The organism is Rhodococcus sp. KRD197, assembly GCF_017168235.1.
Lineage (GTDB): Bacteria > Actinomycetota > Actinomycetes > Mycobacteriales > Mycobacteriaceae > Rhodococcoides.
In genome coordinates, this window is sequence record NZ_JABFAO010000002.1 from 341329 (window position 1) to 398999 (window position 57671).

Sequence of the window (57671 nt, forward strand, 5' to 3'; positions counted from 1 at the left end):
GCGTGCGTTGAGATCTCCGGTGCCGGCGCGATACACCTGAACGTCGATGTCCGGGTTGGCTGCAGTGAACTCGGCATTGAGTGCGTCGATCTTGGCCTGCGGCTCGGAGGTATAGACCGTCAAGGTCCCCGCGCCGGACTGATCGTCGGGTGCAGCGGTGGGTTCGGCCGGTTCGGAGCACGCGCTGAGCGCCGCGATCACGGCAACAGCACCGATGAGTGGGCGACTTCGGCGGAAGATAGTCAACATTTTCTCCTGATAGAGCGACGGAGTCGTGATCCTCGCCGCCCGAAAAGACAGTCTTCGGACTCGTCGGGATACGTCGAGCATCCGGAGTGTGAACGTCCGCCTTCAGGCTGTGGTGGCCAGTGCCGCAGCGAGTCCGAAGGCGGCGGCGAGAAGGCATACGTGCAGTGCCGCGTGCACGGTCGATGCCTCTGCGCGGGTGCGGTGGGCGGTGGCAGCGACCAACCATCCCGCCCGCAACTTTCGTGCCAGCAGGACCAGGAGGATCAGTGCCACGGTTTTCGCCAGCACGATGCGCCCGTAGCCGGAGTCGATCAACGCACCGAACCCACCGACCTTGACGGCGGCGTTCACGGTGCCGCTTACCGCAAGAATCCACACCGACCACCAGGCCAGCCGCGAGTACACGGGCAGCGCCGACGCCCACGCCCCTCGGGCGCGCAGCGTCAGCGCCATCGCGGCCAGCACGCCCAGCCACACCGCGGCGGCGATCGTGTGGACGGCGATGAACAGCGACCCGAACAGTTGCTGCGACATGTGTCCGGTGATGGGCCGTGCCACGAGCGCAACGACGGCAGCGACCACGACGGGAACTGCCGCGAGGTCCGAGTCGGTGCGATACGCGTACAGGCAGTACAGGCACGCTGCCGTCGTGCACAGCACCGTCACCACACCTAGCTGGCCGACGGTGATGCCGGTGAGGTACGAACCGAAGGCGGACGCCGGCAGCGCGCCGATATCGCTCCCGAAGGTCTCGGTGGCCGCGGCCACGACGAGCGCCACCTCGGCAACCGTCCACGCGCCCGCGACGATCGCCGCCGTCCGGAAGATCGGGGGCCGGTTGCGGGCCGTGAACAGCTCGGTTCGAAGCAGCGCGAGACCGAGCGTCGTCGCGCCCAGGCAGTCGGCGAGGACACGCAGCACCGACGACGGATCAGGACCGTCGGGGTGGGCCAGCAGCCAGGCCGCTCCCACCCCGGCGACGCCCGAGGCGCCGGCGACCAGTATCCACCACCGGCGAAACACAGTCGGCTACGCGTCTTTCGGCTTGCGCAGGGTGAAAGCGAGGCCGCCGGCGAACACCACACCGCCTGCGACGAGGAACGGCCACAGCGGAATCCCGCCGTCACCGTCACCCGAATCCGCGTCCGAGGCTGCCACCGTATCGCCACTGGCCGTTGCGGCGGCCGCCTCACCGGGCATGCCCGCGCCCGCCTGGGTCAGCGTGAATCCGACAGTTCCGCTGATGGGATGCCCGTCCGCGGACGTCACCCGGTAAGCGATGGTGTAATCCCCGGCGGGGCCGAGTTCCCGAACGTCGACGACGACGGACTGCCCCTCGACCCGCGGATCGCCCTCGGACCACATGTTGCCGTCGGGACCGACGACGTTCAGAGTGGCGAACTGCGATTGCGGGACTTCGTTGAACGAGATGGACACCTGTTCCGGTCCCTGCGCGAGCTGGGACCCATCGGCCGGATCGGAGCCGGTGACGAACGAGTGCGCCGAGGCCGTCGGCGTCCCCAGTGCAAACGCCAACACGGCAAGCGAGGCGAGAATCAGCTTCTTCATGAGCGGCGTCCACGGACTGTCGCGCCGATACCCAGCGCGGCGCCGAGCGCGCCGAGGACGAGCGCAACGCCGGCGACCCAGATTGCGGCGTTGTCGGATCCTTCGTCGGTGGCCACGGCTATGACCTCGAGGTCTTCGGTGGAACGACCGTGAGGTGGGTCTGCGGCCGCGGCGAGCGTCAGAGTTGGTGCGGGCCGCTCGGGCTCGCTGCCGTCGGTGGCTTCCTGGTCCCACGCGACGACTTCACCGTCGGTGTAGGTCTGGATGGCGGGCAAGCTCACCGAGTCATCTTCCGGAAGCGGTCCGGCCGAGAGCAGAAACTGCTGGAACTGGCCGGGGAGCACCTCGGCACCGGGCTCGGCGGTCCAGGTCACCGCAGTGGCCAGCCCCTCACTGTCCCGGTCGACGGCGGAGGTCCATCCTGGGATGGGTTGTGTACGTGCCGCTTTGAGACCCGGGAGTTCTACCGTCACAGACGAGGTCGCGGCGGTCTCGGATTCGGTGGGCACGCGGAAGGTCATGACGGTGTAACCGCCTTGGGCGGCGTCAGGGGCAACGACGGTCACGTGCGCTGCGGCCGCGCCGGTGCCGACGGCGAGGGCCAGTGATGTGGTGCCTGCGAGGATCGAGGCACGACGGATCAAGTTGTTCATGGATGTTGGTTCTTTCTCGAAAGTGGTGTGTGCAAACGGCTCAGGCCGATGCAGGTGGGCCACGTCTCGAGATGGATGTCGTGAACGAAAGCGGCGCGAGGTAGGTGGGCCGGTCGATGGTGACGAGGCGGATCGGGGAGACCGGTAGCGTCAGCGGTGGATGCAGGACGGCGCGGATGATCGAGGTGATCGGGCCGTAGAGCTGTTCGGCGACGCAGATCAGTGCGGCCGCAGCGACCGACGCCGCGAGGTGCAGCACCAACATCGGCGTACTCGGCACCACCGAATGCGCGTGCACCGCCTCGTGTGGGACGGCCGATGTGCCGGAAACAGCGACGGCGAGCGCGAGGTGCCCGGCGAACTGTCCGAACACGAGCCCGCCGAGAACCGTCGTCAGCGCGGCACGTCCCGAACTCGGACTGGGCAGCATCGACACCGCGCCGACGCCGACTCCGACGATCATCAGAAATGTCAGTGCCGATCCCGACGGATACGCCCCACCCGCGGTGCCGTGGGCGGCCACGGCGAGCGCGACGGTCAGTGCGCCGACAGCTCCGCCGCGGAGCGAGGCGGCGGGCGAGGTCATGACGGCAGCGAGGAGCTAGCGGATGCCGAGCCGTGCGAGCAGGTCCGCTTCGATTCCGTCGAGTTCGGCCGAGATGGCATGGTGCGCAGCCTTGCGGCGGGCTGCCGGCATCAGCTCCGCGGTCTGCACAGCAGTGCTGAGATCGGACAGGCGCTGGGAGATGGCGTCGGCGAACTTGCCGGTCTCGGCATCGGAATTGGACGCGGTGACTCGGGCGAGGGACTTCTCGGCGGCGGCGATGCGCGCGCTGAGCTTCGCGCCGTGCCCGGTGAACTCACCGAGCTCGGCGGGGCTGACGCCGAGCTTGGCTGCCTTGCGTTCGTCGAGGTGTCCACGCAGAACCGTCGCGCCGCGATAGAAGATGGGCGTCAGAACTGGGATCAGGACGCGCGCAATACCGATGTACTTGCGAACCTGCGCCGCCGAGAAACCGCCCTGCGAGGCGGCCTTCTGCTGTGCCCGGAGCGTCGCTACCTGGGCCTTCTCGACATTTTTCTGCGATTTGGCTTCGACTGCATTGAGCTTGCGCTGGGACTTCGCGATGGCCGCGAGCTGCTTGCGCTCGTTCTTCGCACCGAGCCTGGCCTCGAGGCCGGCTTTGTGCTTGAGAGCTTTGGCCTCTGCCTTTCGAGTGGCACGACCTTTGCGCTTGCGGAACAACCCCATCGACAAGGCCCCTTACATCAGCTTCGGCGGTTCGGCGCGGCGTTCGCGCTGGCTCGGTCACAGCCTATCCGTTCGCGCGGGTGGGTCGCATCGGGCATGTCGGTGGGGGGACATAGGCTCGAGCTGTGAAGAGTCAGCCCATGCCGGCGAACGGGTCGGTGAGATCGGCACCGCCGGTGTTCATCGATTCCGGACCTCTGACGCGCTGCCGACACCGGCTGTACCTCGATACCGCGTACTCCTCGCTGCAGCGACTCGAACCGGAGAACCCGGGGGTACGGCAGCGTCGAGAAGCCGCGCAGGCGCACCGCGAGGCCATCCGCGCCGTGCTGGCCGCAGGTCTCGAGGGCTGGACCCAGATCGAGGCCTCCGATGCGCGCACGGCCGCCGAACGGACGATGGCGGCCTGCCGCCGCGGCGCGCAGTGGATCTGGAACGCGGTCCTCCCCGCCGAGCGAGATACCGGACGCCGCGGTCGCAGTGAGCTGCTGATGCGCGACCCCGCCGGAGTCGGCTACATCCCCATCATCGTGGTCAACCACAAGGTCACCGATCCAGGCCGCGGGGCCGTCACCACCTCGTTCGACCACTGGGCGCCCACCGTCGACGAGTCGCGCAAGGTTCGTAGCCAGCTTCGCGATCAACTGCGGCTCGCGCATCTGCACCGGATGCTCGAGTTCGAGGGCTTGGCGTCGCCGAGCGCGCTGGGCGGAGTCATCGGATTCCGCGCCGAGTGCATCCTCGTACACGACCTGAGCACCGTGTTCGCCGAGTACGACACTCGCTTCGAAGACCGCCTCGCTGTGGCCCGCGGCGAGAAATTCACCGTGCCATCACAGGTCAGCGAATGCCGATCGTGTTCGTGGTGGACCGACTGCCGCCCGCAACTGGCCGCCAACCGCGACGTCTCGCTGGTGGCGTCGGGAATGCGGGCGGAGGTACTGCGCGAGAACGGCGTCTACACCATCGACGAACTCGCCGAGTTCACTGGACCCGTGCCGGAGGACTGGCCGTTCGGCAGCTTCGACGACGCCGTGGCCGCTGCAATGGCGTGGCAGTCCGGTGTCCCCCTGCTGCGCCGCACCGAGAAGGTCACCGTCCGCCGCGCCGACATCGAGGTCGACGTGGACATGGAGTCGTACCAGGATCACGGCGCGTATCTGTGGGGCACGCTGCTGACCGAGGCTGGGGGACCGCCTCCGGTGTACCGCGGGTTCGTCACCTGGGACCCGCTGCCGACGGTGGACGAGGGTCGATCGTTCGCCGAGTTCTGGCGTTGGCTGATGGGAAAGCGAGCCGAGGCCGCCGCAACGGGCAGAACCTTTGCCGCGTACTGCTATTCACGCCAGGCAGAGGACAAATGGCTGCTCGACTCGGCGCGACGCTTCGCCGATATACCCGGAGTGCCGTCGGAGGCGGAGATCCGCGAGTTCATCGACAGCGAGCAGTGGGTGGACATCTACCAGGCCGTCAGCGATCAGTTCATCTGTCCCAACGGCAAAGGGCTCAAGAAGATCGCCCCCGTCGCCGGCTTCGAGTGGCGTGATGACGAAGCCGGCGGTGAGGCATCGATGGGCTGGTACCGCGACGCAGTCGGATACGACGCCGAGCCCGACCACTCCCAGCGTCAGCGACTGCTGATCTACAACGAGGACGACGTGCAGGCCACCAAGGTCCTGCGCGAATGGATGAGCGACCGCGCAGAATCCGAGATCCCCACCCTCGAGTCCTTGCGTGTGGGCCCGAGCGCCTGAGCGCCGGCCCCCGCCCTACCGCCGGCCCCCTACCGCATGAATGGTCCATTCATGCTGTCTAGGCGTATGAATGGTCCATTCAAGCGATTGGGGGAGGGGCGAAAAGCTACCGCGGTGCCATCCGGATCGCGCCGTCCATACGGATGGTTTCGCCGTTGAGGTAGTCGTGCTCGGCGATCATCTGCACCAGCTGGGCGTACTCGGTCGGCTGCGCGAGGCGCGAGGGGAACGGAACGCTCGCCTCGAGCCCCTTGCGGTACTCCTCGGTTACTCCGGCGAGCATGGGGGTGTCGACGATGCCGGGGGCGATGGTGTTGACGCGGATGCCCGCCTGCGCCAGGTCGCGTGCTGCGGTGATGGTCATCGCGTGCACGCCGCCCTTCGACGCGGTGTACGCGATCTGGCCGATCTGTCCCTCGAATGCCGCAACCGATGCGGTGTTGATGACGACGCCGCGCTGACCGGCGTCATCGACGGTTTCCAGCGACTGCATGCGGTTGGCCGCCAGGCGCATGACGTTGAACGTGCCGAGCAGGTTGATGGTGATGACCGTGCGGAAGAGTTCGAGGTCGTGCGGACCCCTTTTGGACAGGATTCGACCTGCCCAACCGACGCCTGCGCAGTTGACGACGATACGCAGCGGCACCCCGGCCTCGGCGATCTTGTCGAGCGCGGCCTCGACTTCTTCCTCGCTGGTGACGTCTGCGGCGATCAGCGTCACGCCCTCGGGGACGCTGTCACCCGCGCGTTCGATGGACTGTGCGAGGTCGAGTCCGAAGACGGTGGCTCCCGCGTCGGCGAGGCGCTTGGCCGTCGCTGCACCGAGGCCCGACGCCCCTCCTGTGACCAATGCTGCTGTTCCCGAAATCTCCACGGTTGTGCACTCCTTCATGGTCGGCGGCCGGTGTGGCCGAACTCGCCTTGCACCATAACTGTGCGGTGATTCGGGGGCGTACGGGGATGTGTCGGAGGCGACACCCACCTCACACAGGCCGACCGTCGTGGCCGTACTCGACCCGGTAGGTGTTCGCGGCGTCGACCAGCATGGTGGCCAGGAGGGGACGGCCCGGCGGGAGCAGACGCACCGTCGCCGACCCGGTGGAGATGGTGTCGAGTCGATCCGCAGCCGAGTCCGCCAGTGTCGTTCGTACGTGCGCGTCCAGTTCGACGTCACCGCGGTCATCCAGCATGACCACCTGCACCCCGCGGCTTCGAGCCGAGCGCGCGGCACGCGCGAGGCGGGCGGTCAACAGGCCTCGGGCGCGCAGGGAGTCGCGGAGGTCGGCTTCGAGGAGTTCGCAGACGAGCAGCTCACTCTGGTCGAGTTCGGGACCGTCGGCGATTCGCCCCAGCAGAGGCCGAGCTTGTTCGTCGAGGCGGCGCAGTTGAGCGTCGCGCTCGTCGAGAGCGGCCGACGCAGCTGCCGCGGCTGCGACGCGAAGAGTCGACTGCTCTCGGAGTTGAAAGATGGATCTGCCGAGCGGGCGGATGGTGAAGGCGAAGAATGTGGCCATCAGTAAGGGGGCGACGTTGATGGTGGACAACGACAGACCGTAGGCGAGATTCTGATTGGCGGCTGCCCACAGGATGGTTACCCCGAGCATGAGCGTCAAACCGAACCATGCAAACCAGGTGCGGCCGCGTACGCACATGAAGGTGTAGATCGCGACGGAAGCGCCGAGCGGCCATGTCTGCAATGTGCTCGTCACCGGTGTAGGGATAGCCGAATACACCAGTGCGCAGCTGATCGGCCCCACTGCGAGCAAAGCCAGCGTCGTCGTCATCGGCAGGGGATCACCCGGTGCCGCAATCAGGGTGAATGCACCGCTCACGCAGACGAGCACTGCGAGCAGGATCGGCCACGTGTTGCTCGTTCCCTCGAGAGTGGACAAGGCGCTCACCGTCAATGCGAACGCGTAGAACGCCACCACCGCATATGCAGCGCGAGAACGCATCCCGAGCAGATCGCGGACATCCTGAATGTGGTTCATCCGAATGCTGCTGTGCGGGGAACATCCGACGCGCACCAGGTGAGATGCACGGTGGTCCCCTGTCCCGGAATCGAATCGATCCGAGAGGCGCCCCCTGGCAGTTGCCGGAGTCGGCCCTCGATGCTGACCGCGACTCCGAGTCGGTGCGGCGGGACGGAGGCCCGGTCGAACCCGACTCCGTCATCGGTGACCGTGGCCTGCAGAATGCCCGGTTGCGTCCGGACGGTGACGGAGCGGTTCGACGGCCCAGCATGGCGGAGGCTGTTGCGCATCGCCTCTGCCAATGCCGCACCGATGGCACGGACAGCGTCGGCGGGATACGTCTGCGGCTCAACGTTGGAGGTCGACGTTTGCGATATCGACTCGATATGGACGATGACTGATTCGTCGACGTCGTTTGCTGTAGCGCGCAATTGGGCGATGGCCTCGTCGGCATCGACGAAAGTCGGCGCGGAATGCGTTCGGAGCGAGTCGAGTTGCCGCAGGGTGAGCCGAGCCTGGTTGACCACGCTCGGCGATCTTCCCTGCCGCGCCACCGACAGCAGTGAGGACATGACTCCGTCGTGAGTGAGTGCATCGAACCGCTCTCGCTCGACCGCTCGCGCGGCCGCCGCTGCGGACCGTGCCGCCTGTGCCTGCGTTCGAGTGATGGTGGCGTCGAGAATCCGTGCGGTTCGCAAGGCGGCAAGTGTCGCCGCGACGAAGATGGTGCAGAACATCATGCCGAAGACGATGTCGGCGAACAGCGGTGTGGTCACGAACGGTTCGCGTAGCACGTAGTTGATCGATTGCGCCGCGATCACGCCGACAGTCATGTGAACGAAGACCAGCACCGGTGGCCACACGCTGGCGGCGGCCAAGGACGCCAAGCCGGGGAAGGTGCTCAAATACACGCCCTGTACGTCGAACAGCGTTTGATCCCAGGCCAGCCACCAACCGAGCACACACAGCAGGTAGGTCACCGCCGCGATGCTTCCGGCCATGCGGATCGCACGGATGCTCCCCGAGAAGGAGGACAGGCCGAACAGCAGGCCCGTACCGAATACGGCGATCACGCAGAACCAGTTCCACCAGGTCGGCGTCAGAAATGCGGTGCGTCGGATCTCCGGCAGGAGGATCAGAAAGTACGCGACATAACCGGTGCCGACGAACCGAGCGAACATCTTCACCAGTCGTTCGAGCGACCTGCGTTCTTCGCCGTCTGCGGCCGTGTCGACGATCGGTGCAGCAGCCTTGGTTACCACGGACATGCCATTTCCTCCGCATCTATGCCGAGGAGTGTAGGTGGAACTTCAGCTGTCCTTCAAAGCCTTCAGTCGTTCGAATGACGCCTCGTGACGTGTCCGGCGACGGCGGAATGCGGTCGCGCCGGACCATGTCGCGATGGACAGCGCCAGAACAACTCCCGCAGCGATCAGCGGTGCGGGGGTGCCGGGGGCGATGCCCTCGAAGAACAGCATCGCGCCGAAGACGAAGAACAGCGCAGCCGCGGAGTACTGAATCGTCCGTTCCGGCAGATGTTTACCGAGGACGGCGCCCACGACGATAGCGAGGGCGTCGGCGGCAACCATGCCTACCGTCGACCCGATCCATACACCGACCCAGTCGTTGTCGGTGGCGAGGGTGACCGTCGCGAGCATGGTCTTGTCGCCGAGTTCGGCGAGGAAGAACGCCGACGCAATGGCCAGGAAGGCCGACCGGGTGATTTTCGACGCCTTGGCGCCCTCGTCCTCGGAGAGGGAGTCGCCGCGCAGGGTCCACAACCCGAATACGACGAACGCGATACCGCCGACGATCGAGATGGCCGCAGTCGGTATCGACAGACCGAGGAAGTGGCCGACGGCGACGGAGACGAGGTGCACGATGGTGGTGGCGACGGTGATGCCACCGATGACGACGTACCAGCGGTACCGGAGTGCGAACGTCATCGCCATGAGCTGCGACTTGTCACCGAGTTCGGCGACGAAGATGACAGCGAAGCTGAGCAACAGGGCAGAAAGCACGGGCGGGGACTCCTCGGTCGACTACATGACCGAAGGTCTCGCCCACCGCTTCGTCTGCTTCGTGAGCAAGACGGACGGTTCACCGTGCCGGGCTACACCTTTCGGCGTCGGCCAGTATGTCGACACAGCAATTGCGGGCTACTCCCCTTCGCTGGCGCCAACACTATGGTGCGGGGGCCGAATTGTCCATCGGGACAATAAGTTTGGCTTCCCGAAGTCTCGACTGCGGGAACGGTTCACGACGCGAGGAGCATTGCCAAAACTGCGGTGTCGGGATCGCTGATCGGATCGAGACCCACCCTGCTTCGCATGGCCGTGACGGTGCCGTCGGATTCGGCTTCGACCCAGGCGGCGCGGTGTTCGAGGCCCAGATGCGGCAAACCCGGAAGCAGCACGCAGCCCGAGGCCGCGCCTGCGCACTCGGGCAGCGACGGCGTGGTCTCCGAGGGCGGATGGAGCATCAACAGCGCCGACGGTTGGTGCTGGGCATACCGGCCGGGTGTGACGGCCGTCTCACCGACTACCGGTCCGTCGGCGAGGACGAGACCCACCACGCCGGGCTCCGGGTCGTCGGGAAGCTCCTCGCGTACGCCGAACACCGTGGAGGTGGCGAGCAAACCGGGCATCGACGCGACCTGCACGGCGAGCGCCAGGAACTGAGCCCACTCCTTGGTGGTATCCGGCCAGCGACCCGACACGACGAAGCCGCGCAGCAATCCTGCGGCATGGAAAGGGGAAATACCGATGAGTTTGCGCTCGTTCATCTCACAGCTCCCTTGGGTGATTCGGCCAGGGGTGATACCCGGTTACACCACGTTGGGTACGGCAAGCATGAATGAGGACGGGCTGGCACACAAGAGAGTGCGAGTGCCAGTTGACGCTCCCCCCCTAGACGCATGAATGGACCATTGCAACCGTCTAGCCGTTGCAATGGCCCATTCATGCCGAAAACCGGCGGAACCGCCGAAAACCGGCGGAAAACTACGGGAAAATCAGACCCGGGGTCTTCGACGTCGCTGCTTCGAAGCGTGCCTGGACATCGGCCCAGTTCACTACGTTCCAGAAAGCCTTGACGTAGTCGGCCTTGACGTTCTTGTACTGCAGGTAGAACGCGTGCTCCCACATGTCGACCTGGAGCAGCGGGATGATGCCGAGTGGCACGTTGGCCTGCTGATCGTAGAGCTGGAAGGTGAGCAGCTTCTTGCCCAGCGAGTCGTAGCCGAGCACTGCCCAGCCCGATCCCTGCAGGCCATTGGCGGCTGCGGTGAACTGCGCACGGAACTTGTCGAACGAGCCGAACTGGTCGTCGATTGCTGCGCTGAGTTCGCCTTCGGGCTTGTCGCCACCGTTGGGCGAGAGGTTCTTCCACCAGATGGAGTGGTTGACGTGTCCGCCGAGGTGGAACGCGAGGTTCTTCTCGAACAGGAAGATCGAACCGTGATCGTCGTTTTCGCGAGCCGCTGCGAGCTTCTCGAGTGCGGTGTTGGCGCCGGCGACGTACGCTGCGTGGTGCTTCGAGTGGTGCAATTCGTTGATCTCGCCCGAGATGTGAGGCTCGAGAGCGGAGTAATCGAAATCAAGGTCGGGCAGGGTGTACTCGGACACGTGGTTCCCTTCATCTTCTCGACGCCGCGCTCACCGTGAATTCGAAGGCGCGCACGTCCTACTGTGGATCTTTCGTAGGGCTCAACCCAATCCCATATCTACCCTCAGTGCAACAGTTGTAATCGAGATCCATTCCGTTCGATCGATTCCGGACAATTCCGACAACCTGCGTAGGTAACGGACAGGTCACGGCAAGGTCCCACAATTCGTCCAGCAGGTGAACGGGCAACTACCATGGCCCGGTGTCCCCTTTGCGCAGATCGGGCGAGCAAGCCGACTCACCTTCTGCGATGAGTGCTGTCTACGCACCGCGAGTCGAACTCGCGGGTGCAAATCTGTTGCGATTCATCGCGGTTCTGGCCGTGTTGTACTCCCACATCTCCTTTTATCTGATCGACGACCGAGGCGACGGCTGGTGGATGCTCGACTTTGGATACTGGCTCTTCGTCCAGGTCATCGGCGTGAACCATCATCTCTCGTTCGTCGGTGTCGCGGTATTCATGCTTCTCACCGGTCTGCTCGTCACCCGGTCTGCGATGCGCCAGTCACGACGAGATTTCACCGTCAGTCGGCTCTCGCGACTGATTCCTGCGCTGTGGGTGGCCATCGCGCTCGCGATTATTCTGGTGCGGCTGGGCATCAACGGAATGTTCGGCCCGCAGGACGGAGTTTCGAACTTCGAGGCCGTGCTCAGCTTCTTCCTCGGCGGATTCTTCCTGAAGCCCCAAGTCGCAGTCCTCGGCGTCACCTGGACCCTGGCTGTGCAGTTGATGTTCTACCTCTACTGCGTCGCCGCCCGTGACGTACTCCGCTCGCGGCCCATTCTGGTGCCGATCATAGGCGCGGCGCTGTGCAGCGTCGTGCTCCTCTACAACGCGCTCGTGCCCGACCCGTGGACGATCCCGATGCTGTCGAAGATCGCCGCGACGCTGCCGACGCTTTTTCTGGGACAGATCATCTACCTGAGCTGGAGCAAGATCGTCGGCTGGCGCTCGATCCTCGTGGCAGTGCTCGCCCAGGCCGTCGTGGTGCAGCTGGCCACCGAGGTCGGCGCCTACTGGGCGGGCGGCCGGTACTTGTGGACCATCATCGTCGTCGCCGCGATGGTTCTGCTCCTCGGACGGTACGACGGACGGGCCGCGCACTGGTCGATCATCCGCTGGACGGGCACCCGTAGCTACGCGATCTATCTCCTGCACACGCTGATCCTGTACCGCGTTTTCCAGTTCGTTGTTCCCTACACGGGACCGACCGGCGCCGTCATCGCGTTCGTTGCCGTCACCGCCGTGGCGTCGGAAATCCTCTACCGGTGGGTGGAGACGCCGGCCGCCCGGTGGCTCAATGGACGCTTCCGCAGCCGCACGCACGTAGCGCAGTCGAGCGCCCACTAGGAACACCCGACCGCACAGCTGCGGCCTCAGAGCTGCGGCATGACCTCGGACGCGACGAGCTCGAGATGATCGAGATCGGCCAGGTCGAGCGTCTGCAAGTACACGCGTGAGGCGCCCAGTTCGCCGAACCGGCCGATCTTGTCGACCAGCTCGGCCGGGCTCCCCGCCGCCCCGTTTTCACGCAACTCCGATACCTCACGTCCGATCTTCGATGCCCGTCGGGCAATCTCCTCTTCGCTTTTGCCGCAGCACAGCACGAGTGCGTTGCTGTAGAGCAGGGACTTCGGATCGCGGCCGGCCTCGGATGCGGCGTCGCGCACGCGGTCGAACTGAACCCTGGTCTCCTCGAGCGAGGAGAACGGGATGTTGAACTCGTCCGCGTACTTCGCGGCCAGGGCGGGCGTGCGCTTCTTGCCCTTCCCGCCGATCAGGATCGGCGGACGCGGCGACTGAACCGGTTTGGGCAGCGCCGGCGAATCGGTGATCGGATAGTGCTTGCCGTCGAACGAGAATGTCTCACCCGACGGGGTTTCCCACAGGCCGGTGATGATGGCCAACGATTCTTCGAGCCTGTCGAACCGCTCACCGAGTGGCGGGAAGGGAATGCCGTACGCCCTGTGCTCCTCCTCGAACCAGCCCGCACCGAGTCCGAGATCCACTCGGCCACCGCTCATCGCGTCGACCTGCGCCACGCTGATCGCGAGCGGGCCCGGGTAGCGAAAGGTCGCCGACGTGACGAGGGTGCCGAGGCGGATGGACGAGGTTTCCCGGGCGATGCCGGCGAGAGTGATCCACGCGTCGGTCGGTCCGGGAAGCCCGTCGGAGTTCATGGCGAGGTAATGATCCGAACGGTAGAACGCGCCGAACCCCAGCATTTCTGCAGACTGCGCCACCCGAAGAAGGTCGTCGTAGGTGGCGCCCTGCTGAGGTTCGGTGAAGACACGAAGCTCGATGCCGGCGGATTCCGCGCTGGAAGATATAACCATGATTCGAGTGTAGGAGCGCCGAAACCTGTGGATAAAACCGGCGATTGTCCGAATTCTGTGGATCGGCCTGTGGATACTGTGGATAACCCACCCGGGTTATCCACAACTCGCGAGGTTTGCGGGTGGCAGCCCGAGCAGGGTGCGTGACAAGATCGTGCACGTGTCTGCTCCGGATCTGCCCGCTGTGCCCGCTGTGCCCGCTGCCGAGCTTCCCGCCGATCTGAGCGGGTCGATACTGCTCGACGTTCGCGAGGATGAAGAATGGCGTCACGGCCACGCCCCGGGCGCCCTGCACATCCCGATGAGCGAAGTGCCTTCGCGAGTGGGTGAAATCGAGCCGGACGCGTCGACGTACGTCGTATGTGGGGTGGGCGCACGGTCGGCACGGGTCGTGCAATACCTGACCCAGATCGGCTACGAAGCCGTCAACGTCGATGGCGGAATGCACGCGTGGGTCGCCGCCGGTCGCCCGCTGGTGCGCGAGGACGGCACCGAGGCGAGAATCGTCTAGTGGCCGCTTTCCAGGTTTGTGCGCGATGCGCGACGCGGTGGCCCGTCGGGACACGCCCAGCGGTGTGGTGCCCGCGTTGTCACGGAGTGCTGCTCTCACCGGTTTCCGCGCAGGCCCCGGCCCGAGGTAGACGGAACTTCAAGTGGGTAGCGCGCAAGCCCAAGAGCAAGAACCCCCAACGCACACCTGTGCGGACTGCCCGGCAGGTCGCCACGCCCAAATACGATCAGATCCCGCGCTGGGGTCTGACAGACCGCCGGGTGGACACCGCCGACGAACCTGAAACTCGGGTCGAGCGCTGGTCCGACGCGGCCTCCGGGCTCCTCATGCTCACCGCCGCCCTGCTCGGTGTCGCGGTCGTGGCCGAGGGGCTGCGGTACGCGATTCTGCTGTACAACCGCACACGACTGGTGAGCCCGAGCACGCTCGTCATCTCCGATGCACTCGTTCTCTTCTCGCAGGTCGCCTCCATCGTCATCGGCGTCGCTGCCGCGGTGGCGTCGGGATGCTGGCTGGTGACGAGGCGTCGCGCCGTGTTCGAGCGGGCCGGGCAGCGCGATCCCCGCAGCGTGCGGTCGCTGCTGATCGGGTGCCTCGTCCCCGTCCTGTCGCTGGTCTTGCCCGGGGTGTACCTCACCGAGCTGGTCGAGCGGAAGAACGGCCCGGATCGAGATCGACTGCTGTTGCTCGTGCGGCTCTGGTGGGCGATGTGGGTCGTCGATTGGATTCTCATGTTGCTCGTATCGATCTGGCGGACGCGAGATTCCTTGCAGGCGCGTGCCGACGGTGTGTTGTTGGCGGCGTTGCTGTGCCTCGTGGCCGCCGGCGTTGCGTTGCTGACGATCTACCTCATGCGCAGCGTCGACGAACTTCGATGGCGCGGCGGCAGACGGCCGGATCCCACGCGCTGGGTCGTTGCCGTTCCCCGCAGCCGCAACACCGAGCGCCCCGATGCCGACATCGAGACCGACACCGAGTCCGGCGTCGAGCACGAGAAAGCGTCGACGTCGTGAGCGATCGTCGTCGCCCGTTCGTCGTCGCCCACCGCGGCGCCTCCGAGGAAAAGAAGGAACACACCCTCGTCGCGTTCGACCACGCACTCCAGCAGGGAGCCGACGCCCTCGAGTGTGACGTGCGGATCACCCGGGACGGGCACATCGTGTGCGTACACGACCGTCGAGTCGACAGAACTTCCACTGGAACCGGTCTGGTCAGCGGACTGTCCTACGAGACGCTCAAGACCTTCGATTACGGCGCCGAAGGCGAACCCGCCGAAGTCCTGCTCCTGTCCGACCTGATCAAGCTGGTCTTGGACTGGACGAGCAAACCGGTGAAACTGTTCATCGAGACCAAGCACCCGGTCCGCTACGGCTCTCTCGTCGAGAACAAGGTGCTGGCCGAGTTGCATCGCTACGGATTGGCGCAGCCCGCGTCCGCGGCCCACTCGCGTGCGGTGATCATGTCGTTCGCACCGACCGCGGTGTGGCGGGTCCGTCGGATGGCGCCGCTGCTCCCCACTGTGCTGCTCGGCGACGCCTCTCGCTACCTCGGCGGGGGCGCCGCGACGGCGGTCGGCGCGACCGCGGTGGGGCCGTCGATCAAGTCGCTACGCGAGCGCCCGTGGATCGTGGACAGGGCCGCGGCGTCGGGACGCGCGACGTACTGCTGGACCGTCGACGAGAAAGCCGACGTCGAGCTGTGTCTGGAGTTGGGCGTGGGATGGATCGCCACCAACAACCCCGGACGAACACGGGCCTGGCTCGACCAGGGGGCGGGAGCGTAACCCGCGGAGTGACCCAGGGAGCGGGTCAACGTGTAGGTTTCGGGCGTGGGTAAGAGCAAAAGAAACAGTGGTCCGAAGCAGGACAGCAACCGAGCAGCGAAGCTCGCGCAGCGAGAAGCGGAGCGTGAGAGCCTTCAGGCCGCGCCTGCTCGCCCGTTCCAGAATGTCGCCGCGGAATGCGACCTGGTCGCGATGCGTGAGTTCGTTCCGTCCGCGACCGCCCCGGTTGTGGTGGACGGTCGACCGGTCACGTTGGCGACGGTTCTCCCGGGCGCCGTCGCAGCGTTGGTGCGCGAGCAGGACGGTGCTGCCCGCGGCTTCGCGGGTCTACAGGTGCAGGTGCATTCGCCGAATGTCGCTGCCGATCTGTCCAGTGCGTTGGCCTGGGCGTCGATCGCTCAGCCCGGCGAATCGCTCGAGTCGGCAGTACCGGACGGCAACACCCCAGCGCTGCGCGACGTGCTGGATCCGACGGAGCAGCTGACGATCACGGTCCACCAGGACTTCAACTGGTGGCTGCCGAAGAACGCTGAACCGGCTCCTGATGTTGCTGCCACCGTCGAGCGCGCAAACCAGGCGATCATGCCGTCGGCGCGGCTCGAAGGCGAGGGACTGGTCGCGGCTTGGTGGGTCGATGCGGGCGACAAGGCGCACCTGCGTTGGGTTCGTCCCGAGAGCGAGGACGATCTGATGCTCGCACTGGCGCGGTTGCACGCTGCCGGCGATCTGACTCTGGGGGAGGGTTCGCGGTACGCGGGCTCGTTCCGGACTCACGGACTGCTCGTGCCGGTGTTCGACCTCGATTCCGAGATGCACCCGACCGAATGGGCTGCTCCGGCAACGAAGTTCGGGAAGAAGCTCGCTGAGGCTTTGGCTGTGGATGCGCCACTGACCTCGGAGCAGCGGCGTTCACGCGACGGCTTGCGCGGCCGTCAAGTCACCCTGCGGTAGACGGCTTCGCCGCATGTGCGTGGAAGTACATAGCGGGCTATGTATTTCCACGCACATGCGCGTAGCGCCTTTAGACCGAGCCGCCCGCAGCCTGGGGCGCGCCGGTGCCGACGACGGCGACGTCGTTCATCTCACGCGCGACGAACTCCTCGAGATCGAACAGGTTGTGGCCCGCACGGTCCGCGACGTTGAGTAGCGTCCGCATCTTGGCGACCTCTTCGACCTGTTCCTTGATGAACCACTGCATGAACTGCTCGCCCACGTAGTCGCCCTCTTCACGCGCGGTGCTCGCGAGATTGACGACCTGCTCGGTGACGGTCTCCTCCTGGGCCAGCGCCAGGGCAATCGGCTCGCGTGCATCGGTGAAGACGGTCTTCGCGCCGTCGACTCCGTTGAGCTCGACAGTGATGTCGCGGTCCAGGAAGTACTGGACGATCATCATCGCGTGGTTGCGCTCTTCGACGGCCTGAGCGTAGAAGTGTTTGGCGAGCTGCGGGAGATCGACATTGGCGAAATACACGGCGGTCGCGATGTACTGGTGCGACGCGTTGAACTCGTTGCGAATTTGATCGCGGAGAAGTGCATGGAATTTCGAGTGTGCGGTTTCTTTGATGTCAGAACTCATGTGGACGAGATTATGCTGGTCAGAGGCCATTGTCATCCAAGCCGATCCTTATTGAGGTCAACATTGCCTAAATAAGTCGCCTCTAACTATTGACTCGACCAGTCGAATTGGAATACTGCGCCGACTCACGGACCTGCAGTACGGAGTTCCTCCGGTATCTGCCGATCCTCGGCTACCGCGGCGAAGAACTGCGACGCGCGGTTCGAATCCCATACCACCACGTTGCCCACGTCGGTGTTCTCGAAGCCCGCAATCGGCACCGTCGTCGTCACCAGATCTCCGCGCATAGCCCAGGCCAAACCGCCGAGATTCCAGATGTGGTCGCCCTCGTCCACGCTGAGCGAACCGGCGGTGTCCTTGGCGAGCGGCCACAGCCGAAACGGGTTGAGGAACGTGCTCGGGCTGGTGGCCTTCGCGAGCAGGGCGGACATGAACTGCCGCTGATTGTTCATACGATCGAGATCGGCAAGTGCGGTCGCGCGAGTGCGCACGAATCCCAGCGACTCCGAGCCGGTCAGTTCCTGGCACCCGGCGGGAAGGTCGATCCCGGCGAGTGGATCGGAGATCGCATTGTCCAAGCAGACTTCGACGCCACCGATCGCGTCGACGATGCCGGCGAAGCCGCCGAACCCGATCTCCGCATAGTGATCGATCCGGACGCCTGTTGCCCCCTCGACGGTCTGCACCAGCAGCGGGGGTCCGCCGATGGCGAACGAGGCATTGAGTTTGTCCTGCCCGAAACCGGGAACGGAGACGTACGAGTCGCGCGGCAAGCTCACCATCGTCGTCGCCCCACCGTCCTCGGGGATGTGAATGAGGATGACAGTGTCGGTGCGGCTGGGACCGGTCTCGCCGCCGGTCGCCAATTCCGCTTCCTGCTCCGGCGTCATACCGGCGCGCGAATCCGATCCGACGAGCAGCCAGTTGGTTCCGGGCGTGTCCCCGATGCGGCCGTCGTAGTCGCTCAGTGCGTCGACGCGGGTCAATGAACTGTCGACGTAATAAACGAGTCCGCCGAAAACCAACAGCAGCGCCAGAAATATCAGGCCGAATCGTCGACCCCAACGGCGCTTCTTCGCCACGCGTGGCGGCCTGGCGGGTTCCGGGCGTCGGCGCTGACGCTCGGGAGTAGCAGGTGGCGGTGTTCGGCGCGGGGGAGGCCCGGGCTCGGTATAGGGCTGCGGAGTCTGACGCGGTGCGTACTGGCTGCGCGGGTCCTGCGCCCTCGGATCGGTGCCTCTCGGGACGTTGCCTCTCGGGACGTTGCCTCGGGAGACGGTGCCCGGCTCCGGTGCGCTGGACCAGGCCTGCCCGCCGGCAGCCGGGCCACCGGGGCGACCGTCGCGTCGAATGATCTGGGTGCCCTCTGGACGCTGGGGAGGTGGCCGATTGGCGGGCGGGGGCCGATACCCCGGAGGCGGCGCGGGACGGTTGCCCGGGTTCTGGCCACGAAAAGGGGGCTGGTCGTAAGGGACCGGGAGGCGGCCGGTAGCCGGGGGGCGGGCCCTGCGCGGGCCGTCCCCGATTCGGCTTGGCGTCGTCCGCCGGTCCGTCGTTCACGGGTCGACTGTACCCAAGCTCGCGTCTACGGCAGCCACGCAAGATGGTCGCGCAAGACGGTGTAACCCACGAAAGCGACGATGTCGATCAGTGCGTGCGCGATGAGTAGCGGCCACAGCCGGTTCGTTCGCTGCCAGAAACGGCCGAACACCAGCCCCATCAGCATATTGCCGATGCCCCCGCCCAGGCCCTGGTAGAGGTGGTACGAACCGCGCAGCAGCGCCGAGGCCACGAGCGAGGAATTCTCGCCGACGCCGAGGCGGCGCAGGCGCGAGATGAGGTACGCGACGACGAGTATTTCCTCCGCGGCCGAGTTCGCGAACGCGTAAGCGACCAGCGTCGGGATACGCCACCAGTTCTCGTCGATGGCACTGGGAACGACCGTCAGATTGAAGCCCAGGGCATTGCCGACGAGATACAGCGCCAGGCCCGGCAGGCCGATCAGTGCGGCGAGCCCGACGCCTTGCAGCAGATCCGTTCGAGCTCGCGGTCTGGCGAGCCCGATGAGACGAGGCCCGAGGCCTGACCGCCAGAGAAGGTAGAGCCCGAGCGCACCGAACGCGCACAGGCGGAGGATGCGAAGGACCTGGTAGAGCAGGTCGATGATGCCGAGACTCGAACTCGAGGTGTTGATCGCGACGGTTTGGTCGGACAAGCTCCCGGCGAGCAACGCGTCCTCGATGAGCGAGAGGATGCTGCTGGCTCCGCTGAAGCCGAATGTGAGGAGCAGGACGATCGCGATCTCGATCTTGATGGCACGGCGCTCACCCGGCTCGAGGGGAGGCCCGGCGTCGTGCTTCGGCGGGTTGAGCCAGCTCTTCACATCGATCACGAATACGAGTATGCATTCGCGCGGCGTGTGGCCTCTTTCAGTGCCGCGCGCGCAACCCGTTGAGGAACGGGCACCCGGCCAGTATCCGCAGTGCGCGGCTCAGAGCCATCGTGTCGTCCACCGGTTCCGCGAAGCCGAGGCGGACGTCGTTGTCGCCGTGATCGCTCTCGATGCGCAACCGAATGCCGTAGCGGTCGATGCCCAGCGGACGGATTCGTCCCTGACGCAGCGAGGGGGGAAGGCGTCGGGCGAGTTGGTTCACCAGGTCGCCGTGATCCTCGTCGAGGTGTTGGAGCCAGCTGGTTTCCATTTCCCAGAACGGGTCGGGTTGGGCGGCGAGCAGGTCGTCCACCGCTACCGGTTCGGCTCCGGTGCTGTCGGCGACGACGGCCGACGAGAGTAGGAGTCGGAGCAGAATCGTGCTGTGACCGACGTCCAGCAGTGCAGAATGCGGATGCTCCGACGCGACGGCTCCTGCCATCGGCCGCATCAGGGATTGAGGAACGGGACGCAGATCGCCGCGTAGCCATACCAGTGAGCGGACCGGCTCGCGCAGGCTCAGCGGTGCATGATCGGTCAGTTCGAGCACGGCCGGAACGCCGACGCGCGGCGACTGCCACGCAATGGCGCCCATCGCGGAGTCTTCCGGGACAGCAATGATGACCTCGCCGTTGGAGCGGAGGTGGTGCAGAGCGGTGACGACGGGTTCACTGCCCTCGATCGCCAACGCTGCACTCTCCGCTCGCGCGCAGGCGCTACGGACTCTTTCTGCGGTGGACGGTCCGGTCGTCGTGGCGCCGATCATGGGCTCCTCCGATGCGTTGGCAGGTAGGTGAGGCAAACCTAAGTTAAACGACATTTGGGTGCATCGCAAGTGGTCGGCGTGAATTCGTTCCGTCTACCGTGTGACGAGTGTCGATTCCCCTCACCCTGGGCGTGCCCCAGCGGCCCGATCCGCAGGCGCTGGTCGCAGGCCTCCTGATGCAGAGATGCCACTCTGCCGACGAGGTCAGCGCACGAGCGACCGGGCTCACGTCCGGCCCGCCGGTGGTCGCCGCCTCGGTGTTGAGGGATCTACCGTCGGGCATCGACCTGGGCCGCGTCGTTGTCGAACTCGACATCGATCCCGACGAGTTGCGAATCCATCACGGCGGAACGTACGAGAGCGTGCGCTATCACCTCGACGCAGACTCGGACACACTCGCCGAGGCCATCGCGCTACGTGTGCCGTCGCCGCTGGTGATCTTCGCCGAGTGGACAGAGGCCTCGGCGCTCGACACCGTCACCACGATCGTCGAGGCTCATCGCGCGCCCGGCTTCGCGGCGTCCGCGCCTGCCCGCCGGATCGCGGATGTCCTCGCCGTCGTCGCGCACGCCGAGGTCGGATTCACCGCGCGCGCCGAGTCCGGCCAGCAGGTGCTCGCGATCCTTGCCGCCACCGTCGCTGCCCTGCGCGGCGACGACATCGGGGCGGCGCTGGCCGCACCCGACCTGTCGGCACTGACGAGGCTGCGCCCCGAGGCCGCCGAAGCCGTGCGCAGCGTGCTCCTAGGGATAGAGATCGACGACGCGGCCGCCGCCCACCGCGATCTCGTCGACGCCGGTTTGGTTTCCGCAGACCCGGTGAAGCCGTAATCTGAAAATCGTGCCCAGAATTGCGTATTTCGGCCCATCGGGAACCTTCACCGAGATGGCGCTCGGCCAATTCGAGACCAGCGGCACCCTGGCCGAGCTGGGATTCACCGGCGACATCTCCAGAATTCCGTTCGGCAGCCCACCGGCGACCCTCGAAGCGGTACGCAGCGGAGACGTCGACGCCGCGGTGGTGCCCATCGAAAGCTCCGTAGAGGGCTCGGTTCCCCCGACTCTCGACGCGCTCGGCGTCGGAACGCGGTTGCAGATACTGGCCGAGACCGAAGTGGACGTCGCGTTCTCGGTTCTCGGCGCGCACGGCGTCACGCTGAAAGACGTCCGCACCATCCGCGCGTATCCCATCGCGGCAGCCCAGGTACGTCTGTGGTTGGAAAACAACCTGCCCGACGCCGAGGTTCAGTTCGCCTCGTCCAACGCGGCCGCCGCCGAGGACGTCGTAGCCGGTCTCGCCGATGCGGCAGTTTCGACCCCGCTGGCAGGTGAGTTGATGAAACTCCCGACGCTCGCAGGTGGCGTCGCCGATGTCGGAAACGCCCGAACACGATTCGTGCTCGTCGGTTCGCCGCGCCCCGCTCCACCGCGGACGGGTGCGGACCGCACGGCACTGATCTTGATGCCGGACCACCGCCCCGGCGCTCTGCAGGAGGCGCTCGCCGAATTCGGGCTGCGCGATATCGACCTCACCCGCATCGAATCGAGGCCCACGCGCACAGAATTCGGAACCTACTGGTTCCACGTGGACTGCATCGGACACATCGACGACGCCGCGGTCGCCGAGGCGCTCGGGGCGTTGCACCGCAAGATGGCACTACGGTTCCTCGGGTCGTGGCCCGTCGCCGCGGGAACAGGACGCCGCCCTCCGTCGTTGGACGAGCAGACCGAATGGCTCGCTCGACTCCGCGACGGAAAGGGGGACTGATGACGGGAAGGCTCGTACTCGTCCGCCACGGACAGACCTTTGCCAATGTGGACAAGATCCTCGACACGCAGCTCCCCGGTGCCGCGTTGACGGACAACGGCCACAACCAGGCGCGACGCTTCGGCGCTGCGATCCTCGAGACGCCACCGAGCATTCTCGTGACCTCGCCCGCACTGAGGGCCGTGCAGACGGCCGAGAACATCGCCGCGATCACCGGAATCGAGCCGCAACTACGCGAGGGAATCCACGAAGCCCAGGCAGGCGAATGGGAAGGCCGAAGCGACGACGACGCTCACAAGGCCTTCACCGAGATCTACGGGCGGTGGCACGGGGGCGATCTCGATGTCCGAGTGCCTGGGGGTGACAGCGGGCGCTCCATACTGGATCGCTATGTGCCCGTACTGGATTCGCTCCGCAGTTCGCACCTGACCGATCCCGACGGCCCCGATGTCGTAGTGGTCAGCCATGGCGCCGCTATCCGACTGGTCGCCGCGGTGCTGGGCGGGGTCGACGGCGCCTTTGCCGCCGACAATCACCTCGACAACACCCAGACCGTCGCGCTGGAGCCGACCGCCGGTGGAGGCTGGGTGTGCGTTCGATGGGGAACGTACCTGGCCCCGTTCGACGGCAAGGGCAGCCGGACCGCCGACAACCCGATCAGCTAACGACCGGCTCGGCTCACCAACTCCGTCAGCGCCCACGCAACCAAGGCATCGCTACCCGAGGACAACGACGACCACCGTCGCCCATCGGATGCGGTGCTCGACGTCGCCAGGAGCCGGCCACGCCGAGTATCGAAGAAGGCAACCGGATGTGCGCCGGCGATTCTCTTGCCGTCCTCGACGGTCACCGAGGTGATCTCCGCGTGCGCCGAGCAGGTGCTCATCGCTGACGCCACATCCTGCGCCGTGCGTTCGTCGATGCCGAGGTGCGTCAACCGTTGCGCGGTGGAGTGCACGTCGGCGGGGGATGCGTCGAGCGCCTCGGCGAGCAGGTCCGTCGGCGCGCTGATGCTGGGATGTGCGCACCCGTGACCTCTGCCGAGTGAGTTCAGCAGGGCCTGCGCCGGGTCGCCGACAGCGCCGCGCATCAGTAGGCCGGCGCCGCGACGAACAGCGAGGACTGTGCCCGCATCGGTGGTCGCCAGACAGATCCTGGTGATCGCGCTGTCCTCGTCGTACGGGCGAGGAACCAGCCTGCCCGAGATGTACCAGCGGGGTTGTTCGAGGATGCGCATCCATGCCTCGATGTCGGCATGAACCCGTCCGCCGTCCATCAAGCCGTCCGCCGTCAGTCCGGTTCGGCCACGCTCGAGTGCGGCGGCGCGCTGCTGCGGATCGTCGAATCGCGGGAAGACATCGAGAACCACCGGCATCTCGACGATGTTCAAGGAATCGACGAGGAAATCGATCCGGTCTGCGTCGAGCTCGGCAGAGGCGAGAGTGTGGCCGGGCGGCTGGGTCCCCAAGTCGATCAACGATCGTTCCAAGTCGGGTCCGCACCGATCACCGATGGTGCGACGGTGCGGCCATCGGCGAAGTGCTCGAACTGTTTGAGGTACCCGGGGGTCTCGTGTTCGTCCTCGTCCTGCCCCGCCTGTCCGGCCTGGCTGCCTCCGACGGGGACACCGCCGTGCGCGCCGCGGGCCGCGGCACCGCCGTCGCTGCCGACGACTGCGGCTGTCCCGCCGACACGCTCGCCGCCGGAGCCGAACGCGTAGCCGGAGGACCCTGCTCCCGGACCCCCCAGCTTGCCCGATCCGCCCGCCGTTCCTCCGAAGCCACCCGAACCCACCGCCGTACCCGCTGCCCCCGAAGCACCCGCGGACACCGCGCGAGTCGAGACTGCACCGGCCGAGGCCGGGTCCGCGCGGAAGGGCGTCGGGGAGGCATTCTGGCCGCCTCCACCCGAGTTCATCAACGTCGTCGCCGCAGCGGTGCCGATGTTGGTCGCTGCCGAGGCAACTGTGGTGACCGAGGAACCGGCCACCGATCCGGCGGTACCGGCGAACTGCCCTGCAGCAGTGGCGACTCCCGGATGTTGCAGCGCGGCTCCGACGGCCGCGGCAGCGGCCTGCGCCGGCGACGTACGCGTACCGAAGCCGAAAATGCTCGACTCCTCGTAGGAATCGGCGTCGGAAATCGTGCCGGCACTGCGGGAACCTCCGCTGCCGTCGTTCACGATCTCCGGCGGTCGATCGAACGAGATATCGATCGCCATCGGAGTGGTTGCCGCCTCGTACGCCTCCATCACCAGCGCCGCACGGACATCGAGCGCGCGATCGGCAACTTCGAGCGCCTCGGCACTGCCGTTGAGTGCGCCGCCCGACGAGTAGGCCGTCGCCTTCGCAGTCTTGACCGAGAGGATCTCCGCCGGATTCGGCATCACCAGCACGGCAGCGATGTACGCCGCCGACTCGCCTGCCGCGAGTGCGGAAATCTGTGCTGCCTTCGCCGAGGCGCTCTGGGTCCACCCGGAGAACCCGCCGAGGCGGGCCAGTGCCGCATTGGCGGCTTCACCCTCCCACCCGGCCGCAAGGACAGCCATCACACGGGCGATGGTGACCGAGGTATCGCTGTACGCGGCTGCGACCGAGGACCATGCCGCCGACGCGGTGGACAGGGGAGCAGCGCCCGCTCCCGCCAACAGCGACGTCGAGTTCACGGTTGCCATACGGGGCAGCCACACCACACCTGTGACTCCGAGTGTCATGTCGAAATACCTCTGCCGATCACGCTGCTGGCTCCTCGTTCGGGTTGTGGCGGTGTCAGTTGAATCAGTGGCCGATTGCGCGGCTGTGTTCGATGTCGACTTCTCGGTAGGCGGCAGCCTGCATCCGCAATGCCGCGGCCGTCTCGATCAACTCGTTGACGGCCTCGGAAGCAGCCGGTGTGAACGATCCCGCCGAGTGCCGCATGAACCGGTTGGCCAGCAGCGACACCTCCTCGCTGCCCGAGGGAACAGTGTGGATCGGAAGGGACACCGCCGTCAGATTCGCCTGCAGCCGAGCGGCTGCCGCGTCCAGTTCAGCTGCCGCAGCCTCGAGTGCCACAGGATCGACTCGCACCGTTCCTGGCATGTGCTCTCCTAGTCCGTCTCCGAGGAAAAATTTCGCTCTTCAATGGATTGGACGACGCCGCGGCCCGATCGGTTCCGCACAGTTCGGAAAAGCTCGAGTGATTGTTTCGTGCGCCCGTCCCTCCCCGCATGAATGGGCCATCGCAACGGCTAGACGGCTGCAATGGTCCATTCATGCCGAATGGGGGGCATGCCGAAGCCGGGCGTGCCGGAGGCGGGCGTGCCGGAGGCGGGCGTGCCGAACCGGCAAGCGAGACTCAGCCGAAGCCGAGTTCGTGCAGTCGCTCGTCGTCGATGCCGAAGTGGTGACCAACCTCGTGGGCGACGGTGATGGCGATTTCGCGTCGGGCGGTGTCGGCGTCGTCGACCATGTCGAGGATGGGTAGGCGGTAGATGGTGATGACGTCGGGTAGGTGCCCGCTGTATTCGAAGCGTTCGGTCAGAGCAACACCCTCGTAGAGGCCGAGGATGTCCTCGGTGGGGTGTTCGTCCTCGACGAGGATGACGACGTTGTCCATGCGGTCGGTGATGTCGGGCGGAAGGGTGTCGAGTGCGTCGCCGACGGCTTCCTCGAACTCGGCGCGACTCATGTCGGTGGGGATGGTTACCCTCCCGGGGTGATGGGGGCGGCGCCGGGCAGCGGCGTGGGCAGTGCTCGGCCGTCGGGTGCTGCTGGTGGTGGGACGGGGGGCTGGCCGTTGATGAGAATGTCGCCCGTCGCAGATCCGGTGATGGTGGCGAAGCCGCCCTCGTCGAGTTCCTTGCCGATCGAGCACGTCACCTGACGGCTCCCAGCGAGCCAGCTGGTGACGTCGATGGTGCTCCAGAAGAGCGTGAGGGTCTTGTCTCGCAGGGCGGTGTCCGAGCCGAGGTAGGCGTTGACGGCGTCGGTGCACGTGGGTTCGAGGTAGGCGTCCTGGTCTGCTTCGTTGGGGATGCCTACTTGGAATTGCTGCTGCAGATCGATGACGGACGCGACCTCGAAGGCGTGCGGCTGACTGCATTCGACGGGATCGGAGGGGACGTTCTGGTTGATGCCGATGCAGGTGCCCACATCCCACACGCTGGACTGGTCCTGATCGAGCACCGAACCGGTCATCTCCTGCGGAACCCCGGTGTTCGACGATTGTTGAACACCGCACCGTAGCGTCCGTTCGCCGGTGGCCCAGCCGGTCTGGCTGGGGAACATCAATCCGACACTGAATTTGCCGTTCGGGTCGAACTTGGTGCCGAGGTAGTCGACGACGGAGTCGATGCAGTGCTCGTCGCGCAACTGGCTGAACCGCATGGCTCCCGGGTATGCGGATCCGGGCGCGAACTCGATGCCGGGGTACGCCGACATATCGACGTCCTTGGCGACCTCGAAACGGTGCGGCTCGGCGCACGACACCTGGGCGAGATCCTGACGGTCGGTCTCGGGATCGTCCGTCGGCGTCCACTGCAGGCATGTGCCCGGATCGGCCGAGCCGAAGCTCGAGGCAGACACGGGGCCGGTGGTGGCGGGGCCTGCCACCGAGTGCGTCGTGATCTTCTCGGGCTGATCGAAGCCATCAGTGACGAGCAGGGTGACGGCGGCGGCGCCGACTGCGCCGACCGCGACCAGAGCGAGAGCTCGGCGCGCGACGGACGCACTGACGGTGCGCGCGGTGCGGGTTGTCGGCTTCTCCGGCTTGCTGGTGGACATCTCCTCCATCATGCCCGAGTATCTTCGGGTCTCATGAACGACCCGGATGAGACAGCAGCCGAGGTAGCCGAATTCGCCGGTCGGTTGTTCGGTATGGCACGCACCGGTGACACCGATGCACTCGTCGCCTATCTCGATGCGGGCGTCCCCGTGGATCTGAACAACGATTCCGGCGACACGCTGGTGATGTTGGCGGCCTATCACGGACACGCGACCACCGTCCGCGCCCTGGTCGCCAAGGGTGCCGATGTCAATCGTGCGAACGACAAGGGACAGACACCGCTCGCCGGGGCGGTGTTCAAGGGCGAGGACGATGTGGTGCAAGCCCTCGTCGACGGCGGTGCCGATCCGCGCGGTGGGCAGCCGTCGGCGATCGACGCCGCTCGCATGTTCGGACGCGAGGACTACCTGGGGTTGCTCGGCAAGTAAGGTTGCCATCCGTGATCGACCTCAAGTTCCTCCGCGAGAATCCTGACGTTGTCCGTGCCTCGCAGCGCACCCGGGGTGAGGACCCCGGCCTCGTCGACGTGCTGCTCGAGGCCGACTCCACGCGTCGTGCCGCCGTGCTGGCAGGCGATCAACTGCGCGCCGAGCAGAAGGCGCTCGGCAAGAGGGTCGGAAAGGCCTCGCCCGAGGATCGCCCGGCATTGCTGGCCGGAGCCTCCGAGTTGGCCGCCCAGGTCAAGGCCGCCGAGGCGAAGCAGCACGAGGCCGACGCCGCCCTCGATGCCGCTCAACGCGCGCTCTCCAACATCGTCGAGGACGGCGCGCCGGCCGGCGGAGAAGAAGATTTCGTCCTGCTCGAGACCGTCGGCGAGATCCCGACGTTCGAGTTCGAGCCGAAGGATCACCTCGAGCTCGGTGAATCGCTCAACCTGATCGACATGGAGCGCGGCGCGAAGGTGTCGGGTTCGCGGTTCTACTTCATGACCGGCTACGGCGCCCTCCTGCAGCAGGGGATGCTGCAGTTGGCCGCGCAGAAGGCCGTGAAGAACGGGTTCACGATGATGATCCCGCCGGTCCTGGTGCGTCCGGAGATCATGGCGGGCACCGGATTCCTCGGCGCGCATTCCGACGAGATCTACCGTCTCGAAGCCGACGACCTGTACCTCGTGGGAACCTCCGAGGTGGCGCTGGCCGGCTACCACTCGGGCGAGATCATCGACTTGTCCGACGGACCGAAGCGTTACGCGGGCTGGTCTTCGTGCTTCCGCCGCGAGGCAGGCAGCTACGGCAAGGACACCCGCGGCATCATCCGCGTGCACCAGTTCGACAAGATCGAGATGTTCTCCTACATCAAGCCGGAGGACGCGGCCGCCGAGCACTCGAAGCTGCTCGAGTTCGAGCGGGAGATGCTGGCGGCGGTCGAGTTGCCCTACCGCATCATCGACGTCGCGGGCGGCGATCTGGGATCCTCGGCGGCGCGCAAGTACGACTGCGAGGCCTGGGTCCCGACGCAGAACGCCTACCGCGAGTTGACGTCGACGTCGAACTGCACGACGTTCCAGGCGCGTCGCCTGAACGTTCGGTACCGCGACGAGAACGGCAAGCCGCAGATCGCGGCGACGCTCAACGGCACTCTCGCGACCACGAGGTGGATCGTCGCGATCCTGGAGAATCATCAGCAGGCCGACGGCACCGTCCGCGTCCCCGAGGCGCTGGTCCCGTTCGTCGGGACGGATGTGCTGCGCTGACGCCGGTCGCTACCCGTCCGTAGTGGGCGCAGCCGTGCACTCGACCATCGCCGAATGCTCGCGGTCGACGTAGTCCCAGGCCCACGAGAGAAATGCGTCAGCTTTGCTGTGGGCACCGCTGAGCAGGCTCGCGTGCACACCGAGCCACGCCGCGAATGCTAGGTGGCCCTCGAGGTGGTGGCGGTGCTCGCCGATCTCGGCGACGGCGGCGCCGCGGCCGATCATCGCCATGATGCCCTTGTCCTTGTAGGCGAAGGCCTTCTTGGGCTTCCCGGCGGCGGCGCGCTCGATGTTGTGGGCGGTCCACGTGCCCGCCTGCAGCGCTACCGAGCCGAGTTGGGGCAGCGTGCTTCCGTCGGCTCCGGGGATGTTCGCGACGTCGCCGATCGCATAGACATTTTCGAATGCCGGAACGGTCAGATCGGCCGAGACGTCGATCCGGCCGCCGCGTCCGGGCTTCACCTCGGCGGTCCCGGCGATCGGTGACGCGGATTCGCCGCCGGCCCAGATGACGGTGCAGGCATCGATGCGCGAGCCGTCGGAGAGCGTCACACCCTCGGTATCGACCGACGCCACCCCGACTCCGAGCAGGACCTTCGCCCCGTGCTCGACGAGTTTGTCGCGCGCGTAGACGTGCGATCGCTCGCTGAACGGCGCGAGCAGAGCGGGACCGTGGTTGACCAGCGAGGTCTGTCCTTTCCCGCCCGGATGGTTCATCGTGCGCAGAGCAGCGGTGAGTTCTGCAAACGCTCCTGCTGTCTCGACGCCGGTGGGTCCACCGCCGACGACAACCACGTCGAGTGGATCGCGTTCACCAGCGAGGAGGGCGCCTACGTGGTGACGCAGCGCGGTGGCGTCGGCGACGGAGTAGAGCGGAAACGAGTGCTCCTCGGCGCCCGGTGTGCCGAAGAAATTCGCGGTTGCGCCCGCGGCGACGACCAGGTGGGAGCCCTCGATTCGCTCACCGCCCGCGGTGAGGGAGCGTGTCGCGAAGTTCAGGTCGGTGATGTCGGCCTGGACGACGCGGACCGTGTCGAGACCGTGAAAAATCGAGGCCAGCGGGCGTGCGACATCGGCTGCGGGTAGCTGCGAGGTGGCAACCTGATAGAGCAGTGGCTGGAACTGGTGGTAGTCGTTGCGGTCGACGAGCGTGACGTCGATTCCTTTGCGTCCCAGCTCGTGCGCACATGCAAGTCCAGCGAGCCCGGCTCCGGCAATCACCACGTGAGTCACACGCCCACACTAGTGGGGATTGCTCAGAAGAACTGGCCGAAAACGAAACCGGTGAGCAGCACTGCGGTGCCCCCGATTTCACCGACGATGAGGGCCCACATGAACAGGTCCGTCCCCCGAACGGGATGTTCGAACTGATTGTCGGTGTCGCCGAGGAATCCGTGCACCACGTAGGTGGCGATGGCCGCGACGAAGAACAGTGTCACGATCGATCCGGCGAGGAGGTTCACCGCCGTCGGGAACGCGCTGAACTCAGCGAGTGCGGCAAGGACGAGTGTGGCGAAGGAATACATCAGCGCGGCGCGGTGCGCGATGTCGACGTAGGGATGCGCCAACGCGGTGGGCGAGGCCGACATCTGCCGGTACTTCCACACCCCGAGAACGAGGCCACCGAGCAGTAGCAGCCCCGCGATCAGCAGCAGGATCTTGGTGTCGAGGCCGATGGTCATGCCACGTCCCCTATGCAGAAGCCGCTTCCGTCGCGGGTGAGGGTGAAGATCTGGTTCTGCTGGAAGCCGGAGACGTTGGTGACATCGGCGTAGACGGTCGTGTAGGCGGCATTGGAGTAGGCCACGTAGACGCTGTCGGGGTTGTACGACGCCGACTCGGTGAGCCGGCCGGGGTTGTTCGCCAACGGAGGTGCGGTGGGGCTACCGGTGCCCTGTGCATCCCAGGCAATGTCGGTGCCGCACACCACGGGGTAGTCACCCTCGAGATCGGCGGGGTCGGCGGGTGCCCCGGTGAAACGCCCCACGTACCGCGCGACGGTGTGGACGGCGTCGAGGTCGGTGTAGACCTGTTCGGTTCCGGTGGGGTGTACGCGCGGGCAGGCGTAGCCGGAGGCGATCTCATCTCGCGCGATCGACAGCGTCGAGATCGACCCGGTCCAGGTCACGAGGTCTGCTTCGGCAGTGCCCGGCTGTGCCGCAGCGTCGAGAACGGCCGATACGTCCGCGTACTCCACCGGTATCAGGTTCGGCGGGACGGTGAAACACTTCTGCGCCACCGCGTCGACGCCACCGGTGTCGAGATCGGTCAGGAACGCGCTCAGCGCGGAGGTGGCCTGCGAATCGCCGGGAACGGCTCCCACAGTCGGGCCTGTCGGCGGCGCGGGCGTGGTGGTGGTCGGGATCGGTGCGGCGTTCTGGGACGTGGTGGTCGGGGGTTCCGGGGTCTCGGTGGGGATACCCTGCTGGCCGTCGCCCGCGCACGCGGTGAGCGCCGCTACTGTCCCCAGCAGTCCCACCCCGGCGATTGCAATCTTGCGAAGCGAACTCATGTTCAGCTGACCTTCCCCGTTACGTCTTCTCCCCGCCCTGGCTCTACGACTACGCTAGCGGACTGTGGAACCTGTCTATCGCTCTGTCATTGGCATCGCCCGTGTGGTCTTCGCCTTCGAAGGCCTCCGATTCCAGGTCGAAGGCGAGGAGAACATCCCTGCTACCGGAGGCGCGGTCATTGCCGTCAATCACACCGGTTACCTGGACTTCACCTACGCCGGATTGCCGCCGAGGTCGGTGAAGCGATACATCCGTTTCATGGCGAAGAAGGAAGTGTTCGACGACAAGATCTCCGGCCCCATCATGCGGGCGCTCAAACACATCCCCGTCGACCGTGGTGCCGGTGCCGAGTCCTACAAGGCTGCCGTGTCATCACTGCGCGGAGGTGAGTTGGTGGGCGTCTACCCCGAGGCCACCATCAGTCGCAGCTTCGAAATCAAGGAATTCAAGTCCGGCGCGGCCCGCATGGCCATCGAGGCGGGAGTCCCGATCATCCCGACGGTCATCTGGGGTGCGCAACGCGTGTGGACCAAGGGCTTCCCAAAGCGGCTCGGTCGCACCAAAACTCCCATCTCCATTGCCGTCGGCGAGCCCATCGAACCGATCGGACCGCCCAACGAGCTCACCGAGAAACTGCGCAAGACGATGCAGGAAATGCTGCTGAAACTGCAGGAGGGCTACGAGCACGAGCCGGGTGCCTACTGGGTGCCTGCCAGGCTCGGCGGCAGCGCGCCTACCCTCGCCGAGGCCGACAAGCTCGACGCCGCCGACGTGGCCGCGCGGGCCGCTGCCCGGCAGGCGCGCGAGAACGACTGAGACTCAGTTGGTCGAGACGTGCCAGACGAGCGCTGCGGCCAGCGCGCCGATTCCGTTGAGCGACCAGTGCAACGCGATCGGCGCGATGAGGCTGCCGCTGCGTTGCCGTAGCCACGTGAAAACCAGTCCCGCTGCCGCAGTGGCGACGACGGCGGCAGCGATGCCGATCACCGGACCCACCACACCGCCGCCCAGAAAGTTGCTCAGCCCAGCGTTGCCCGAGGTCAACCCCATCGACGACGCGATGTGCCACAGGCCGAACAGCAGTGAGCCTGCCGCGAAAACCCCGCGGGCGCCGTAGATCCGCCCCAACGTGCCCTGCAATACACCGCGAAAGGCGAGTTCCTCCGGGATGACGGTCTGCAACGGGATGACGATCATCGACGCCACCAGTGCCGCCGAGATGGTGGCATAGCGGTCGGCCATGAAGAACGGTCGCGTGATCGGTAGGAGCGCACCGATCGCCACCACGGTCAATACCAGACCGACGGCGCCGAGCGCATAGAGCGAGCCGGTCTTCCATTGCCGCGGTGACAGGCCGAGTTCGGCCCAGCCGAGCCCGCGCCGACGCGTCAGCGCAAGCAGGATGATGGCGGCTGCCGGCACCGTCGCGATGCTGAGCCACACCGTCGTGAAATGGGCGATCAGGTTGCTGACCACCAGTACGAGTACGACGATCGCAACATCGAGATAGGCGTGGAAGCGGCGTCGACGATGCGCCGTAACGGCGTCTTTCGTCATGAGCATTCCGCCCAGTGTACCGACGAAAGCCGGGTGGGCGGCTGTGACCGACGCCACGAGGGCCTGACCACGGGGCCGCTAGGGCAGAATGGGGCACGATGTCTGATACCAGCCGTACCCAGCCCAGTCTCGTCGCCAGCGATGTCGACGGCACCCTTCTCGACGAGCGCGAGAGGGTCACCGAACGTACCCGACGTGCGGTTTCCACGATGGTCGGCGAGGGCACTCCGTTCGTGCTCTCCACTGGTCGGCCCCCTCGGTGGATCTCGCCGGTGGTCGAGCAGCTCGGGTTCGCACCGATGTGTGTCTGCGCCAATGGGGCGGTCATCTACGACAGTGGTACAGATCGCATCCTCGACACGCACACGCTGTCGATCGAGACGCTCAACGCGCTGGCCGAGCTCGCATACAGAGTCCTGCCCGGTTGCGGGCTGGCTGCCGAGCGCGTCGGTGCCAGCGCTCACGATGCTGCGACGCCGCAGTTCGTGAGCTCACCCGGTTACGAGCACGCCTGGCTCAACCCCGACAACACCGAGGTCTCGCAGTCCGAGGTCCTCGACATTCCCGCGGTGAAGCTGTTGATCCGGCTCGCCGGGGCATCGAGTGGGGACATGGCTGCCGCGCTTGCTCCGCTGATCGGTGACTCCGCCGATCTGACGTACTCCACCGACAACGGGTTGATCGAACTGTCGGCGCCGGGTGTGACCAAGGCGTCGGGACTGCTGGTCGTGGCCGAGCGTTTGCAGGTGACTGCGGCCGGTATCGCGGCGTTCGGAGACATGCCCAACGATGTGCCGATGCTGCGGATGGCGGGATTGGGCGTCGCGATGGGGAACGCGCATCACGCCGCACTCGCGGCCGCGGACGAGGTCACCACCACCAACGCCGACGACGGAGTGGCGCGGGTCCTCGAACGCTGGTGGTGACACGCCGATGGCCCCCGCACGATCGAGAAGTGCGAGGGCCATCGGTTGTCACTGTCAGGGAGCGGGAGCGGGAGCGGGCTCCGGTGCCGGTCCGCTGAGCATGTGCTCTTCGTAGGTGTCGTTGTAGGTCCGGATGACCGTGGTGACGATGCCGGTGAGCTCGTTGAAGATCAGCGAGCCGTTCTCGAAATCGGTCCGCAGGCCGCCGGGTACCGGGTACTCGTCGGTCGTCGGGAGTCCGAGTTCGCCGTCCTCGCCGCCGAGGGCCATGAACTGCTCGAAAATCTTTCCGATCACTGCAACTGCCTGTCCGGCAAGTGAAGTGAAGATCGAGCCGTTCTGGAACTGGGCGGCCTCGCCGCCGCCGCTGACCTGGACGAGTCCGCTGATCGGGGTGCCGAGGATGCCGGTCTCTCCGCCCGTGTCGAGCCACTTCTTGGCGACAGGGTTGGAGCTGGCGAGGCGAACCAGTTCGTCGACCAATGCCGGAATGTTCTCTCCGAGAGCGCTACTGGCGTCGGTTCTGGGTGATGACGGCGTGTCCGGGGTGTCCTCGGTGTCCTCGGTTTCCTGCGTGGGAGTATCTGCGGACTCGTCCGACCCGCCGCCGCCGAGACTTGCCGCCGCGATGCTGCGGATCTCGTCCATCTTGGCGTAGGCGCCGTCACCTGGGCATGCGGTGTTTCCGACGTCACGGTGCGCGAAAATCACTGGGAGATCGACGCTTTGGCCGCGCCCGATGAAGGTGAAGTCGGTGCCCTCGGAGATCATGGTGGTCTCACCCTCGGGGTCGAGGCCTGCTTGGCCCAGACGCCATCCGAGGAATTCGCCCACCGAGTCGAGGGTTTCCTGCGACGGTGACTCCGAGCTGTAGTCACCCATCATCGCGATGCCCATGGTGTTCTCGTTGAATCCACCGGCGTGCGCGCCCTGAACGGCCTTGTCCAGTCCACCGGCGCGGCCCTCGAAGATCTGGCCGAACTTGTCGACGAGAACGTTGTAGCCGACGTCGCACCACCCGAGGGTCTGTGCGTGGTACGCGTAGATGGCCCGGACGATCTCCGCGGACTCGGTCCGCGAGTAGTCGTTGCTGCCCGCGGTGTGGTGAACCGTTGCGCCGCCGATGAAGTCGTCGTACGTGGGTGTCTTGCAGCGGATCGATTCGTCGGCGCCCCACTGTGCGCGGGAGATCACCTTGGGGCCGGCGTTCCCGGCGACCGGAGTCGCGATGTCGGCGAGCGCCGAGTCGGCGGGGGAGCTGCCGGGTTGGATCAGTACGGCGCTGATGTCCTCGACGGCAGCGGCGACTGCATTCTCCTGCTGCCGCAGCGGCTTGGTCACCGAGGCGGGTGTGTAGCCGAGCTCCTGCTCGGGTGCCGGTGCTACTTCGGGCGCCGGTGCTGCTTCGGGGGCCGGTGCTGCTTCGGGGGCCGGAGCCGGAACGGGTGCGGACACCGGGGTGGCCCGGGGCGTCATCAGGAGCTGAACGGCGTTGGTCGAGCCGACGAACACCGGTTCGGTGCCCTGCCGTCCGTCCGTCGGTGCGCCGTCACTGCTGTCGCTCTCGATGGGTTCGGTGGTGATCCACGGCCCCCACGACCCGTCCTCGAGCTGGCGGCGAACCTGCGCGACGGTGCCGTCGATGGCAGGTGAGGTGAGCGCGACCATGCTGAACGGGGTGTCCTGCGTCAGTTCTTTGACAACGGCACCCAGCGGTGTGCCCGGGTCGTCCGCGGCGTCCACTGCGGGCGGGGCGACCGGGAGCGGCGCGGAGACGTTGTTGCGGCCCAGTTCGGGTACCGGCGCCTGGGCGGACGGGTTCGTCGGGGCTGGCACCGTCAGGCCTGGGATCTCGGGGATCTCGGGGATCTCGGGGAGAGTGATGTTCTCCGGCAGCGGCAGGTACTGCAGATCGGACAGGCGCAGGTCGGGCAGCGGCAGGCCCGTCAACTCGCTCAGGGGTATGACGATGTCCGGTGCTGCACTCAGCGCTGTTTCGATGATCTGAGTAGGAACGGTCACAGGGGTGGTCTCGTTGGCCGCTCGAATATCGGTGGACGCGGCGTCGCCGGAGATGCTGTAGACCGCGAAGGGACTCGCGACAGCAAGCAAGGCGACGGCGCCGAGAACGATCGACGGCTTCGTTCGACGGTGCAAGGCGGTACTCCCTGGTGTGTAGGTGCGGGTTGTCGTGGTGCTCGACAGCCCACGAAGCATCCTGCGACGGTGCGACGCGAATTGCTTCCGATCAGAACTGGCTTGTGATGCCGTTGTTATGCATGTGGCGGGTGAGACTATGCTCGAGTCACATGCGCAACAGCATCATCATCAGACACAAGGCTAAACCTTAGCTTGAGAGTTAGCCAGCGCCAGTATTGACCGTCGGCGCGGCGCGTCGTACCCACCGCTTACTCTCACGGTTGTGACAGTTCACTTCATCGGCGCAGGACCGGGTGCTGCCGACCTGCTGACTCTTCGCGCTGTCGAGCACATCCGTCGCAGTCCGGTGTGTGTGTTCGCCGGTACCTACATCGACGAGAAGATCCTGGCGCACTGCCCGGACGACGTCCGTCTGGTAGACACCGCGAAACTCGACCTCGACACCATCACCGGTGAACTCGTCGCGGCACACGAGCGAGGCCAGGATGTGGCGCGGCTCTGCTCGGGCGACCCGTCGCTGTACTCGGCGCTGGCCGAGCAATCCGCGCGTCTGGACGCAGCGGGTGTGCCCTGGGATGTCACGCCGGGTGTGCCCGCCTATGCGGCGGCGGCAGCGACTCTCGGCGTCGAACTGACCGTTCCCGAAGTGACCCAATCGGTGGTTCTGACGCGCACCCAGGCGCGTTCGACGGTGATGCCGGACACCGAGACGCTCTCCCGCTTCGCGGCGACCAGGTCGACGCTGGTGCTGCACCTGGCGATCACGCGCATCCGGGTGCTTGTCGAGGAGATCGTCGGCGAGTACGGCCTTCATTGCCCGGCGGCTGTCGTCTTCCATGCGAGCAAACCGGATCAACTGGTCCTCACCGGCACTCTGGCCGATATCGCCGATCAGGTCGAGGCCGCCGACCTGCGTCAGGCAGCGGTGATTCTCGTCGGGCCAGCGGTGGGCCGCACGCCGGGAGCCGAGTCGCACCTCTACGACGCCTGCCGGGTCAGGCCGTGAGTGGAGCCTGCGGAATGAACTGGAAAGTGTGAGTGGAGCCTGCGGAATGAATCAGAGGAAAGTGTGAGAATCCATCTCATCGGAATCGGTAGTGGGCATCCCGATCACGTCACTGCCCAGGCGGTCGCGAGGTTGAACGAGGTCGACGTGTTCCTCGTCGCGGACAAGGGCGAGGCCGTCGGCGATCTCGCGCAGGTCCGCACCGAGATACTCCGTCGGCACGTCCCGGGCGAGTACCGCGTCATCTCTGTTCCCGATCCCGAGCGGGATCGGACGCCCCGCGATTACGGCGCCGCGGTCGCCGATTGGCACGACGCCCGGGCGCGCGCGTACGAGAAGGTGCTGTTCGGGCTCGACGCCGACGTGACGGTCGGATTTCTTGTCTGGGGGGACCCTGCCCTGTACGACAGCACCATCAGGGTGATCGAACGCGTTCGTGATTTCGGGACGCTCGACTTCGACTTCGATGTGACGCCTGGGATCAGCAGCGTGGCGATGCTCGCTGCGGCGCACCGGATAGTCCTCAATCGCGTCGGCGGCCCCATCGTGATCACGACCGGGCGCGCACTGCCGGGTGACGTCCTGGCCGGTGCCGACAACATCGTGGTGATGCTCGACGGTGGCCTTGCCTGCCGCGAGCTTGTTGGGACCGGTCGGTGGGGTATTCATTGGGGAGCGAACCTGGGAACGGACGATGAACAGTTGGTGGCCGGTCCGCTCGACGAGGTGATCGGTGAGATCGAGCGGGTGCGGGCGGCGCTCAAGGCCCAGCACGGCTGGGTGATGGACACTTACCTACTGAGGTCGAGTGCGGAGTGACCATGGTGTGCAGGAGCGTAGCCAGCGGAGTGACCATGGTGTCCGGCACGGAGCCGCTCGTCGGATACCCTGGTTGCCCGTGACTGCCGTATCTTCTTCCCCTGCCAGTTCCGACGCCTCTTCGACCGGTCGATACGACCTCATTGTCGTCGGGTCGGGGTTCTTCGGCCTCACCGTTGCGGAGCGTTCGGCCTCGCAGCTGGGCAAGCGAGTGCTCGTTCTCGATCGACGCCATCACCTGGGCGGGAACGCGTATTCGGAGGCTGAGCCGGAGACCGGTATCGAGGTCCACAAGTACGGCGCTCACCTGTTCCACACCTCGAACGAGCGGGTGTGGGAGTACGTCAACAAGTTCACCGCTTTCACCGGCTACCAGCATCGGGTCTATGCGATGTACAAGGGGCAGTCGTACCAGTTCCCGATGGGGCTGGGCCTGATCTCGCAGTTCTTCGGTAGGTACTACTCGCCGCAGGAGGCTCGGGCACTCATTGCCGAGCAGTCCAGCGAGATCGATTCGAAGGATGCGCAGAACCTCGAGGAGAAGGCGATCTCGCTGATCGGCCGTCCGCTGTACGAGGCGTTCGTACGTGACTACACGGCGAAGCAGTGGCAGACCGATCCGAAGGAGCTGCCCGCGGGCAACATCTCTCGCCTGCCGGTGCGCTACAACTTCGACAACCGCTACTTCAACGACACCTACGAGGGCCTGCCCGTGGACGGGTACACCGCGTGGCTCGAGAACATGGCGAGCAGCGACCTCATCGAGGTTCGTCTCAACACGGACTGGTTCGACGTGCGCTCCGAGCTCACCGCCGAAAGCCCGAACGCCCCCATCGTCTACACCGGCCCCCTCGATGCGTACTTCGACTACTCCGAGGGCGAACTCGGATGGCGCACCCTCGACTTCGAGACCGAGGTGCTGCCGACGGGTGATTTCCAGGGCACGCCGGTGATGAACTACAACGACGGCGACGTGCCGTACACCCGCATCCACGAGTTCCGGCACTTCCATCCGGAGCGCGAGTACCCGACCGACAAGACCGTGATCATGCGTGAATACAGCCGCGCGGCCCAGTCGGACGACGAACCGTACTACCCGATCAACACGCCCGACGATCGCCAGAAGCTCGAGGCATACCGGGAACGCGCCAAGGCAGAAACGGCGTCCAACAATGTCCTGTTCGGTGGCCGCCTCGGCACCTACCAGTATCTCGACATGCACATGGCCATCGCCAGCGCACTCAACCTGTACGACAACACCCTCGCTCCGCACTTCGAATCGGGCGCAGCCCTGACAGGGGACAAATGACGGCCAAGCATCTGCTGGAGGACGGCGTCGCCGATGTCGTCCCGGTCATGGGTAAATCGCTGCTGCAGCGCGTACTGCTGCCGCGCTCGGGCGAGCCGCTCGACGTGCGCACCCTGTATTTGGAGGAAGCGACGACCAACGCGCGACGGGCGCATTCGCTCTCGCGTACCTCGCTCGCCGTCGGCGCCGAGTCCGAGGTGTCGTTCTGCACGTACTTCAACGCCTTCCCGGCGAGCTACTGGCGGCGCTACAGCGTGCTGCAGTCCGTCGTACTGCGCATCGAGGTCTCCGGCCACTGCCGCATCGACATCTACCGCTCGAAGGCCGATGCCTCGCGCATCCACGTCGAGGGGCGCGAGGCCGTCGACGGTGATGCCGCGCAGGAGTTCATGATCGATCTCGGTCCGTTCGAGGACGGTGGCTGGATCTGGTTCGACATCACCTCCGATTCCGAGGTCGTGCTCGAGAGCGCAGGGTGGTTCGCGCCCGTCGAGGCACCGGGCGAGGCGAGCGTCGCCATCGGAATCCCTACCTTCAACCGGCCGACCGACGCCGTGAAGGCACTTGCCGCCATCTGCTCCGACCCGCTGGTTCTTGGTGTCGTCAAGGCCGTCATCATGCCTGATCAGGGCACCCGCAAAGCCAAGGACGAGCCCGGATTCGACGCGGCCGCCGCAGCCCTCGGAGGCCGCTTGGCGGTCCACGACCAGGCCAACCTCGGCGGTTCGGGCGGGTACAGCCGCATCATGTACGAGGCGCTGACCAACACCGATTGCCAGCACATCCTGTTCATGGACGACGACATCGAGATCGAGCCGGACTCCATTCTGCGAGCGCTCGCGATGTCGCGATTTGCGAAGGTCCCGACGCTCGTCGGTGGCCAGATGCTCAACCTGCAGGCACGCAGCCACCTGCACGTGATGGGTGAAGTGATCGATCGCAGCAACTTCATGTGGACTGCCGCCCAGAACGTCGAGTACGACCACGACTTCAGCGAGGAGCCACTGCGCTCGAGCAAGCTGCTGCACCGGCGCATCGACGTCGACTACAACGGCTGGTGGATGTGCATGATCCCGCGTGTCGTTGCCGAGGAGCTGGGTCAACCTCTGCCGCTGTTCATCAAGTGGGACGACGCCGAGTACGGCTTGCGTGCACGCGATGCCGGCTACCCGACGGTCACGCTGCCGGGCGCCGCGATCTGGCACATGGCCTGGAGCGACAAGGACGACGCCATCGATTGGCAGGCGTACTTCCACCTGCGCAACCGCCTCGTCGTCGCGGCGCTGCACATGCCGGGCAACGGCCGCGGCCTCGTCCTCGACACCGTCAAGGCCACCGTCAAGCACCTGCTGTGCCTGGAATACTCGACCGTCGCCATTCAGAACAAGGCGATCCGTGACTTCCTCGCGGGCCCCGAGCACATCCTGGATATCCTCCCTACCTCGCTCGGTGAGGTGCACGCACTGCGCAAGACCTACTCCGACGCTGTCGTGGTGGGTTCGTCTACGGAGCTCCCCCTCGCCTCGGGTGAAGAGGTGGGTTCGGTAGGCATGCCGAAGAATCCGCTGGCGAAGATCGGCCGCCTCGCGAAAGGCCTCGTGCACAGCGTCCGGCCCGCTCATACGCGTCACCACGAGCGACCGCAGCTCAACGTACCCACGCTGGATGCGCGGTGGTTCCTGCTCTCGCAGGTCGATGGCGTCACCGTCACTACCGCCGACGGCCGGGGCGTCGTCTACCGCAAGCGTGACCGCGACGAGGCCGCCGCCCTGTTCAAGGAAGCGATGGCGCTACGCAGCGAGCTCGCTCGCCGTTTCCCCGATCTGAAGGCTCGCTACCGCGACGCCGTACCTCACCTCACCAGTAAGGAAACCTGGGAACGTGTCTTTCGTTACGAGGCGTAAGAATCAGGACGAGGCCCCAGCCGAGGTGCGGATTCTGGCGAAGGTCCAGGCCACAGTCGGTGCGCAACCAGCGGCGATCTCGGTGGCACGAGGTATGTCACATTTCGGTGAGCATGCCCTCGGCTGGGTTGCGATCGCCGGCGTCGGTGCCGCACTCGATCCCACGCGTAGGCGTCAGTGGGCCGGTGTCGCCGTGGGCGCAGTCGGTTCGCACGCTGCGTCGATCGTGATCAAGCGGGTTGTACGCCGCCCTCGACCCAGCGACCCTTCGGTTCGAGTCAACGTCTCGACTCCGAGCAAACTGAGCTTCCCGTCCTCGCACGCAACGTCGACGACCGCCGCCGCCCTGCTGCTCGGCAGACTCACGGGTCTGCCGGTAGCTGCAGTTCTGGTACCACCGATGATGCTCTCGCGGCTGGTACTGGGCGTCCACTATCCCACCGACGTACTTGCCGGCTCAGCGCTCGGCGCTTTGTCCGCAGCCGCCGTGTGCAAGTTCGAAGGAGACAAATGAGCGAGGAAGCAGCTCCCCTGGGCGCACCACCGAAGAACCTTCTCGACGGGGTGATCAAGGCCCTCCGGCCGCGCCAATGGGTCAAGAACGTACTCGTGCTCGCCGCTCCGCTGGCGGCTGGCTCGGCGACCCAGATCGATGTGTTGCTGCCCGTCGCGCTGGCGTTCGTGGTGTTCTGCTTCGCCGCCTCGGGCGTGTACCTGGTCAACGACGCGCTGGACGTCGACGCCGACCGCGCGCACCCGACCAAGCGGTTCCGTCCGATCGCCGCAGGCGTGCTGCCGGTCAACCTGGCCTACGCCATGGCGATCGTCAGCTTCCTCGCCGCCATCGGTCTCTCGTTCCTCGCGAACTGGCAGCTCGCCCTCGTCATCGGCATCTACATCGTCATTCAACTGGCCTACTGCTTCGGACTCAAGCATCAGGCTGTGCTCGATATCTGCATCGTGTCCTCCGGCTTCCTGCTGCGCGCCATCGCCGGTGGTGCCGCGGCGTCGATTCCGCTCTCGCAGTGGTTCCTGCTGATCATGGCTTTCGGTTCACTGTTCATGGCAGCGGGTAAGCGCTACGCCGAGCTCCAACTGGCCGAACGCACCGGTGCGAAGATCCGCAAGTCGCTCGAGAACTACACCACGACGTATCTTCGATTCGTCTGGACACTGTCGGCGACCGCAGTCGTGCTTTGCTATGGATTGTGGGCCTTCGAACAAGACGCCGAAAACGCCACGAGTTGGTTCGCGATCTCGATGATTCCGTTCACGATCGCTATCCTGCGATACGCGGTGGACGTCGATGGTGGCGAAGCAGGCGAGCCCGAAGAGATCGCGCTCGGCGACAGGGTGTTGCAGGTGCTTGCCCTTGCGTGGATCGGAGTAGTGGGTGTCGCTGTCTACCTCGCCTGACGAGTTGAAGAGCGGGGGGCCGACGAGCGGGGGGCTGACGAGCCGATCCGGTCGTCGGCTGAACAGGGCTGTTTTCGGTGCGGGAGTCGCGGTTACGGCTCTGCTCTTCCTGCTCGGCGCCTGGCAGCGACGGTGGATCGCCGACGACGGCTTGATCGTCCTGCGCACCGTCCGCAATCTGTTGGCCGGAAACGGTCCGGTCTTCAATGCGGGCGAGCGGGTCGAGGCCAATACGAGCACCGTCTGGACCTACCTGGTGTATGCGGTCAGCTGGCTCAGCGAGGCGCGCCTCGAGTACGTCGTCCTCACCATTGCGCTGGTGCTCTCGACGGCCGCAGTAGTGGTGGCGATGCTGGGCACGTATGCGCTCCACACGGACAGCGTTACCGCACGTGCGACTCTCTATCTCCCCGCGGGCGTGCTCGTATACATTGCGCTGCCGCCGGCACGGGATTTCGCCACATCGGGTTTGGAAACCTGCCTGGTCATCTTCTGGATCGCGCTGCTGTGGCTGATGATGGTTCGATGGGCGACCCGGGATGTCGGCCCGCCTGCGGTGCTGTTTCTCGCCTTCTGGGCCGGTCTGGGTCCGTTGGTCCGGCCCGAACTGGTCATTCTGTCCGCCCTCGCGCTGGTGATGATCTTTCTGGCTCCGCAGACATGGGTGAGCCGGTTCTTCGTGTTTGCGATCGCGGGCGCGACGCCGATCCTCTATCAGATCTGGCGGATGGGTTACTACGGACTGCCGTACCCCAACACAGCGGTCTCGAAGGATGCGGGCGGCGCCAAATGGTCGCAGGGCATGAACTATCTCTGGAACCTCCTCGGCCCCTACATGCTGCTGTTGCCACTGGTACTGCTTCTCGTCGCAGGCATCGTCACCGCTTCGCGGGGACCGCGGTTCACCGTCCCCGCAAACGTCGGCGATGTGCAGCGGTCGTTGCGGACGCCGACGGCAGTAGTCGCGTTCGCGCTGCTCGGGGGCGTCCTTTCGCTGCTGTACGCCGTCCGAGTCGGCGGAGACTTCATGCACGGTCGCACGTTGCTGCCGGCGCTGTTCACGCTTCTACTGCCTGTGGCGATCCTGAAACTGACGGTTCCGGCGAGCAGATCCGATGCGCGGGCGACGGCGACCTTCGCGGTGGGCGGCCTCGTCTGGGTCACCACGGTCATCTGGGCGTTCTTCGCAGCGAACACCACGGGGATGCCGGAGGGTGCGATCGTCGGTCGCACAGGGATCGTCGACGAGCGCGCTTTCTACGCATTGAACACCGGCCACGCCCATCCGATTCTTGCTGCGGATTACCTGGACTATCCGCGGATGCGTCCCATGGTTGCGGCCATCGAGAACACTCCCGACGGTGGTCTGCTCCTGCCGAGTGCGCAATTCACCTACTGGGATGTGGTGCCGCCACCGCTGCCGATTCCCCCGGGCGGCGTCGGTCACACGGTCTACTTCTTGAACCTGGGTATGACCAGTATGAATGTCGGTCTCGATGTACGAGTGATCGATCAGATGGGCTTGGCATATCCCTTGGCCTCGCATACCGAACGTCTCGAGAATGGCCGTATCGGGCACGACAAGAGCCTCTTCCCGGACTGGGTGGTAGCCGATCTCGGTCTCGTCGACGAGCATCCGTTCTTGCCCTGGTACATGGACGAGGACTGGGTTGCCGATGCGAGTGTGGCGTTGACCTGCCCCGATACGCAAGAATTGTTGACCTCGTACCGCGCGCCATTGACCCGCGAATTGTTCGTCAGAAACTTCAAGCGGTCGTTTTTCTATGCGGGATATCGGTTCGACCGCATCCCGGAATACGAATTACAGAGATGTGGTTTGGAGCCACCGATTCCGAGGTCCGACAATTGACCCTTAGGATCGATCGAGTTGCGTCGTAACTACCCGGTAGCCAAAATGGGATATCTCGTTTTCGTAACGTACGGCGCCTCTGGGTCGATGTATGCGAAAGATATGTGTGACTGCTCTGGCCCCGATGGCCGGTTTCACGTCGCCGAAATGGGTGACCCGCAGGTTTCTGCGGGTCATCGTCACTGCTGAGAGGTCGAATGCATGCTGGGTAGAACGAACAAGGGAGCCGGGGGGCGCTTCCGCCGGATTGTCACCTCTCTGGTGATGGCTGTGGCATTGCCTCTCGGACTGGCAGTCGCCGGAACCGGCGCGACGGCCAACGCCGCATTCGACCCGCGCGCGTTCGACTTCGTGGTGGATTCCTCCATGGGTCCGATCAAGAGTCGAATCTGGCGTGCAGCCGACGGAAACACCGATCGAGTGGTGTACCTCCTCGACGGTCTGCGTGCCACCAACGACATCTCCGGCTGGGAGCACGAGACGGACGCGGGCGCACATCTCGCCGCATACAACATCAACGTCGTACAGCCGGTCGGTGGCATGTCGAGCTTCTACTCCGACTGGTACGCACCTTCCAACTTCAACGGCCAGCAGACGACCTACAAGTGGGAGACATTCCTGACGCAGAACCTGCGCAACGAGCTCGCAGGCCGTCTCGGCTTCAACCCCAACCGAAACGGTGTCGTCGGTATCTCGATGGGCGGCAGCGCGGCGTTGACAATGGCCGCGTACTACCCCGACCAGTTCTCGTATGCCGGTTCGCTCTCGGGATACCTGAACATCTCGGCACCAGGCATGCGTGAAGCAATGCGGTTGGCGCTGCTCGACTCGGGCCGCTTCAACATCGACGCCATGTGGGGACCACCCTGGGATCCGGCGTGGCTACGCAACGATCCGTTCGTCTTCGCGCCGCGCCTTCGCGACAACGGCACTCGCGTGTGGGTCTTCGCCGGTAGCGGCCTGCCCGGTGGGCTCGATCAGCCGCGAAGCTTCATCGACTACTACAACACCGCCAACGGCATGGGCCTCGAGGCAATTGCGTTGGCGAACAGCCGCGCATTCCAGATCCGCATGGCCAGCATCGGTGCGAACAACGTGACGTACGCCTTCCCTGGCGTCGGAACCCACCAGTGGGGTTACTGGCAGGAGCAGGTGCACATCATGGCGCCTGACCTGAGCGCGCACATCGGCTGATATTCCCCACTCGACCCCCGCTCATCATCTTGTTCTGTGACGATTCACTGTCCGACATGGGTGGTCAGCGGGGGTTCGTGCGGGTTAAGGTCACAGTCTGTTACCGGCCGTTTTTCCAACCTGAGATGAAGATCACAGTGTTGCTAATGGGCCGAAAGATGGCTTAGTGTCCACTTTGCTCGCCTTGAGTGACCACGACTGAATACCTTCACTGCGGCCCGACAGGGCCGAGAACCGCCCTGTTGGGAAGAGCGGGTACCGCATGACCGCGGAACCGCAGAAGACGAGAGAGAGAGCACGATCCATGCGATTTGCCGGCCTCAAGACCAGACCGAGACTGTCTCAGAGGTGGCGCCAGCGCCTCCTCGGAGTGAGCGCTGCTGCGCTGGTGGTTCCCATCGCAGCAGGAATGGTCGGCGGCGCAGTTGCAGTGGCAGCTCCGGGCGCGATCGCGCACACGGCGCCTGCCGGTGGTCGTGAGGATCTCTTCGTTCCCTCGGATATGGGCCCCATCAAGGTTCAGGTCCAGTGGGCTGCACGTGGCGGCAACGCGGCGTTGTACCTGCTCGACGGCCTGCGTGCTCGCGAGGATCGCAACGCATGGTCGTTCGAGACCAATGCGCAGGATCAGTTCGCGGGCGACGATGTCACGCTGGTCATGCCAGTCGGTGGCCAGGCGAGCTTCTACAGCGACTGGTACGCGGCGTCCAACTTGAACGGTCAGGAAGTGACCTACAAGTGGGAGACCTTCCTCACCGAGGATCTGCCCGCCTATCTCGAGGGCTACGGCGTCTCGCGCACCAACAACGCTGTGCTGGGTATCTCGATGGGCGGTTCCGCCGCCCTGACACTGGCCGCTTACCACCGCGACCAGTTCAAGTTCGCCGGCTCGTTGTCGGGCTACCTCAACATCTCGGCACCCGGTATGCGTGAGGCCATCCGCGCCGCGATGCTCTCGCAGTCCTGGTTCAACGTCGATTCCATGTGGGGACCGCCCTGGAGCCCGGCCTGGTTGCGCAACGATCCCTTCGTCTTCGCACCGCAGCTGCGCGGCCTGTCGATGTACATCTCGGCGGCGAGCGGCTTGCCCGGTGAGTACGACCGCCCGAGCGCGCCGATCGACTTCTACAACACAGCGAACGGCATGGCCCTCGAAGCCCTGGCCCTGGCCAACAGTCGAGCATTCCAGGTGCGCCTGGCCACGCTCGGTATTCCGGCCACGTTCAGCTTCCCGAGCAACGGAACCCATAGCTGGCCGTACTGGTCCTCGGAGCTGTTCAAGGCTCGCGGTCAGATCCTCGAAGCTCTGAACGCCTGATCAGCTGACGTCCCACGAATGCCGTCCTGCCTTGCAGGGCGGCATTCGTGCGTGCGAGGTAGTGCGCTCGTGGGGGGCTGCCACGGTACGTTGATTCACAATTGCACCATCCGTCACAGCGAGTCTCTCCGGTTCTGGCGTAGTTCGCGTGTAAAAAGACATCTACAGAGGTCTGCGACGAGGTAGTCACGCGACTTCGGCAAGCAGCAAGAGAAAGAGAGTCACCACCATGCGCACTGAGCTTGTTCGCTTCGGCCGGCGTCCCACGGCCGGAAACAAGGCTCGGCGGGCCGCCACTGCCGCAGTGCTCGCGGCAGCGTTGATGTCCCCCTTCGGCGCCGCAGGTATCGCCCAGGCGACGCCGGCGGCGGTTACGCTGCCCGCCCCCACGCAGGCTCCGTCCGCGGCCACCGTCACCGCTGTCGACTGGCTGTCGGACCGCCGCGTCGCGCTGTGGATCGATTCTCCGTCGATGGGCACTCCCATCCAGGTTCAGCTGCTGCTCGCCCGCGATTGGAACATCAACCCGCAGGCAGTCTTCCCGTCGGTCTGGATGCTCGACGGTCTGCGTGCGACCGACACCGAGAACGGCTGGACTGCCGAGACCGATGCCGAGTCGTACTTCGCGGACAAGAACGTCAACGTCGTACTCCCCGTCGGCGGACAGTCCAGCTTCTACTCCGACTGGGTCGACCAGGACAACGGCAAGAACTACCAGTGGGAGACGTTCCTGACCAAGGAGCTGCCGCCCATTCTCGAGAACGACTGGCGTACCAATCAGACTCGCGGCGTCGTCGGTCTGTCGATGGGCGGCACCTCGGCGATGTTCCTCGCAGCCCGCAACAAAGGCTTCTTTCAGTTCGCCGGTTCCTTGTCCGGAATCTTGACGACCACCTCGCTCGGTATGCCGCAGGCGATCCAGTACGCGATGGCCGACGCCGGAGGCTTCTCGTCCAAGGCGATGTGGGGCGCTCCCACCAACGACCTGTGGGCCCAGCACGACCCGTACCTGCTCGCCGAACAACTCGAGGGTGTGAGCCTCTACATCTCGAGCGGCAACGGCGTGGCGGGACCGTACGATCCACCGTCGGGAATCCCGGGTGTCAGCTCCAACTACGCAGGCATGGGTCTGGAGATACTTTCACGTCTGACCTCGCAGACGTTCGCGACCAAGCTCAACAAGCTCGGCATCCCGGCACAGGTCAACTACCGTCCCTCGGGTCTGCACACGTGGGAGTACTGGCAGTTCGAGCTCAAGCAGCTCTGGCCACAGCTGGCGAACACGCTCGGCGTCGAGGCGGACAAGCCTGCTTGCACCGTAGCGGGCGCCATCGGCAATACCACCGGTGCGAACGCCTGGCTCGGTGACTGCCTGACGGCCGAGTACAACGTCGACGGTGGCCGCGCACAGGACTTCCGATTCGGCCGGGTGTTCTTCACCCCGGACACCGGCGCGCATGTCGTCGCCGGCGCGATCGGCGGCACCTATCAGGGTTCGGGTGGGCCGAGTGGCCCACTCGGCTTCCCCACCACCGGTGAGTACGGGGTGCCCGACGGACGCGGACGGGTCAACGCTTTCCAGAACGGCATGATCTACTTCACCCCGCAGACCGGTGCGCATGCGGTGCGCGGCGCCATTCTCGACGAGTGGGCACGCCAGGGCTACGAGAACGGTCCGCTCGGTTACCCGGTTCTCAGCGAGGTCGCCACACCGTCGAAGCCCGGGGTAGTGCAGGGCTTCGAGATCGGCGCCATGTATTACAGCCCCGAACACGGTACGCACTCGGTGCAGGGGATGATCCTGGGCAAGTACGGCCAACTCGGCTGGGAGAACGGCCAACTCGGCTTCCCGAAAACAAACGAAATGGGACCGCTCCGGGACGGGGGCCGGTTCAACGAGTTCGAGGGCGGCAACATCTACTGGAGTCCGCTGACCGGCGCTTGGGCCATACGCAACGGTGAGATCTTCGACGCCTGGAAGAACGAGGGCTACGAGAACGGCCGCCTCGGGTACATCACGAGCGACCAGTTCGAGATGGACGGCGGCGGGATTCAGCAGAATTTCCAGTTCGGAATCATCACCGTCAAGGACGGAACGGTCACCATCGCCCCGTGACGTCACCGGCGCTGCCGGCGAGATGCCGACAGCGCCGAGGCGGCTGGTTCGTGTTCACTCAGAGAATTCTCAAGGACTCTCTGTACCGTCCCTGCATGAACCTGCCGCCGAACTCGGCCACTCGGATGCTCCTAGAAACGTGCTCCAGGACTGGATTGAATATGCGAAAGTCAACGACCGTGCGAACTTCTCTGACTCGAACCCTGTCCATGGGTGCCCTCGCCGTGGCCGCGGGCACGATGCTGGTCGCCTGCGGCAGCGACGACTCCACTGCCACGGGGACGCCCTCCGTGTCGCAGACCACCACGGCAGCGGCGACGACCTCGGCCGAAGCCACACCGCCTGAGTCGGAGGACTCGGACGCTCCAGGTGTGACGACAAGCCCGGGGGAAGCCGCCACCGCACCTCCCGAGCAGCCGCAGCCGGTTCCCGAAGGTTTCCCCGGGCCCACCGAGAGCCCCGTCGACGATCGTGGCCGGGCGTTCCTCGCCGAGCTCGAGAAAAACGGAATCACGCCCGCGGGCAACGGTGACATCGCGGTATCGACGGCGACCTACATTTGCTCGGCGCAGTCGCAGGGCGTACCCGCGGACGAGATCGCCACGTTCGTCACAGCCAACGTGGGAGTGGAGGCGAGCGCGGCCGGAACTCAGATAACAGCGGAGCAGGCAGGCGAGGACGCACAGATCTACATCGCCGCCGCTACGAACACGTTCTGCTGAGGCACCTATAGATGGCGAAACGTAAGAGGCGGTTGCTACCCAAGCTGATCGCGGCGGTGGTGATCCTCGGACTGATCATCCTCGCGTTGTGGTATCTCCTCGCGGGCCGGTTGCCAGAGCGGATTCCGTCGCCGTTGCCCCCGCCACAGGAACCCCAGTCGCAACCGGCGGACTGCTCGGACGTCGTGGTCGTCTCGATCCCGGGTACCTGGGAGTCCTCGGCGTTCGACGACCCGTACAACCCGACAGCCAACCCGTTGTCGCTGATGTTGAACGTCTCACGTCCGCTGCAGGAGCAGTTCGACCCGAGCCGGGCCAGCGTCTTCACCGTCCCGTACGTCGCGCAGTTCTCCAATCCGATCGCGTTCCCTCCGGACGGTCAGCAGTCGTACAACAACAGCCGTACCCAGGGCGCCGACGCGACGCTGGCCGAGCTCACTCGCGTCAGTGATCACTGCCCGTTGACCAACTACGTCCTGGTCGGATTCTCGCAGGGCGCGGTGATCGCCGGCGACATCGCCGCCGATATCGGAGCGGGCAACGGTCCCGTCGCCGCCGACAAAATTCTCGGCGTCACCCTCATCGCCGACGGCCGGCGAACCTCCGAAGTAGCCGTCGGCCCGGCGGTCGGTGGGGTCGGTGCCGAGGTCGCGCTCGGCGGCCTCGATCTTCCCGGCATCACGATGACGGGAGCCCGAGAAGGTGGCTTCGGCGAACTCGACGGCAAGGTCCAACAGATATGCGCACCCGGCGATCTCATCTGTGCCGCGCCGTCGGAGGGGATGTCGATCACCAACATTCCGCAGAGCATCAACATTCTGCTCGGGGCCGCCGGAAATCCGGTGCACGCCTCGTACAACAGCTTCGTCGTAGACGAGGCGGGAACCACCGCGACACAGTGGACGACCGGCTGGGCGCGGGGTCTCGTCGAGTCCGCTCCGGAGATTCCGCACTCCTGACTCAAGGGGGCGGAGTTCTCTCGAGGACGCGGTTCCCGCCCTGTTGGTGTGGCACAAAGCGGACGGGCCTGGACATGCCCGGTGTATTCCCACGTGGCGAACAGCTAGAGTGGCGCCTTGGACCAGCGTCGAAGTGGCGTTGACCATCGACCGAGCGCCCGCACCGAGGAGACCTATACATGAGTTCCGCCCAGGCCCCTGACCTGCCTTCCGAAGGGCACGTCACGGCGCTGCGCAAGTTCCGTTTCGCCGCAGGCGGAGAGGGCAACGCGGAGGAGGGGGGAGCGCGGAAGTTCGTGAAACTGGCGCAACAGGCCGAGGAGCTGGGCTACGACAGCTTCATGATCCCCGATCACCTGGGCAACCAGGTCGGTCCCATCGCTGCCCTCGGTGCACTCGCCATCGCCACCGACAAGATTCGGCTCGGCACCGCAGTGCTGGCGAACGGGTTTCGGCATCCGGCGATCCTGGCCAAGGACGCAGCCACCATCGATGTACTCTCCGGAGGCCGCCTCGAGCTGGGGCTCGGCGCGGGCTGGATGCGCGAGGAGTACGACAAAGCCGGCATCGTGTACGACCGCCCCGGCATTCGTATCGAGAAGCTCGAAGAAAGCCTCGTGATCCTCGATACTCTGCTGCGCGGCAAAGAATGCAACTTCGAGGGCAAGCACTTCACCATCACCGGTTTGAAGGGAAGCCCCCGGCCGAGGCAGGGCCCACGCCCCCCGATCTGTGTCGGCGGCGGCGGACCGCGAATGCTTGCCCTGGCCGCGAAGTACGCCGACATCATCTCCGTGGTGCCGAGTACGACGAAGGAAGGCAAGCTTCTACTGTCCGGCATGACGTTGGACAAGACCCTCGAACGTGTCGAACTCATCCGCAAGGCGGCGGGTGGTCGGTTCCACGAGATCGAACTGAACTGGGCCATCACCACCATCGTGGTCACCGATGATCGCGAGCAGATGGCAGAGATGGCGTTGGCCGCGCTGGACAACGGTTACCCACCCAACGTCGACGTGGACGTCAAGCTCAGTGTGGACAACATTCTGTCCTCGCCTTACCTGGCCTTCGGGACGTACGAGGAGATCGCAGATCAGATCCGTAACGTTCGCGAGAAAACGACGATGTCCTATGTTGGGGTTTTTCCCACTCAGATGGAAGCGTTCGCGCCTGTGATCGACCTGCTGAAGGGCGAGTGACACGGGTGCGTCGAAGAAACGCGCAGACCTGCGGGTTTGTTCGACGCGGACACGATGAATTGGTCATCGAAATAGCTACCAGCTAGTAATATTCACGCTGCTCGGGAATGCGTGAGCCGTAGATAAATCGGGGCGCGATCCGTTGTTCGAGAACGAAGCAGCAGCGGATTCGTCGGAGGAGATTGAACACAAATGAGCCACACATTCGATGACTACATCGATGAAAACGGCCACATCACCATCGCTGAGGGGCTGACGCTGGTTCGCCACGTCGAGGTGAACGTGGCCGAGAACGCCGATACGCTCGCCTACCGATTCATCGACTACTCCCGCGAGCGCGACGGCGAGGCACACGAGCTGACCTGGTCCCAGTTCGGGACTCGACTGCGCGCGGTGGCGGCGCGTCTGCAGCAGGTGACCAAGCCCGGTGACCGTGTCGCGATTCTCGCCCCGCAGGGCCTCGATTACGTCGTCGCATTCTTCGGCGCCATCTACGCCGGTACCATCGCTGTCCCGCTGTTCGACCCCGACGAGCCCGGGCACACCGACCGTCTGCACGCCGTCCTGGGCGACTGCAGCCCAACGGCCATTCTCACCGCAACGAACTCTGCAGCCGGCGTGCGCAACTTCTTCCGCTCGCTGCCCGCGGCCGAGCGTCCCCGTGTCATCGCAGTCGACGCCATCCCCGACAGCGTCGGCGAGACGTGGGTCGAGCCGCCGGCTCAGCTCGACGACATCGCGTATCTGCAGTACACCTCCGGTTCGACGCGTACCCCCGCAGGTGTGGAGATCACTCACCGCGCTGTGGGCGTCAACGCCCTCCAGATGGTCGACAGCATGGAGATCAACGAGGACTCGCGCGGCGTGACCTGGTTGCCGATGTTCCACGACATGGGCCTGCTGACGGTCATCCTGCCTGCACTGGGCGGCAAGTACATCACCATCATGAGCCCGCGCGCATTCGTGCAGCGGCCATGGCGCTGGATCAAGGAACTGGCGGCTGTCTCCGACGGCGCCGGCACGTTCGCCGCCGCCCCGAACTTCGCCTTCGAGCACGCCGCTCAGCGCGGTCTCCCGAAGAACGGTGAGGAACTCGATCTGTCCAACGTGATCGGGCTGATCAACGGCAGCGAGCCCGTCACCACGACCTCGATGAAGAAGTTCAACGACGCGTTCGGCCCGTACGGTCTGTCGAAGACGGCGATCAAACCGTCGTACGGCATGGCCGAGGCCACCCTGTTCGTCTCCACCAGCAAGCACGCCGACGAGCCGAAGGTCGTCTACGTCGATCGCACCGAACTCAACGCCGGCCGGTTCGTCGTGGTGGATCAGTACGCGCCGGGCGCCATCCCGCAGGTCTCGACCGGGTACGTCGCTCGCAGTCAGTGGGCCACCATCGTCGACTCCGACAATGCCACCGAGGTACCGGACGATCACGTCGGCGAGATCTGGCTGCACGGGGAGAACATCGGCAAGGGCTACTGGGGACGTGAACGCGAGACCAGCGAAACGTTCCACAACAAGCTAGTGAGCCGCATTGCCGAGGGTTCACACGCCGAAGGCGCCGCAGAGAGCGCCAACTGGATGCGCACCGGCGACTACGGCGTCTACCACGGCGGCGAGCTCTACATCACCGGCCGTGTGAAGGATCTCGTCATCGTCGACGGCCGCAATCACTACCCGCAGGACCTCGAGTTCTCGGCGCAGGAAGCGAGCAAGGCTCTGCGCCCGGGTTTCGTGGCCGCGTTCGCCGTTCCGCTCAACCAACTCCCCGACGTCGTGTTCGAGTTCAGGGGTGCCGCGCTGACGAAGGATCCGGACGACAGCTCGGAGCAGCTGGTCATCGTCGCCGAGCGTGCGCCCGGCTCCGGCAAGGCCGACCCGGAGCCCATCGCCGAGGAGGTGCGCACCGCGATCTCCGCCCGCCACGGTGTCACCGTCCGCGACGTTCTACTCGTCCCCGCCGGATCCATCCCGCGCACCTCCAGCGGCAAGATCGCCCGCCGTGCATGCAAGGCCGCCTACATCGAGGGCACCCTGCGCGGCGGATACCAGCAGAATGCGTTCCCAGACGCGGAGCTGCCGGACTGACGTCCGCGCTCCCGTACTCCTTCGACACGTAACTTGGTGAGTGATGGCTGAACAAGAAACTGACAACATCGAACGTGTCGAGGGCGCTGACATGACTGTCGCTCAGCTACGTCAGTGGCTGCGTAACTGGGTTGCCGACGCCACCGGTCAGCCGGCCGATCAAATCTCCGACGATCGGCCGATGGAAGAGTTCGGGCTGTCCTCCCGGGACGCCGTGGCGCTCAGCGGTGAGATCGAAGAGCTGGTCGGAGTGACGCTGACGGCAACGGTCGCCTACCAGCACCCGACCATTGCCTCGCTCGCCACCCGCATCATCGAAGGCGAACCGGACGAACCCGCGGACTCGGCCGACGATGCCTTCTACCTGCAGGGCAACGTGCATGCGGACTCGCACGACATCGCTATCGTCGGCGTCTCCACTCGATTCCCAGGTGCGGGCACGACGCCCGAGGAGATGTGGGCGCTGCTGAGCGAGGGGCGCGACGGGATCACCGACCTGCCCGAGGGCCGCTGGGAAGAATTCACCTCCGACCCCGCGATAAAGGCCGCCGTCGACGCATGTGTCACCAAGGGCGGCTACCTCGACGACGTCAAGACCTTCGACGCCGAGTTCTTCGCGATGTCGCCCAACGAGGTCGTCAACGTCGATCCGCAGCAGCGGTTGGCACTCGAGCTCACCTGGGAAGCCCTCGAACATGCCCGCATCCCGGCGAGCTCGGTCAAGGGCAAGCAGGTCGGCGTCTTCATCGGTAGCTCCTCCAACGACTACCAACTGCTCGCCGTCAGCGACCCGAACGCGCACCCGTACGCACTCACCGGCACCTCGACGGCCATCGTCGCCAACCGGGTGTCGTACTTCTACGACTTCCGCGGACCGTCCATCGCCGTCGACACCGCCTGCTCGTCCTCGCTGGTGGCTGTGCACCAGGCGGTGCGCAGCTTGCGGACCGGCGAATCGGACTTGGCCCTCGCGGGCGGGGTCAACATGTTGCTCGCACCGCCCATCACCGTCGGCTTCGGTCAGACCGGTGTGCTCGCACCCGACGGCAAGATCAAAGCATTCTCCTCCGACGCCAACGGCATGATCCGTTCCGAGGGCGGTGGCCTCGTCGTACTCAAGCGACTAGAGGACGCCAAGCGTGACGGCGACGACATCCTGGCGGTGGTCGCCGGTTCCGCCGTCAACCAGGACGGGCGTTCCAACGGTTTGCTCGCGCCCAGCCCGGATGCCCAAGCCGACGCGCTGCGGTTCGCATACCGCGATGCCGGCATCGCCCCATCCGGGGTGGACTACATCGAGGCGCACGGAACCGGAACGATTCTGGGCGATCCCATCGAGGCGGACGCGCTCGGACGCGTCGTCGGGCGGGGCCGCGACGCGGACAAGCCTGCGCTGCTCGGATCGGCCAAGACCAACTTCGGCCACCTCGAATCCGCTGCAGGCGCAGCAGGTTTGATCAAAGTCGTGCTCGCGATGCAGCAGAACCGTCTGCCGGCCTCGCTGAACTACGCCGGCCCCAACCCGTACATCGACTTCGACAAAGCACACCTGAAGGTCGTCGCCGAGGGTGCCGAATGGCCCCGCTACACCGGCAAAGCCGTCGCGGGTATCTCCGGATTCGGATTCGGCGGCACCAACGCGCACGTAGTGGTGAAGGAGTACGTCGCCGACGAGGTAGCAGGAGTGGAGCCCGCGGACCCGGATGCTGTTCTGGCGGAGGGTGTTTCTGGGGGCGGGTCCGAGATGGAGTCCACCGACCCGATCACCGAGGCAGAGCAGATCACGGAGGAAGCCGCCGCAGCGGAGACCGTCGTCCTCGCGGTGTCCGCGGCACTGCCCTCGCGCCGCAAGCGCGCCGCATCCGATCTCGCCGACTGGCTCGAAACCGAAGCGGGCAGCACGACGCCGCTCGCGGATGTGGGTCGTGCGTTGGCAAAGCGCAACCACGGCCGTTCACGCGCAGTGGTATTGGCATCGACGCGCGCCGAGGCCATCACCGGCCTGCGCGCCATTGCCGCAGGAAAGCCCGGACAGGGTGTCTTCTCGGCGGATTCCCCCGCGTCGAACGGCGCCGTGTGGGTGTTCTCGGGCTTCGGCTCGCAGCACCGCAAGATGGCATCGACGCTGTACCGCACCAACAAGGTTTTCGCATCGGCCGTGGACGAGGTCGACGAGCTGCTCATCGACGAGGCCGGCTACTCCATCAAGGAGATCATCCTCGACGACTCGCAGACCTACGAGTTCGAGAACTCCCAGGTAGCCATCTTCGTCATTCAGGTCGCCCTCGCCGCGACGCTGCGGGCGCACGGCGCCGAACCGGCAGCGGTCATCGGTCACTCGATGGGCGAGGTCGCCGCCGCCTACGTCGCAGGCGGACTGAACCTTGAAGATGCCGTCCGCATCATCTACGCGCGTTCACGCCTGCTGGCCGAGGGCCAGGAGGGACTCGGTGCGGCCTCGCAGGGCGCCATGGCGCTCGTCGAATACACCCCGGACGAGGTCACCGCGCTCACCGATCAGTTCCCCGACGTCGAACCGTGCGTGTACGCAGCACCGACGCACACCACCGTCGGTGGTCCGCGTGCGCAGATCGAGGCTCTCGTCGAGATGGCAGAGGCCGCCGAGAAGATGGCACGCATCCTCGATGTGAAGGGCGCGGGGCACACAGCAGCCGTCGACGTACTGCTCGGCGAGCTAGCGGCCGAGCTGGCGGGCATCGAACCCGGCATGCTTCGCGCGGGTGTCTACTCGTCGGTGGACAAGGAATCGGATTACCGTGCCGGCCACGAGCCGATCCACGGCGTCGACTACTGGACCAAGGGCATGCGCCACCCGGTCTGGTTCACACAGGCTGTCAACGTTGCCGTCGGAAATGGGCATACGACGTTCGTAGAACTGGCACCCAACCCGGTGGCGTTGATGTCGGTGGCTGCGACGGCATGGGCCGCCGGTGTCGCCGACGCGACCCTCATTCCCACGCTCAAGCGCAAGGAAGACGAATCCGAGACCTTCCTCGCGGCCCTCGCGCAGCTGTACGTGCACGGGCACGCGCTGGACCTGACCACTCTCTTCGGTGCGGGCGGCTACGCACCCATTCCGCGAACTGCCTACCTGCGCAAGGAATTCTGGCTCAGCACCCGAGTCAGCTCCTCCGGCAACTCACGTGTTCCCGGTGCCCGGGTCTCCCTGCCGGACGGTCGCCGTGTCTGGGAGGTCGACGCCTCGGCCGTCGACTCGCTGGATCTGCTCGTCGAAGCTGCTGCAGCGCAGGTGCTCTCGGGCGTAACGCTCGGCGCGTCGGTGACGCACGCGGTGGTGCCGCGCAGTGGCACCCTCGTCACCACCCTCACCACGCACCTCGGCGGAGCCTCCCTGCAGATCCACGCCAACCGCGGTGGTGGCTTCACCCTGCTGCACGAGGCAGTGGTCACCTCCGGTGACGCGCTACCCGAACCGACTGTCGCAGTTGCGTTGCCGTCGACATCGCCGATGGAAGAACTGCCCGAGGTGGTCGAGGACTTCGGCGATCGCTGGGACCCCAACGGAAATCAGAGGCTCGAAGATCGTCTGGCGATCATCGTCGCCGAGTCCATGGGTTACGCGCCCGAGGACCTGCCGCCGGAGATCCCGTTGATCGAACTGGGGTTGGATTCGCTGAGCGCGGTGCGCATCAAGAACCGTGTCGAGTACGAGTTCGATATCCCCACCGTGCAACTGCAGGCAGTACGCGATGCGAACCTCCTCGAGGTGGAGAAGTACCTCCGCTACGCCCTCGACAACCGCGAGGAAGTCCAGGCACTCGCCGAGAAGCAGCAGGCAGACAAGGCCGCCGAGGCCGCCGCCGACGA

55 protein-coding genes (2 of these 55 only partly in view) are annotated in these 57671 nt (G+C 65.6%); 28 read left to right on the plus strand and 27 right to left on the minus strand.

Annotated features, from left to right (window positions below; translation table 11 throughout):
- The 6 genes from J1M86_RS03855 to J1M86_RS03880 all read right to left on the minus strand — a co-directional run.
- On the minus strand, positions 1–249 hold the 5' end (the start) of the coding sequence (locus J1M86_RS03855) for an ABC transporter substrate-binding protein (protein ID WP_206508881.1). Its footprint begins 780 nt before the window's first position; 249 of the gene's 1029 nt are visible here — the first part of the coding sequence; its start codon is at positions 247–249; its stop codon lies off the left edge, out of view.
- 102 nt (positions 250–351) lie between these two features.
- A complete protein-coding gene (locus J1M86_RS03860) occupies positions 352–1272 on the minus strand; it encodes a CopD family protein (protein WP_307786518.1) in 921 nt (306 codons plus the stop codon).
- A gap of 6 nt (positions 1273–1278) precedes the next feature.
- Entirely contained in the window at positions 1279–1818 is a 540-nt protein-coding gene (locus J1M86_RS03865) for a copper resistance CopC family protein (protein ID WP_206508882.1), read from the minus strand.
- Positions 1815–2471, minus strand: coding sequence for a YcnI family protein (locus J1M86_RS03870; RefSeq protein ID WP_206508883.1), 657 nt, complete (start codon positions 2469–2471; stop codon positions 1815–1817). The genes J1M86_RS03865 and J1M86_RS03870 overlap by 4 nt, the downstream gene beginning before the upstream one ends.
- 40 nt (positions 2472–2511) lie before the next feature.
- Positions 2512–3057: a hypothetical protein gene (locus J1M86_RS03875; protein ID WP_206508884.1), complete on the minus strand. Its 546-nt coding sequence runs from the start codon at positions 3055–3057 to the stop codon at positions 2512–2514.
- A 15-nt stretch (positions 3058–3072) separates the two neighbouring features.
- Positions 3073–3723, minus strand: a complete 651-nt coding sequence (locus J1M86_RS03880; RefSeq protein WP_075837694.1) for a DUF6474 family protein — start codon at positions 3721–3723, stop codon at positions 3073–3075.
- Positions 3724–3863: 140 nt separating this feature from the next.
- Between J1M86_RS03880 and J1M86_RS03885 the strand changes: the two genes are divergently transcribed.
- On the plus strand, positions 3864–5477 hold the full coding sequence (locus tag J1M86_RS03885; protein WP_206508885.1) for a TM0106 family RecB-like putative nuclease: 1614 nt from the start codon (positions 3864–3866) through the stop codon (positions 5475–5477).
- A 106-nt stretch (positions 5478–5583) separates the two neighbouring features.
- On the opposite strand, the gene J1M86_RS03890 is transcribed toward J1M86_RS03885, so the two are convergent.
- The 6 genes from J1M86_RS03890 to J1M86_RS03915 form a co-directional block, all read right to left on the minus strand.
- Positions 5584–6351, minus strand: coding sequence for an SDR family NAD(P)-dependent oxidoreductase (locus J1M86_RS03890; protein WP_206508886.1), 768 nt, complete (start codon positions 6349–6351; stop codon positions 5584–5586).
- A 109-nt stretch (positions 6352–6460) separates the two neighbouring features.
- Entirely contained in the window at positions 6461–7468 is a 1008-nt protein-coding gene (locus J1M86_RS03895; RefSeq protein ID WP_206508887.1) for a hypothetical protein, read from the minus strand.
- Positions 7465–8718: a sensor histidine kinase gene (locus J1M86_RS03900; protein ID WP_206508888.1), complete on the minus strand. Its 1254-nt coding sequence runs from the start codon at positions 8716–8718 to the stop codon at positions 7465–7467. Before J1M86_RS03900 ends, J1M86_RS03895 begins: the two co-directional genes overlap by 4 nt.
- 42 nt (positions 8719–8760) lie before the next feature.
- A complete protein-coding gene (locus tag J1M86_RS03905) occupies positions 8761–9471 on the minus strand; it encodes a TMEM165/GDT1 family protein (RefSeq protein WP_075837693.1) in 711 nt (236 codons plus the stop codon).
- Between the two features lie 236 nt (positions 9472–9707).
- On the minus strand, positions 9708–10235 hold the full coding sequence (locus tag J1M86_RS03910) for a peptidase (RefSeq protein ID WP_206508889.1): 528 nt from the start codon (positions 10233–10235) through the stop codon (positions 9708–9710).
- Between the two features lie 217 nt (positions 10236–10452).
- Positions 10453–11076, minus strand: coding sequence for a superoxide dismutase (locus J1M86_RS03915; protein WP_206508890.1), 624 nt, complete (start codon positions 11074–11076; stop codon positions 10453–10455).
- 290 nt (positions 11077–11366) lie between these two features.
- On the opposite strand from J1M86_RS03915, the gene J1M86_RS03920 reads away from it, so the two are divergent.
- Positions 11367–12467 (plus strand): acyltransferase, encoded by a 1101-nt coding sequence (locus tag J1M86_RS03920; protein WP_187346671.1) that lies wholly within the window; start codon positions 11367–11369, stop codon positions 12465–12467.
- A gap of 26 nt (positions 12468–12493) precedes the next feature.
- Here J1M86_RS03920 and J1M86_RS03925 read toward each other — a convergent pair whose 3' ends face one another.
- Positions 12494–13420, minus strand: a complete 927-nt coding sequence (locus tag J1M86_RS03925; protein WP_075837765.1) for an LLM class F420-dependent oxidoreductase — start codon at positions 13418–13420, stop codon at positions 12494–12496.
- A gap of 226 nt (positions 13421–13646) precedes the next feature.
- Here J1M86_RS03925 and J1M86_RS03930 point away from each other — a divergent pair, with 226 nt between their 5' ends.
- From J1M86_RS03930 to J1M86_RS03940, 4 genes are all read left to right on the plus strand, one after another.
- Entirely contained in the window at positions 13647–13964 is a 318-nt protein-coding gene (locus tag J1M86_RS03930) for a rhodanese-like domain-containing protein (RefSeq protein ID WP_206509133.1), read from the plus strand.
- Positions 13965–14050: 86 nt separating this feature from the next.
- Positions 14051–14977: a DUF4328 domain-containing protein gene (locus J1M86_RS26215; RefSeq protein WP_230555765.1), complete on the plus strand. Its 927-nt coding sequence runs from the start codon at positions 14051–14053 to the stop codon at positions 14975–14977.
- A complete protein-coding gene (locus tag J1M86_RS03935; protein ID WP_269418201.1) occupies positions 14974–15747 on the plus strand; it encodes a glycerophosphodiester phosphodiesterase family protein in 774 nt (257 codons plus the stop codon). The genes J1M86_RS26215 and J1M86_RS03935 overlap by 4 nt, the downstream gene beginning before the upstream one ends.
- Positions 15748–15792: 45 nt before the next feature.
- A complete protein-coding gene (locus J1M86_RS03940) occupies positions 15793–16698 on the plus strand; it encodes a DUF5926 family protein (RefSeq protein WP_206508892.1) in 906 nt (301 codons plus the stop codon).
- Between the two features lie 70 nt (positions 16699–16768).
- On the opposite strand, the gene J1M86_RS03945 is transcribed toward J1M86_RS03940, so the two are convergent.
- From J1M86_RS03945 to J1M86_RS03960, 4 genes are all read right to left on the minus strand, one after another.
- The gene (locus J1M86_RS03945) at positions 16769–17323 is read right to left on the minus strand and encodes a ferritin (protein WP_075837685.1); all 555 of its coding nucleotides are present in this window, start codon (positions 17321–17323) and stop codon (positions 16769–16771) included.
- A 125-nt stretch (positions 17324–17448) separates the two neighbouring features.
- Positions 17449–18405 (minus strand): LCP family protein, encoded by a 957-nt coding sequence (locus J1M86_RS03950; protein WP_307786519.1) that lies wholly within the window; start codon positions 18403–18405, stop codon positions 17449–17451.
- Positions 18406–18908: 503 nt separating this feature from the next.
- Entirely contained in the window at positions 18909–19706 is a 798-nt protein-coding gene (locus J1M86_RS03955; RefSeq protein WP_307786533.1) for a type II CAAX endopeptidase family protein, read from the minus strand.
- A 46-nt stretch (positions 19707–19752) separates the two neighbouring features.
- Positions 19753–20520, minus strand: coding sequence for a DUF2470 domain-containing protein (locus J1M86_RS03960; RefSeq protein ID WP_075837683.1), 768 nt, complete (start codon positions 20518–20520; stop codon positions 19753–19755).
- Between the two features lie 107 nt (positions 20521–20627).
- Here J1M86_RS03960 and J1M86_RS03965 point away from each other — a divergent pair, with 107 nt between their 5' ends.
- From J1M86_RS03965 to J1M86_RS03975, 3 genes are read left to right on the plus strand one after another with little or no spacing between them, the layout of a single operon-like run.
- Complete coding sequence (locus tag J1M86_RS03965; RefSeq protein ID WP_206508894.1) at positions 20628–21350, plus strand: hypothetical protein; 723 nt, start codon at positions 20628–20630, stop codon at positions 21348–21350.
- A 10-nt stretch (positions 21351–21360) separates the two neighbouring features.
- Positions 21361–22287, plus strand: a complete 927-nt coding sequence (gene pheA / locus J1M86_RS03970) for a prephenate dehydratase (protein WP_075837682.1) — start codon at positions 21361–21363, stop codon at positions 22285–22287.
- Complete coding sequence (locus J1M86_RS03975; RefSeq protein WP_206508895.1) at positions 22287–22952, plus strand: histidine phosphatase family protein; 666 nt, start codon at positions 22287–22289, stop codon at positions 22950–22952. Before pheA ends, J1M86_RS03975 begins: the two co-directional genes overlap by 1 nt.
- Here the strand turns inward: J1M86_RS03975 and J1M86_RS03980 are convergent.
- The 5 genes from J1M86_RS03980 to J1M86_RS04000 form a co-directional block, all read right to left on the minus strand.
- Positions 22949–23764, minus strand: coding sequence for an ESX secretion-associated protein EspG (locus J1M86_RS03980; protein WP_206508896.1), 816 nt, complete (start codon positions 23762–23764; stop codon positions 22949–22951). The two genes, J1M86_RS03975 and J1M86_RS03980, sit on opposite strands and share 4 nt — an antisense overlap.
- Positions 23761–24999: a PPE domain-containing protein gene (locus J1M86_RS03985; protein WP_206508897.1), complete on the minus strand. Its 1239-nt coding sequence runs from the start codon at positions 24997–24999 to the stop codon at positions 23761–23763. The genes J1M86_RS03980 and J1M86_RS03985 overlap by 4 nt, the downstream gene beginning before the upstream one ends.
- Positions 25000–25063: 64 nt before the next feature.
- On the minus strand, positions 25064–25366 hold the full coding sequence (locus J1M86_RS03990; protein WP_187346669.1) for a PE domain-containing protein: 303 nt from the start codon (positions 25364–25366) through the stop codon (positions 25064–25066).
- Positions 25367–25622: 256 nt separating this feature from the next.
- Complete coding sequence (locus tag J1M86_RS03995; RefSeq protein ID WP_075837678.1) at positions 25623–25955, minus strand: metallopeptidase family protein; 333 nt, start codon at positions 25953–25955, stop codon at positions 25623–25625.
- Between the two features lie 14 nt (positions 25956–25969).
- Positions 25970–27058 carry a septum formation family protein gene (locus tag J1M86_RS04000; protein WP_083667298.1) on the minus strand — a complete coding sequence of 363 codons (1089 nt, stop codon included), beginning with the start codon at positions 27056–27058 and terminating at the stop codon, positions 25970–25972.
- A gap of 24 nt (positions 27059–27082) precedes the next feature.
- On the opposite strand from J1M86_RS04000, the gene J1M86_RS04005 reads away from it, so the two are divergent.
- Entirely contained in the window at positions 27083–27478 is a 396-nt protein-coding gene (locus tag J1M86_RS04005; protein WP_206508898.1) for an ankyrin repeat domain-containing protein, read from the plus strand.
- A gap of 11 nt (positions 27479–27489) precedes the next feature.
- Positions 27490–28743, plus strand: coding sequence for a serine--tRNA ligase (gene serS / locus J1M86_RS04010; RefSeq protein WP_206508899.1), 1254 nt, complete (start codon positions 27490–27492; stop codon positions 28741–28743).
- Positions 28744–28752: 9 nt separating this feature from the next.
- On the opposite strand, the gene J1M86_RS04015 is transcribed toward serS, so the two are convergent.
- Genes J1M86_RS04015 through J1M86_RS04025 form a run of 3 tightly spaced genes read right to left on the minus strand, consistent with a single transcriptional unit; the run spans position 28753 to position 31255 of the window.
- Positions 28753–29976: an NAD(P)/FAD-dependent oxidoreductase gene (locus J1M86_RS04015; RefSeq protein WP_206508900.1), complete on the minus strand. Its 1224-nt coding sequence runs from the start codon at positions 29974–29976 to the stop codon at positions 28753–28755.
- Positions 29977–29999: 23 nt separating this feature from the next.
- Positions 30000–30425, minus strand: a complete 426-nt coding sequence (locus J1M86_RS04020) for a hypothetical protein (RefSeq protein ID WP_206508901.1) — start codon at positions 30423–30425, stop codon at positions 30000–30002.
- Positions 30422–31255, minus strand: coding sequence for a hypothetical protein (locus J1M86_RS04025; RefSeq protein ID WP_206508902.1), 834 nt, complete (start codon positions 31253–31255; stop codon positions 30422–30424). Before J1M86_RS04025 ends, J1M86_RS04020 begins: the two co-directional genes overlap by 4 nt.
- A gap of 64 nt (positions 31256–31319) precedes the next feature.
- Here J1M86_RS04025 and J1M86_RS04030 point away from each other — a divergent pair, with 64 nt between their 5' ends.
- On the plus strand, positions 31320–32072 hold the full coding sequence (locus J1M86_RS04030) for a 1-acyl-sn-glycerol-3-phosphate acyltransferase (protein ID WP_075837675.1): 753 nt from the start codon (positions 31320–31322) through the stop codon (positions 32070–32072).
- Positions 32073–32075: 3 nt separating this feature from the next.
- Here the strand turns inward: J1M86_RS04030 and J1M86_RS04035 are convergent, their stop codons facing one another.
- Positions 32076–32819 (minus strand): CPBP family intramembrane glutamic endopeptidase, encoded by a 744-nt coding sequence (locus J1M86_RS04035; RefSeq protein WP_206508903.1) that lies wholly within the window; start codon positions 32817–32819, stop codon positions 32076–32078.
- Between the two features lie 92 nt (positions 32820–32911).
- On the opposite strand from J1M86_RS04035, the gene J1M86_RS04040 reads away from it, so the two are divergent.
- On the plus strand, positions 32912–33739 hold the full coding sequence (locus J1M86_RS04040; RefSeq protein ID WP_075837673.1) for a Cof-type HAD-IIB family hydrolase: 828 nt from the start codon (positions 32912–32914) through the stop codon (positions 33737–33739).
- 54 nt (positions 33740–33793) lie between these two features.
- Here J1M86_RS04040 and J1M86_RS04045 read toward each other — a convergent pair whose 3' ends face one another.
- Positions 33794–35896, minus strand: coding sequence for an N-acetylmuramoyl-L-alanine amidase (locus J1M86_RS04045; protein WP_206508904.1), 2103 nt, complete (start codon positions 35894–35896; stop codon positions 33794–33796).
- 265 nt (positions 35897–36161) lie between these two features.
- On the opposite strand from J1M86_RS04045, the gene J1M86_RS04050 reads away from it, so the two are divergent.
- The 15 genes from J1M86_RS04050 to pks13 form a co-directional block, all read left to right on the plus strand.
- On the plus strand, positions 36162–36905 hold the full coding sequence (locus J1M86_RS04050; protein ID WP_206508905.1) for a cobalt-precorrin-4/precorrin-4 C(11)-methyltransferase: 744 nt from the start codon (positions 36162–36164) through the stop codon (positions 36903–36905).
- Between the two features lie 63 nt (positions 36906–36968).
- A complete protein-coding gene (cobF, locus tag J1M86_RS04055) occupies positions 36969–37724 on the plus strand; it encodes a precorrin-6A synthase (deacetylating) (protein ID WP_206508906.1) in 756 nt (251 codons plus the stop codon).
- A gap of 79 nt (positions 37725–37803) precedes the next feature.
- Positions 37804–39033, plus strand: coding sequence for a UDP-galactopyranose mutase (gene glf / locus J1M86_RS04060; RefSeq protein WP_206508907.1), 1230 nt, complete (start codon positions 37804–37806; stop codon positions 39031–39033).
- Positions 39030–40937 (plus strand): glycosyltransferase, encoded by a 1908-nt coding sequence (locus J1M86_RS04065; RefSeq protein WP_206508908.1) that lies wholly within the window; start codon positions 39030–39032, stop codon positions 40935–40937. Before glf ends, J1M86_RS04065 begins: the two co-directional genes overlap by 4 nt.
- Positions 40915–41451 carry a phosphatase PAP2 family protein gene (locus J1M86_RS04070; protein WP_230555746.1) on the plus strand — a complete coding sequence of 179 codons (537 nt, stop codon included), beginning with the start codon at positions 40915–40917 and terminating at the stop codon, positions 41449–41451. The genes J1M86_RS04065 and J1M86_RS04070 overlap by 23 nt, the downstream gene beginning before the upstream one ends.
- Positions 41448–42353 (plus strand): decaprenyl-phosphate phosphoribosyltransferase, encoded by a 906-nt coding sequence (locus J1M86_RS04075; protein ID WP_206508909.1) that lies wholly within the window; start codon positions 41448–41450, stop codon positions 42351–42353. Before J1M86_RS04070 ends, J1M86_RS04075 begins: the two co-directional genes overlap by 4 nt.
- 34 nt (positions 42354–42387) lie before the next feature.
- The gene (gene zomB / locus J1M86_RS04080; RefSeq protein WP_274611666.1) at positions 42388–44223 is read left to right on the plus strand and encodes a flagellar motor control protein ZomB; all 1836 of its coding nucleotides are present in this window, start codon (positions 42388–42390) and stop codon (positions 44221–44223) included.
- 201 nt (positions 44224–44424) lie between these two features.
- The gene (locus tag J1M86_RS04085; protein ID WP_187346668.1) at positions 44425–45417 is read left to right on the plus strand and encodes an alpha/beta hydrolase family protein; all 993 of its coding nucleotides are present in this window, start codon (positions 44425–44427) and stop codon (positions 45415–45417) included.
- 304 nt (positions 45418–45721) lie between these two features.
- Positions 45722–46735: an alpha/beta hydrolase family protein gene (locus tag J1M86_RS04090; protein WP_206509136.1), complete on the plus strand. Its 1014-nt coding sequence runs from the start codon at positions 45722–45724 to the stop codon at positions 46733–46735.
- A gap of 229 nt (positions 46736–46964) precedes the next feature.
- Positions 46965–48851: an alpha/beta hydrolase-fold protein gene (locus J1M86_RS04095; RefSeq protein ID WP_206508910.1), complete on the plus strand. Its 1887-nt coding sequence runs from the start codon at positions 46965–46967 to the stop codon at positions 48849–48851.
- Between the two features lie 161 nt (positions 48852–49012).
- Entirely contained in the window at positions 49013–49573 is a 561-nt protein-coding gene (locus tag J1M86_RS04100; protein ID WP_075837666.1) for a DUF732 domain-containing protein, read from the plus strand.
- 11 nt (positions 49574–49584) lie between these two features.
- The gene (locus J1M86_RS04105; protein WP_206508911.1) at positions 49585–50532 is read left to right on the plus strand and encodes a cutinase family protein; all 948 of its coding nucleotides are present in this window, start codon (positions 49585–49587) and stop codon (positions 50530–50532) included.
- Between the two features lie 179 nt (positions 50533–50711).
- Positions 50712–51731, plus strand: coding sequence for an LLM class F420-dependent oxidoreductase (locus tag J1M86_RS04110; RefSeq protein WP_206508912.1), 1020 nt, complete (start codon positions 50712–50714; stop codon positions 51729–51731).
- A 192-nt stretch (positions 51732–51923) separates the two neighbouring features.
- The gene (gene fadD32 / locus J1M86_RS04115) at positions 51924–53822 is read left to right on the plus strand and encodes a long-chain-fatty-acid--AMP ligase FadD32 (RefSeq protein ID WP_206508913.1); all 1899 of its coding nucleotides are present in this window, start codon (positions 51924–51926) and stop codon (positions 53820–53822) included.
- A 43-nt stretch (positions 53823–53865) separates the two neighbouring features.
- Positions 53866–57671, plus strand: partial view of a polyketide synthase Pks13 gene (gene pks13 / locus J1M86_RS04120; RefSeq protein ID WP_206508914.1) — the 5' portion only. Its footprint extends 1219 nt past the window's final position; 3806 of the gene's 5025 nt are visible here — the first part of the coding sequence; the start codon lies at positions 53866–53868; the stop codon falls past the right edge of the window.

Coding starts and splice junctions, on each gene's coding strand:
- J1M86_RS04020 (WP_206508901.1), bottom strand. CDS start 30,425: ATGACCATCGGCCTCGACACCAAGATCCTGCTGCTGATCGCGGGGCTG.
- J1M86_RS04085 (WP_187346668.1), top strand. CDS start 44,425: ATGCTGGGTAGAACGAACAAGGGAGCCGGGGGGCGCTTCCGCCGGATT.
- J1M86_RS03990 (WP_187346669.1), bottom strand. CDS start 25,366: ATGCCAGGAACGGTGCGAGTCGATCCTGTGGCACTCGAGGCTGCGGCA.
- J1M86_RS03885 (WP_206508885.1), top strand. CDS start 3,864: ATGCCGGCGAACGGGTCGGTGAGATCGGCACCGCCGGTGTTCATCGAT.
- J1M86_RS04095 (WP_206508910.1), top strand. CDS start 46,965: ATGCGCACTGAGCTTGTTCGCTTCGGCCGGCGTCCCACGGCCGGAAAC.
- J1M86_RS03875 (WP_206508884.1), bottom strand. CDS start 3,057: ATGACCTCGCCCGCCGCCTCGCTCCGCGGCGGAGCTGTCGGCGCACTG.
- J1M86_RS04000 (WP_083667298.1), bottom strand. CDS start 27,058: ATGGAGGAGATGTCCACCAGCAAGCCGGAGAAGCCGACAACCCGCACC.
- J1M86_RS03920 (WP_187346671.1), top strand. CDS start 11,367: ATGAGTGCTGTCTACGCACCGCGAGTCGAACTCGCGGGTGCAAATCTG.
- J1M86_RS04025 (WP_206508902.1), bottom strand. CDS start 31,255: ATGAGTTCGCTTCGCAAGATTGCAATCGCCGGGGTGGGACTGCTGGGG.
- J1M86_RS04040 (WP_075837673.1), top strand. CDS start 32,912: ATGTCTGATACCAGCCGTACCCAGCCCAGTCTCGTCGCCAGCGATGTC.
- J1M86_RS03880 (WP_075837694.1), bottom strand. CDS start 3,723: ATGGGGTTGTTCCGCAAGCGCAAAGGTCGTGCCACTCGAAAGGCAGAG.
- J1M86_RS03900 (WP_206508888.1), bottom strand. CDS start 8,718: ATGTCCGTGGTAACCAAGGCTGCTGCACCGATCGTCGACACGGCCGCA.
- J1M86_RS03895 (WP_206508887.1), bottom strand. CDS start 7,468: ATGAACCACATTCAGGATGTCCGCGATCTGCTCGGGATGCGTTCTCGC.
- J1M86_RS04105 (WP_206508911.1), top strand. CDS start 49,585: ATGGCGAAACGTAAGAGGCGGTTGCTACCCAAGCTGATCGCGGCGGTG.
- J1M86_RS03975 (WP_206508895.1), top strand. CDS start 22,287: ATGACGGGAAGGCTCGTACTCGTCCGCCACGGACAGACCTTTGCCAAT.
- J1M86_RS04005 (WP_206508898.1), top strand. CDS start 27,083: ATGAACGACCCGGATGAGACAGCAGCCGAGGTAGCCGAATTCGCCGGT.
- J1M86_RS03870 (WP_206508883.1), bottom strand. CDS start 2,471: ATGAACAACTTGATCCGTCGTGCCTCGATCCTCGCAGGCACCACATCA.
- J1M86_RS03960 (WP_075837683.1), bottom strand. CDS start 20,520: ATGATCGGCGCCACGACGACCGGACCGTCCACCGCAGAAAGAGTCCGT.
- J1M86_RS03910 (WP_206508889.1), bottom strand. CDS start 10,235: ATGAACGAGCGCAAACTCATCGGTATTTCCCCTTTCCATGCCGCAGGA.
- J1M86_RS04110 (WP_206508912.1), top strand. CDS start 50,712: ATGAGTTCCGCCCAGGCCCCTGACCTGCCTTCCGAAGGGCACGTCACG.
- J1M86_RS04100 (WP_075837666.1), top strand. CDS start 49,013: ATGCGAAAGTCAACGACCGTGCGAACTTCTCTGACTCGAACCCTGTCC.
- fadD32 (WP_206508913.1), top strand. CDS start 51,924: ATGAGCCACACATTCGATGACTACATCGATGAAAACGGCCACATCACC.
- J1M86_RS04090 (WP_206509136.1), top strand. CDS start 45,722: ATGCGATTTGCCGGCCTCAAGACCAGACCGAGACTGTCTCAGAGGTGG.
- J1M86_RS04065 (WP_206508908.1), top strand. CDS start 39,030: ATGACGGCCAAGCATCTGCTGGAGGACGGCGTCGCCGATGTCGTCCCG.
- J1M86_RS03985 (WP_206508897.1), bottom strand. CDS start 24,999: ATGACACTCGGAGTCACAGGTGTGGTGTGGCTGCCCCGTATGGCAACC.
- J1M86_RS04035 (WP_206508903.1), bottom strand. CDS start 32,819: ATGCTCATGACGAAAGACGCCGTTACGGCGCATCGTCGACGCCGCTTC.
- J1M86_RS03995 (WP_075837678.1), bottom strand. CDS start 25,955: ATGAGTCGCGCCGAGTTCGAGGAAGCCGTCGGCGACGCACTCGACACC.
- J1M86_RS04075 (WP_206508909.1), top strand. CDS start 41,448: ATGAGCGAGGAAGCAGCTCCCCTGGGCGCACCACCGAAGAACCTTCTC.
- J1M86_RS03865 (WP_206508882.1), bottom strand. CDS start 1,818: ATGAAGAAGCTGATTCTCGCCTCGCTTGCCGTGTTGGCGTTTGCACTG.
- J1M86_RS03945 (WP_075837685.1), bottom strand. CDS start 17,323: ATGAGTTCTGACATCAAAGAAACCGCACACTCGAAATTCCATGCACTT.